Below are 57671 nucleotides of genomic sequence, written 5' to 3' on the forward strand. Positions count from 1 at the left end.
TAGATTGCCGTTTAAAACCGAATAGTCGGCTCAGTCAATAAAAACACCCATTTACTGCGTTAAATTTTTGAGCGATAGCTTAGGCTATCCCTCAAAAATTTGCCTTGTAACTGGATATTTTTATTGATTTTGACTTTGTGATAACAATCGAACTCAGGTTACTAGATAGCGTAATCGGATACTAATTGATACCGGATCCGCCACTACGGACAAGTTATTGATTGATAACCTGTCCAGGTTTATAGGGATAGTACCAAAATAATCAATTACACTAACCTCTGAAGTTACTGGCAAAGTAGCGTATAGCCATATACCTTAACATTACATTTAAAATGACAAATATTGAAAGGATTAAATTATTGTGCATATCAGTATTCGGATTATTTGCACTGCATTCATGTGCCGATAAGGATGATTACATGCCATCCTTACCGAATGGGACTATTGTAGTGGAATCAGGATTGAACGCAATTGCCCAGGGTGATACATTGGTGCTTACTGCCGAGATCGAGAGTCTATCTGAAAGCACATTTTATTGGTCTGTAGATGGAAAAAAAGTTTCTGATGAGACAGTATTTTTGTTTTTTACAGAGGAATTGGGTTTGCATCAGATCAAGTTGAATATTGAGAATACTGATGGGAGTTCAGATGATGCCATTGAAGTTGAAGTTTATGGAAAATACAGATTTGGGACTTTTGTACTCAATGAGGGAAATATGACTTCAGGAAATGGTTCTTTGATATTCATCTCACCTCAGGGATACATTACAGAAAAAGCATATTATGAAGCAAACGGTACAAACCTTGGAAGTACTTCACAAGATCTATTTATTTCAGGTGAAAGAATCTACATCGTCTCACAAAATGGCAATAAATCAGGAGGGGATGGTATTCTTGTAGTTGCCGATTCAGAAACACTTGTGAAAAAGGCAGCCTACCAAGAAGAGTTGGAAACCTTATCATGGCCATCACATGTGGCGACTTTGGGTACAGACGATGTTTATATCCGTGACAATGCCGGTGTTCACCTATTCAACACCTCCAGCAAAGACCTGATACTTGTAAAAGGAACAGAGAGAGCTTTGAAAAATAGGATGGCAGTTGTTAAGGACAAAGTTTTTGTTCCTTTTCAAAATTCAGTGAAAGTAATCGAACAAGGAAAAGACAGCATTAGTTATTCCATAGATTTTGGCGCTAACGTCACAGGTGTAATCAAATCCTCAGATAACAATATTTGGGTTTCTACATCCGGTTTCCCTTCCAAAATCAATAAAATTGACGCTTCGGACTACTCGGTGATCAAGACCAATGAAATCTCTGAAATTAATCTTGGAGCAGGTTGGGGAGCTACTCCAGCCATTAGCGCAGTAGGGGATACCTTATATTTCAGCAATGCCAATACGACTATATACCGTCATATCTTCGCAAGCAATACCACTTTGAAGATGACCAATGTCAAAGACCATGTCGAAAATGCCAATATAGTCTACAATAATTTGGCCGTACATCCCAAATCTGGTCAGGTATATATCAATACCATCAAGGGATACGGCATGGACTACCTAATCAATGACATCAGCGTTTTCGACTTTGGTCAGGAAGCGGGAGGACTTGTCAAAAAGTATAAGGATTATACTGACTTCCCAGCTGGGATTTTCTTCACTTATGATTATGAATAAACGACTTTATGCTTATCCAAAACCAAAGCAAAAGGTGAGACAAAGGATATTCGAATAAGTCTTTCATCAAAATATAAAAGTAGATCAAAAAAGGATGTGGGAAGTTCCTCAACGGAACTTCCACATCCTTTTCAGTTCAATCAAGGTTTCTTAATCCTATTCCTTTGGTAGAGTACATTCATCAAGCCATCTTTCAAACCCACATCTGGTACGATCATTTTCTTTGATGCGGCTGCGGTCATGGCAGCCAGGTAGATTTTGCTTGCTGGGATTATCACATCGGCCCGGTCTGGGTTGAGGTTGAGTTTGTTGACTCTGTCCTCATAGCTGAAAGATGCCAGATACTCCTGAATTTCTTTTATCTTGCCAGCATCAAGGTATCTTTTGTTTTTGCTAGGCTTAGACATCTCAAATATCTTATTGATGTTGCCGCCTGTACCTATGCAGGTGATCCTATCTTTTTTGGTGATGTTTTCGTGGATAAACTTATTCATACTATTCCACACTGAAGTGGGAATATTGTCATCCAAAGCACGAACGGAACCAATTTTGAAGGATTTTGAGGCTACTTTTACCTTGTTGATATAGATATTGAGTTCAGTGCTTCCACCTCCAACATCAATGTGCAGATACGATTTTTCGTCTATGTAAGACCACAAGGCCAAATTGATCAATTCAGCTTCCCGGTTGCCGTCTATAATCTGGATTTTCAAGCCGATATCCTGTTTGACTTCTTCGACAATCTCTTTGCCATTGGAAGATTCACGCATAGCGGAAGTGGCACAGACCATATAATCATCAACTTCGTACAAGTCAATCAAAAGCTTGAATGCTTTCATCAACTTTACAAATTTCCGTCTGTTTTTATCACTTATTTTCTGGACATGGAATACATCCATACCCAGTCTCAAAGGAAATCGCAGGTATTCCAGTTTTTTGAAGGTGACTTTACCTTCATAGTGGGTGACATTGGTGATTTGGAGTCTTATGGCGTTGGAGCCGATATCTACAGCTGCTAATTTCAAGATTTGTTATTTAAATAGGTTAAAAGATGGGGACAAATGTCCCCAATTTAAGAATATAAATAACCACATTCCCAATTTAATTAAGCTAAATCAATATAAATTGGTTTTTTTGTTTACTTTTTTCTTGCCGCAACCAAAACTATCACGCCTGCAACCAGACTAATGCCACCGGCATAGTTGGGCCAGCTAACATTGTTTTCTTTTTCCTTATTTACCTGAATAGGTCCAGCATCGATGATATTTTCCTCCGTATTGAAGCTGAATCCCGAAAATATAAACATTGCAATTCCTACCACAATCAAAATAACTCCTAAAGCTTTCATATTTTTATTGGTTTGTTTGTGGTTAATTCTGCAAGAAGCTTACCAAAATCAGGGAATTCGCTAGGTACTTGATTGTAATCCAGCATCTACTATCTTCAGTGCATCTCTGCAACTTTGCGATCTCTGCGAGCCTTTCATCCTTGTTCCTTTATCCTTCTTCTAACTACCCTGTACCTTTTGAGCGATGCAAGGATACTGATCAACAATATCCCAAAGACCAAAGCCAGGGAGATATAAGAAGGGATATGATATGCAGCAGACAGGATCATTTTCACACCGATAAAAGTCAGGATAAATGCCAAGCCATGCTGAAGATAATGGAACATCTCAAAGCTGTTTGCAAGCAAGAAATAGAGTGCCCTCAATCCTAGAATAGCAAAAATATTGGAAGTGTACAGGATGATAGGATCATTGGAAATGGCAAAAATTGCTGGAATGGAGTCTACCGCAAAGAGCAAATCTGTAAACTCAATCACCGCTACCACTACCAAAAGTTGGGTTGCAAATCGCTTGCCGTCAATCTTGACAAAGAATTTTGAACCATGGTATTTGGGATCGACCCTAAAGAGCTTATGGATTAGCCTGGTTCCCATTGATTTGGAAAAATCCTTTGAATCTTCTTCGTCTTCATTTTGGCTCCAAGATTTGATGCCTGCATAGATTAGAAAAAGACCAAAAATGGTCATGACTACATTTATATTGAACTCAATTCCATATAGTTGGAAGGTAGGGATGAAAGTCATTTCTATCAGGGTGACTCCAAAGAAAATAAAGATAGCCCTCATGAAAATAGCACCAAGGATTCCGTAAAATAGCACCTTATGCTGATATTTATCAGGTACTTTGAAAAATTTGAATACGAGGATGAATACGAAGAGATTGTCTACACTGAGGGCTTTTTCGACCAAAAAAGCGGAATAGTACTGGGAGGCTTTTTCCATTCCAAAGTTCCAATAAATGTAGCCACCAAAAAGCAAACCCAAACCAATCCATATGATGGACCAATTCAGTGCTTCTTTGGTGCTTACCTTATGGGCTTCCTTATTGAAAACATAGAGGTCTACGGCCAGTAGTCCAAAAATAATTATTGCGAAAGCGATCAAGATATAGCCTTCCTCTTGTAGTAGTTCCAATTTTTTGGGAAATTTTAGTTGATTTGGATGATTCGGGTATTTTGAAAATTGATTTACATTCTGAAATAGTTGCCTTTTTTCAGTCTTCCCCTGACTTTGAAATAATTGATAAAACCAATAATGACAAGCATGATACTCAATGCAAATGCCAAATACCCAAGATCACTCACATGGCTCAATACTTTCACTTCCATCAAAGCCGTACCACTTACCAAAAAATACAATGAGGTACGGATATAGGATAGCAGTGTGCGGTCATTTGCCAATGTGGTTCTTTGTCTGGCCAAGTAATCTCTTACAATCATTTGATCTTCCAAAAGTGTCTCTTTTTCCATGGTTCACGATTTTCATACAAAAGTACAAATAATACAACCGAATGAAAAAGCCAAGGCCAAGGGAATTTCTTTTAGCATAAAAGCTTTCAATGCCGTTTAGATTTATTTTCTTTGTTCCCTGAAAGATAAACAGGCATTTTGGGGAAGTGATTTACTTAAGAATATGATTAGACCGGATTTTGACGATATTTTTATGGAATTGGCAGTGAATCTTGCCAAAAGATCCCATTGTATAAAAAAGCATGTAGGGGCGGTTTTGGCAAAGGACACAAGAATCATCTCAATCGGGTACAATGGACCACCGTCGGGAACTCACAATTGCGATGAAGAATTTCCTGTCCATGGCTGTGCAAGAGATAGCAAAGGTAGCTGTACCCTTGCCCTTCATGCAGAGCAAAATGCCATATTGTATGCGGTCAAAAACAATACCTCAGTAGAGGGATCTACGCTGTATGTGACGCTGGCACCATGTTTGGCCTGTGCCAGGATTATCTTTTCCATGGGCATCCAAAGGGTGATATATATGTATTCCTATGCGGAGTACAAGGGCTTGCAATTTGACGAAGGAGTCGAATTTCTCAAAAAATTTGGTGTCCTAGTCGAGAAATACCCAAAACAATATATCGTAGATGACCCTTTGATCTAAATGAAGTTGACTTCTGCATGAAGTTTTATGTTGAATTTTTCCAGGACTGATTCTTGGATTTTTTTGCTTAATGCAGCGATTTCATTCCCCTCGCCACCACCATAGTTGACAAGTACCAATGGCTGTAATTTATGGACTCCAATATTGCCCTGTCTATAGCCTTTCCATCCTGTCTGCTCAATCAGCCAGGCTGCCGGTACTTTGATTCCCTCTTCATTCGGGAATCCCGGTATAGTTGGGTTGTTGGCTTTCAATTTTTCAAATTGCGCAATAGAGATTGTAGGGTTTTTGAAAAAGCTTCCTGCATTTCCGATCTCTTTGGGATCTGGCAGCTTGCTCTGCCGAATGTGGATTACTGCTTTTGAAATCGCCTGTATAGACAAGTCCGAAATTCCCATTTCATCCAAAGTCTGGGAGATAGCCCCATACTCCGTGTGGAACGTAGGTTTCTTGCTGAGTTTAAATAAAACCCTTGTGATCACATATTGGTCTTTCAAAGTGTTTTTGAAGACACTTTCACGGTATCCAAATTTACATGCTTCCCATGGGAAATACTCGACTTCGGCAGATTGTCTATTCACTGCATACAAGCCTTCAAACACTTCCTTGATCTCAATTCCATATGCACCGATATTCTGCATGGGGGATGCCCCAACAGTCCCAGGGATCAAGGAGAGGTTTTCCACACCCGCCCAATTGTTTTTGATACAATGCAAGACGAAGTCATGCCAATTTTCACCGGCCCCAACTTCCACAAAGACCTCGTCTTCAGTTTCTTTGATCAGCGAAATCCCATTCAACTCAATCTTCATAACGAAAGCATCAACATCCTGGGTCAAGAGGATATTGCTTCCACCACCCAAAACAATCAATGGGATGTCCAATTTTTTTGCCCTGCTTAATGCCTCAATTACATCTTTTTCGGAAAAAACTTGTGCAAAAAATTTGGCTTTTTTATCAATACCAAAAGTATTGTATGGTTTTAAAGAAATGTTTTCTTGTATATTCATGTTCGAAAATTGTACTTGCGAAGTAAGCAAGATTTTGACTAAATAGAAAGTACATTAATAATATTTCACGGAGCTGACAAGATAGATTTTATGAAAGAAATGGTAATCAATGGCGTGAGGATAAGACCTGGGCAGACTTTGAATATTGAAATTGCGATTGCACGACTGCCAACACATACTTTGATTGATTTGCCGATTTTCATTAAGCGTGCCAAAGAAGATGGCCCCGTCGTTTTGATATCGGGAGGGGTGCATGGGGATGAGATAAATGGGATTGTGGCTGTCAAGAGAATGTTGGAGGAGGATCTGATCCTTCCAAAGAAGGGGACGATCATATTTATTCCATTGGTGAATGTATATGGATTTTTGAGTAATTCCAGGACTTTTCCTGATGGGAGAGATTTGAACAGGAGTTTTCCCGGTAGTAAAAAAGGCTCTTTGGCTTCACAGATTGCTTTTATTCTTACAAATGAAATTATTCCAATCATAGATTATGGCATTGATTTCCATACAGGAGGCCGGATGCTGTCCAATTATCCACAGGTTCGGATAGATTATAGAGACAAAAAAGTACTTGAATTGGCGAAAGCATTTGGGACCCACTTTATCCTAAACTCCCCACATATTGATAAGTCATTTAGAAAAGAGGCATATAAACACAAAAAACACATCATGGTATATGAAGGCGGTGAATCCATGAGATTGGATGATTACGCCGTAGAGGAAGCAGTGGCAGGTACAAAGAGGCTATTGACATACCTTGGAATGATGGATAATGATGCCCCGGCCAAAGAAACCATCATGATATCGGAAAGCAGCTGGATGAGGGCAAAAATATCCGGAATCTTTACTTCTACGGTGAGATTGGGCGATGCAGTCAAAAAAGGACAGATATTGGCAAAAATATCGGATCCATACGGCAAAGTGAAAGTCCCTGTGAAATGCACTACAAATGGTTTTATTGTTGGATTAAACAACAATCCAGTAGTCAATGCAGGTGATGCATTGGTACATGTGGGCAAGGTAGATAACCACTAGAATGGATAGCCAATCCCTATGTTGAAAACAGTCTGGCCGCGTTCACCTAAGAAACTATTGAAAAAGTTTCCCAAAATAAATCTTTGGCCTTCCGGCCTTGCAGGATCTACGGCCTTAACCCCCATATCCAACCTCAACACCAGAAAGTCAAAATCCATCCTCAACCCAAGACCAGTACCTACAGCAAGTTCCTTATAAAACCTATCAAATTTAAAATCGGCTCCAGGTCTGGTGGGGTCATCTTGGAAAGTCCAACTATTTCCAAAATCAACAAAAAACGCACCATCAAAATACCCATATAGCTTACTCCTCCATTCGAACATCCCTTCAAAAAGAATATCTCCTGGCTGTTCAAACCTATAGTCAAATGAACCATCTTCGTTGGTAGGAGGGGTGTATGAGCCTGGGCCCAGCCTTCTTGGTTGCCATGCCCTGATGCCTGTACTTCCTCCTGCAAAGAAGTATTTTTCATATGGCAAAATCCCATTGCTGATACCATAAGGCTTTGCCAAACCTAAGTTTAATCTATAAGCAATCGTCTGCTTGGCTGAGATGGGAATATACCTTCTGAAATCCGATTGGAATTTCAGAAATTGAAAATATGCCAAGCTTCTGTTTTCGACATACTGAGGATTGACAAAATTCAGGGTAGTGCCACCACTCTCTACAAAAATCCGCCACAACGAGGCCCTGTTTTTTTGAAAAGCCCCATATTGGTTGAAATTCACAATTACCTGTCCGGAAATACTACTTACATAGGAAGGTAAAAAAGAATTGATCAGGTTATTGCCTTGATTTTGAAGGTCTTCAAGTATGACTCTGAAATCATCACTTAAGTTAGACCTGATGAAGTTGGCATCCAGCAGACTGAAGGAAAATTGTTGTCGGAGGTTTCTTGTGTTCCAGTTATATGCCAAGATTCCATTGACACTTTCCCTGATGTATTCGGGACGGTCTACAAAGTTATATCCTATCAAAGTCCTGGTCCTGGGATTGTACCGACCAAATTTCTCCAAAGAAGACTTGTTGAATGGGACTAGGAATTGAGGGAAGATAATGGAAGCGGAAGTATTGAGTTCCCTAGATCTGAAAACACCCCCTTCTTGGGTAGCGGATACCACACCTTCCAAGCCAGCCCTAAAGTTAAATTCAAAGATCTCTGCACCCCTAAACAAATTTCTGTTTCTCAATGAATGGCTGAAAAATGGACCAGGCACCTGTTCTGTGATACTCGCACCCAATTGGTTGGTGATCAGGTATTTTTGATTAGGCTGGGTAAAAATCCTTGGCCTCAGAACGTTTCCCAAAGTGTCAAATGAAATATTTACAAACCTGAAAAGATCCAAGTTGGCCAGTTGCCTTTGGGTTTCCAAGACATCATTTTTATTGTATAGCTCGCCTTTCTTCAAAAATATCCTTGAGGAGATGATCTTTTCCGAATACCTATCCCTGTAGATGGTGAAATTGATGTCATTGTAGGAAAGTTTGCTCGCATCACCATTGAAGACATCGCTGGGGGCATCGATGGAAAAGTAAATAGAATCCAAGGTATATACTTTATGAAAATCGCCTTGTGAAGGTTTTCTGATGATCTGTTCGACGACCACTGTCTTGTCCACAGTATCTTTGTATACATTATACTCTATGTAGGATTTGGAAAAGGTATAATACCCGTTTGATTTCAAAAAATCCTCAACCCTTTGCCTTTCTCTGGATAATTGCGCCTGTTCATAGCGGGTTTTTGCCTTTATTTCCGATTTTTTACTATGGATATCCAAGAGCCCATATATTTTCTCATCATCAGATCTGGAGTAAACCGAGTCTATGGTGTATGGATCATTTTCTTCTATTTGATATGTTACACCAGCTTTTTTTCCATTGAGCTCTACCCGATAATCAACAGTTCCATCAAAAAAACCATTGTTTGCCAAGTAAAAATTCATTTGCCTTTTTGAATCTTCAGTTTGTAAACTGTCGAATACAACCCGGGGATTTCCTGTACGCATAAAAAAATTGCCGAACTCCAATTTTTTTTCCAAAGATGCCAGTTGGTTGTTGATTTTGGTATGTTTCTTTAATTCCTTTTTTGATAAGGATTCTTCTGCCGCTTGTTTTTCTATCAATGCTTGCTTTTCGCGTACAACCTTCTCACGTCTGTTGATATGCTTAGTACTATCGAAATTCCATTCTCCGAACCTATATATTGCCACTCCAATGGATGTGTTCAAAATAGGAAGCCTCGTATTTGGGTTTTGTTTGATCAATCCCGATAAGGCGTTTTTGTCACTTTTTTCTACACCATCCATTTTGACCCGATAGAGGACGTATTCGTTTTCTTTCAAGCCTTTGGTCAAAGAACATGAGGAAATCAAAATGAGTAGAAACAGAAAGTTTATATATTTGGCCTTATTCACTATTTTATCATCACCGAATGTTGAGCAAAAATACGCTTAAGTTTATTAAATCCTTGCAACAGAAAAAATTCCGTAAACAAGAAAATGCATTTTTTGTAGAAGGTAGCAAAAATGTAACGGAATTGTTGGATTCAGATTTTCATGTTAGCCATTTATTATATACCGAAAAATTTGCGGAAGAAAATCCTGAAGCCATTTCAAACTTCAAAGGTGAATCTTTTCTGGTCAGTCAAAAGACATTGGAATCGGCAGGTTCATTCCAGACAAATGACAGCGCATTGGCAGTGGCGAAGATAAAAAACAACAGTTTGCCGAATGATTTTGGAAAAAAATTGGTTTTGGCTCTCGATGATGTAAGGGATCCAGGCAATTTGGGCACCATTGTTAGGATTGCAGATTGGTACGGGATCACGGACATCGTGTGCTCAGAGGAATCTGCCGACTTTTATAACCCAAAAGTACTGAATTCCAGTATGGGAAGTTTCACAAGGGTAAATGTCGCATATACTGACCTTTACCAATATCTCCAAAAAGTCCAGTTCCCCATCTATGGTGCATTTCTAGAGGGAGAGAACATCTACAAGGCCGATCTGTCCTCTTCGGGAGTCATCCTGATGGGAAACGAATCGAATGGGATTTCTGAGGAAATTGGCTCTTTGGTCACACAAAAAATAACCATCCCACGTTTTGGAGGTGCTGAATCCCTGAATGTCGCCATAGCTACGGCTATAATCTGCGATAATTTCAAAAGAGTTTAAAAAAGCAATAATACAATACTGATTCTACATGTCTAAAATTCTCAACACGATGAAAAAGGCAGGCTTGAACACCTTCTTTTTTCTATTGATTGGAGTTATATTCTTGGCCAAGGCATTCCCGGAGTGGGGGACTGATTCCAGTCCAATACCTTTAAAATTACTTACTGGCATCGGTATTTCCGTCATATTCTTTTTTTATGGAGTGAAATTGGATCCTAAAAAATTGATCAAGGATCTTTCCAACTGGAAATTGCATCTGCTTGTACAGGCCACCACATTCTTGATTTTTCCTATTGTTGTCTTGGTATTTTATTCGATCTGGGGAGAAGAAGGGTCATATTTGTGGTTGGGAACATTCTATTTGGCGGCATTGCCATCCACGGTATCATCCTCTGTAGTGATGGTTTCTCTTGCTGGTGGAAATATCCCGGCGGCGATTTTCAATGCCAGCATCTCCAGTATTGTAGGGATATTTATTACGCCGATTTGGATGGAATTGATGCTACCGGAATCAGCAGTTGACTTTGAACTTATCGACACTTTCATCAAGCTCAGCTTACAGGTGCTTTTGCCCCTGGTGCTGGGGCTTTTCTTCCACCACTATCTCAACAAGTATGTAGTAAAATACGGAAAAGCATTGAAAAACTTTGATCAGTTTATAATCCTGTTGATCGTGTTCTCGGCATTTGCAGAGTCCTTTGCCGAGAAAATGTTCGACGGAAAAACTGCTTCTGAGCTTTTATATCTTGGCTTTTTGATGTTGTTGTTCTTTTTGGGAATGATGGTATTGATGCATTTTCTCTCCAAAGCCATGAAATTCAATGATGCCGACAGGATAACGGTACTTTTTTGCGGAAGTAAAAAATCGTTGGTTCAGGGAGCTGTGATGGGGCGGGTGATGTTTCCAGATCCGATCATTTTTGGTGTGATTTTATTGCCATTGATGATGTACCATGCTTTGCAGCTGATGGTAGGATCCGCAATCGCACAGTCAATAGGGGAGAAACAGAAAAAATTGGGGAGGTGATCAATATGGAAATAAAACCAGATGCTTTCAATAACTTCGAAAATATCTGGTTTTACAATTTATCAAATGAAATTAAACATATATCAAGTAGATGCTTTTACAGACCGTGTTTTTGGAGGAAATCCTGCTGCGGTAATTCCTTTGGAGAAATGGCTTTCTGATCAATTGATGCAAAAAATAGCTGCGGAAAATAATTTGTCGGAAACTGCATTTGTCGTCAAGGAAAATGATAGATACCTAATCCGCTGGTTTACTCCGGCAGTTGAAGTAGACCTTTGTGGGCATGCGACACTTGCTGCCGCTCATGTGATTTTTTGCCATGAAGGTTTCAAAGAGGATTTGATTAGTTTCTATTCTCCGAGATCCGGAACTTTGAAAGTTGAAAGAAGTAATGATGGGCTTTTGACTTTGGATTTTCCAAAAGACACAATTCGACAAATAGAGATTTCTAAGGAAATTGCAGCTGGTTTTAGTATTGCACCAATTGAAATGTGGAAAGGTGGAAGTGATTATATTTTGGTGTATGGGAAGGAAGAGCAAATCTTAGAAATGGAAATTAATTTGTTTGAATTGGCAAAAGTAGATACACGTGGTTTCATCATTACAGCGCCAGGAGTAAAAGTTGATTTTGTTTCACGATGGTTCGGGCCAAGAGCAGGGGTGGACGAAGACCCCGTTACTGGATCGGCTCACACAAGCCTAACACCCTTATGGGCAGATAAACTAGAAAAAAGCCATTTGACTGCTATTCAATTATCAAAAAGGTTGGGGGAATTGATATGCGAACTTGCAGGTGATAGAGTAAGGATTGGTGGAAAAGCAGTTACTTATATGGTAGGGGAGATTTTAGTATAATCCTATCAATTAATAATTGATTCATACAATAATTCTTCAAAATTCTCTTTTTGCATATCTTCAGCAACTTTTTTTGATTTCAATTTATATGATTCGTTTTCAAACAAATCAATGATTTGAGGTTTTAGGTTATTTTCTGTAATTTTATTTACAGCAATTCCTTTCGGTCCTAAACCTGTTTTGGCTATTAAATTATTCCATCCATATTGGTCAAAAATGTGTGGTAAAATCATTGAAACGCATCCATTTTTTATTCCGCTGTGAGTTGTCCCAGAACCACCATGATGAATGATCCCATAACATTTTCCCAAAATCCAGTCGTATGGTATTTGCTTGGTGAAAAATAGTAAACTATTTTCTTTAAATTCCTCCAGTTCTACTAAACCGCCCGCAGCAATGTTAATGATAGTTGGTGTTTTGAGTTGAGTTAGGACATTCAAAATAGTTCGGGTTGTCTTTGCAGGATTAGAGTTAATCATACTTCCAAATGTCAAAAACAATATTCTTGAGTGTTCATTTGTGAAATAGACAATATCATCACTTGGTTGCCAACCTATCTTTTTATTTCTTTCGTGATAGCCCAAAACTTGGATATTTTGCCCCCAATTCTTAGGTCTGACGAATAGTGAAGGAGATATGGTATAAATCAATTTTCCAGAAAATATTTTCTCTTTAATTTGATTCTTGGATGATTTATTGCTGTTTTTTGGCAATACTTTTTGTGCATCACTGATTGTCTTGATTAGTCCAAAATTTGCGATTTTGTATGTCAATCTGTTAATTAGCTCATTGTAATTTCCATTGAAGCCTGTATGTCCGTTTCCTTCGACATAATGAATGAAATAAGGTATTGGGCTAATTAAAACTGTTTTTTTTCTAGTTGATAAACCCCATAAAACAGGGTAATTGCATTTTCCATTATGTACAATTAAGTCAGGATCTTCATTCTTCACAAATTCAAATTGCTGTCTAACCATTATTTTATTTACATCCATTCCTGCTTTGTAGAGTTTAAAAATAGATTTGAATTTCTTGATTATTCCGACAGAACTGCCCATCGCAATTCTACCATCTTCTCCTTCGACAAGTTCCAGAAATTTTGGGGTGAAGGCATAATGTCTATCTTGATTTGGTATCAAATGACAGTATTGTTCAGGGAAAGCATAAATAACATGATGGTTTTTCCTGGAAAAAATTTCCCCTATTGCTAAAAAAGGCTCAATGTCACCTCGTGTTCCAATAGACATCAATAGTATTTTCATTTTTCGGTGTCGTTTTAGCAAAAGCGATCAATTCCAGTTTTTTGAAACACGGAAAATTTATCAATATACTTTACATTTCAAGGGACCAAGTAGACAAAGGCATTTACATTCATTCCTGCCCCAACGGAAGCAAAGACGATGTGGTCACCTGATTCTATTTGGTGCCCTTCCAATTCACCCTTCATTATTTTGTCATAAAGTATAGGGACTGTAGCGACAGAGTTGTTCCCCAGTTTGGAAATGGTCATGGGCATGATTTGGGTAGAATCCCCCAGTTCGAGATCAAACAGTTTGAATGTGCGCTGGATGATAGCTTCATCCATTTTGGCATTGGCTTGGTGAATCAGTACTTTTTTGATACTCAAAAGGGGCACTCCTGACTTCTCTATGGTTTCTTTGATCAACTGAGGAACAGTATTCAAAGCATATTCATACAATTTTCTGCCATTCATTTTCATAAATAGCGTATCATCAGCAAATTCAGGATGATATGAAATATCCATTTTGAGGTAATGAGCCTCATTCAAGGTGTCAGTTCTGGTTTTGTGGCACAAAAGCCCTATTGGGTTGACAGATTCTTTGGCTTGCAAGACTACTGCTCCGGCACCATCAGAATAGATCATACTATCCACATCATGTGGATCTGCAATCCGCGAAAGGTTCTCCGCACCAATCACCAAGATTGTCTTGGCATCTCCAGACTTGATATAATAATTAGCCTGAATAATCCCCTGGACCCATCCAGGACATCCAAATGGCAAATCATATGCAATACAATCAGGATTGGCGATTTTCAGGAGGTGTTTGACCCTGGAAGCTAAAGTAGGCACCATATCCGACTTGATATTATGATGCAAAATATCACCGAAATTGTGCGCAACAATGATATAATCCAAGGTTTCCGGATCTATATGGGCTGATGCGATCGCTTTTTCGGCAGCAAAGAAAGCCATGTCAGAGGTGTTGTATTCAGGACTGAGATATCGGCGTTCTTCTATATCCGTGATTTCCTGAAACTTCTTCACGATTTCGGGAACAGGCTTTGGAAGTATCTCACCGTTTTCACTGGTGAATTTACGGTTGAAAAAATCCTCATTTTTAACTACGATTTCAGGAATATACTTACCAGATCCTGTAATAATTGAGTAAATCGGCATATAAATCTATGGAAAGATGAAAACTTGATTGTTTATCGAAAGTAAGAATTAAAAGCCCAATTTGATGAAAAAAAGAGAAATTGAAAAAGACTTTTGTTAAAAAAAGATAAGGCTTCTTAAAACCCAAAGATAGATACTTGAAAAGTGCTGATTTTTCAAAGAATAATCTTTAATTTCAAAAAATGGGATGAACATTTATGATTATCCGCAATTATGTAAGTAAGTAAAATAGTCAAGAAAAGTATTGCGGATAATGTCAATAGTCAATAGCATACCGTCAACAGATACTGGAATTAATCTGAATACATTAAATTAAATGACTACTGGCAAGATAGCGGAGAATCAGAGAAACAATAATCCACATTTATCCATTTATACGTAAATCAACAAACAATTAATTTTGAAATGAAAACCTACTACAACCCTGAAGACCTCAAAAAATTTGGAAAAATCGGAGAATTCCAAAAATCTATGGCAGATAAGTTTTTCGACTATTATGGTGAAGTATTCAAGGAAGGCGCCTTGACTGCCCGTGAGAAATCCCTGATTGCATTAGCTGTATCACATGCCATCCAGTGCCCTTATTGTATCGATGCCTATACTGTAGATACGATGGAAAAAGGCTGTGATGAGGAACAAATGATGGAAGCAGTCCATGTAGCGGCGGCGATCAGGGGAGGAGCATCTTTGGTACACAGCACACAGATGATGAACAAAGTCAAAGAGATCTCCATGTGATCTCCAAATATTAACTCCAAACAATGAAATCACTAAAAGCACAGCAACACCCACTGTCCAAAATCAATTATGAACTGGAGGTTTTAGACGCTCCCATCAATGGAGTCTATTTTGCTGACAAACTAGCTGAGTCAAAACTTTTCCCACTGAAACCTACCCAAATCGATATTCTGCAAATCAACATGGGAAAGATGTGCAATCAAGTCTGTAAACATTGCCATGTGGATGCCGGTCCTGACAGAAAGGAAATCATGACCAGAGATACAATGCTCCATTGTCTGGAAGTAATCAAAAACGGCAGTATCAACACTGTGGATCTAACTGGGGGAGCACCTGAAATGAACCCTGAATTCAGGTGGTTTATTGAAGAAATCAGAAAGATAAGCGCCGAAATCAAGATTATTGTACGGTGCAACCTGACAATCATTTTGGCAAACCCAAAGTATCATGACCTACCCGATTTTTACAAAAAGCATAAAATTGAGGTCGTATCTTCTTTGCCCTATTTTACCGCAACAAAAACGGATTCACAGAGAGGCGAGGGGGTGTTTGAAAAATCCATCAAAGCGCTCAAAATGCTCAATGGAGTAGGTTATGGTATAGAAAACTCTGACCTGGTTCTTAACTTGGTCTATAATCCTTCAGGCGCATTTTTGCCTGCTGCACAGGAAGGTTTGGAACTTGAGTTCAAAAAACGCCTCAAAAACGGTTATAGTATAGATTTCAATTCGCTTTTTACGATTACAAATCTTCCAATCAGCAGATTTTTGGAATACTTGCTGAGATCAGAAAACTATGGTAACTATATGGAAAAGCTTTTGGATGCCTACAACCCAGTCGCTGCTGCCAATGTAATGTGTAGAAATACAATTTCGGTTGGTTGGGATGGTTTTTTGTATGATTGTGATTTCAACCAAATGTTGGAGTTGAAAGTGGATGCATCATCAAGCCAACATATTTCCGTTTGGAATAATAAGACATTGGTTGAAAGGGAAATTATTTTGAAGCAGCATTGCTTTGGCTGTACTGCCGGCGCAGGATCAAGCTGTGGGGGAGCTACTGCTACATGATGGATGGAAATAAAAATGCACTGATCGTGTTTCAGAAAAATCCGGTGTTGGGCAAGGTGAAGACTAGATTGGCGGCTACTGTTGGTGAAAAGGAAGCATTGGACATTTACTTACAGCTCCTCCAACATACCTACAAAATAATCAACGAATTGACCGATGTAGAAACTTTTATCTATTTCAGCGATACATTGGAAACTGAAATGGATCAAATGTTCGTCGAAGATATCCACTTGAGATTGCAAGAAGGGATTGACTTAGGTTCAAGGATGAAAAATGCTTTTGACGAAGTGTTAAATGAAGGTTTTGACAAAGCCTTGATCATAGGGACGGATTGTCCTGAAATTTCCCCAAAGATCATCAACATGGCTTTTGAAGCTTTGGAAACAACAGATGTAGTATTTGGGCCTGCTTTGGATGGTGGATATTACCTTTTGGGTATCAAGCAGGTTATTTCAAATTTGTTTGAAAATATGGCTTGGAGTCATCATAAAGTTTTATCAGATTCAATCAAAAGGTTGAACCTCGAAAACCAGACATTCACCCTCCTAGAAATGCTCTCGGATATAGATACCGAAGAAGATTGGAAAAGATTTAAAAATACCATTTCACAGACAATATGAGTAATTATTTGGATACCACAGTGAACGTCTACAGGGACGCTGCCCTCAAACCTGACGTAGGATTATGTTGTACTACTACACCTATTTGGCAATTTCCGGGTTTGAAGATTCCCAGGATCATGCAAGAGATGAATTATGGTTGTGGAAGTACAGTCCATTTCAGGGATTTGGTAAATGACCCGAATATTCTCTATGTAGGGGTTGGAGGTGGAATGGAAGTGCTCCAATTCTCGTATTTTTCCAGAAAAAAAGATGGTGTGATTGGAGTGGATGTCGTGGATGAGATGATCCAAGCTTGCAATGAAAATCTTGAAATTGCGGAAAAAGAGAATGGGTGGTTCGACAAATCATTCGTTTCCATCAGAAAGGGATCAGCTTTAGACTTGCCAATCGAAGATTCAAGCATAGATGTAGCTGCGCAAAATTGTCTTTTTAATATTTTCACCAAAGAAGACTTGACACTCGCTTTGAAGGAAATGTACAGGGTTTTGAAACCACACGGAAGGTTGGTGTTGAGTGATCCTGTAACAGATCAACCTATGCCCGAGGCATTGAGAAATGACAACAGGTTGAGAGCCCTGTGTCTGAGTGGCTCACTTTCCCTTAATGTATATCTCCAAATGATCACTGATGCAGGATTTGGCACGGTGGAAATAAGGGCGAAGCGACCATATAGGATTTTGGCGCCGGGACATTATGAAACTACAGAAATGATTTTCCTGGAAAGTGTTGAGGTATGCGCCATCAAGGATCCCATGCCTTCCGATGGTCCCTGTATTTTTACAGGTAAAGCAGCCATCTATTATGGTTCTGAAGAATTTTTCGATGACAAAAAAGGTCATGTATTGATGCAAAACCAACCTTTGTCAGTCTGTGACAAAACAGCTAGCGCAATAAAGGAACTGGGTAGATCTGATATCTTTATTTCCGATTCTACCTACTTTTATGATGGAGGAGGTTGTTGTTGAGCCAAAAACCATGAATATTGTAGGCTTAAATTTTGCATAACATCTTGTATGAAAAAATATACCCTAATTCCTGTTGTCCTGATTTTCGTGACTTTCCAAACTTTGCTTGCCCAAGAACAAGTTGATTTTGACATCACTGTAGCTGGTTTTTCCATAGGGGAAATGAAAGCGACCAAAACATCAAAGGGAGAAGAAACTTTCTATGAACTTACCAGTGAAGTTGGATTTTGGTTTTTTGGAAAAGTGAATGTTGATTATTCCATCAATTCCCATTTCAAAGGAGATCAATTGATGGAAGCTCAAGCCAAAACAAAATCGAACAAAGGGGATTTTGCTTCGGATATTCAATGGGATGATGAGCAATACATAGTCAAGGCAACGAGCTATAAGTACGAGAAAGATACTATCATCAATCATCCAATACATTTCAGTTCTGCGATGCTTTATTTCCAAGAACCAAAAGACCATAAGCTCTTCATGGCAGAAAACTTTGGGCTTCCCTCAGTGATCACCAAACACAAAGATTACTATGAAGTAAGTGTGAATGGCAATAGAAATAAGTTTTACTATGTCGATGGAAAGCTGGAGAAAGCAGTAATGGAAAACCCAATCAAGAATTATGTGATCAAACGGAAATAGATTTATGCAGATCAGTGTCATCATTCCGGTTTTGAATGAGGAGGAAAGTTTGAGGAAGCTGATTCCTTCAATTTTTGACCATTCAAAAAACAAACAGTTGGAAATAATTGTAGTGGATGGTGGAAGTACTGACAGATCAATTTTGACAGCCAGATCTTTGGGGGCTAAAGTACTTCAATCCCCAACACAAAGCCGTGCTGCCCAGATGAATTTGGGGGCAAAAAATGCCACTGGTGGAATTTTTTATTTTGTCCATGCAGACACATCCATCCATGCCGATTTTGAAACTGATATTATTCAGGCAGTTAGGAATGGAATTGATGCGGGTTGCTATCGATATCGATTTGACTCTAAAAAAATCTTGCTAAATTTCAATGCATGGTTTACAAGATTTAATAGTATATTGGCAGGAGGAGGCGATCAGACGTTATTTGTTGCAAAGAATATATTTGAATCTTTGGGAGGGTTTAATGAATATTATACCATTATGGAAGATTTTGAATTTGTAGGCAGGATCAAGAAAATGTATAATTTTCAGGTTTTACCCAAAACGATAATGGTCTCGGCAAGAAAGTATGATACCAATTCTTGGATAAGGGTTCAATTGGCAAACATGACTGTTTTTATCTTGTTTTTTTGTAAACAATCACCTGATTCGCTCAAAACTATTTATAGAAGAATGCTAAATTATCGTTGAGTAACCTATTGATTGAATATGAGTCAAAATAACGGAAGTTTACCCATTGTCAGTGGAATTCAGCAAGTTGGTATAGGGGTAAAAAATGCCAAAGAAGCTTGGGCCTGGTACAGGAAATACTTTAAAATGGATGTACCGATTTTTGAAGATGCTGCTACGGCAAATTTAATGACAAAATACACATCAGGAAAAGCACAGGAGCGCTATGCGATTTTGGCTTTGAACATGCAGGGAGGGGGGGGATTTGAGATCTGGCAATATACCAATAAGATCCCTGCAGCCGCAGATTTTCAGCTGAGTCTAGGAGATTTGGGTATTTTCGCAGTCAAAATAAGGACTAAAGACATTCAAAAAACATATGATTTTTTTGTAAAAGAAGGTTTAAATGTACAATCTGAACCAAAAGAATCACCCTGTGGACGAAGCCACTTTTATGTAAGCGATCCTTACGGCAATATGTTTGAAATGATAGAAAGTACTTCATGGTTCAAGCTCAACCAAGACAATACCGGTGGGGTCGCAGGAGTAAGCATAGGGGTTAGGGATATAGACCAAGCATTGAAATTATACCAAGAAATCCTAGGCTATACAGCCATCAAATCCGATGAAACAGGAACTTTTGAGGACCTACACAACCTTCCCGGAGGAAGGGAAAAGTTCAGAAGAGTGCTGTTGAATAGGCTAGAAGGCAGGGTAGGGGCATTTAGCAGATTGCTTTGTAAGACAGAGATAGAATTGTTTGAGTTGAAGGATAAGGAACCCAACAAAATATTCGCAAACCGTGATTGGGGGGATTTGGGTTTTATCCATGTCTGTTTTGACATCACTGGTATGAAATCACTGGAAAAGAAATGTGCAGAATATGGTTTTCCATTCACGGTAGATAGCAGCAATAGTTTTGACATGGGAAAAGCTGCGGGACATTTTTCTTATTGCGAAGATCCTGATGGCACCTTGATCGAATTTGTAGAGACACATAAAGTCCCTATTATGGAAAAATGGGGATGGTATCTAAACCTGAAAAATAGAAAGGCAGAAAAACCGCTCCCAAATTGGATGTTTAGTTTTATGTCTTTGAATAGAAAAAAATAGCATGTGATTATCGGTAATCCTGCCATTAATTTAATAAAATGATTGTAGTGGCAGATAATCGTTAACAGGCAGCAGCAATCAGTCTACTGAATATTATATGGTTTTAAAAAACATGTTTTTGTTTGGCTAGAATCAGGTAAGCAGGCATGCGTAAAATAGAAAAAGCGGATCGATATTTCGATCCGCTTTATTATTTATTGATACCTTATGAAGAAAATTTTACTGTTGCAAAACTAGATCAATTATTTCATCTGTTGGTTAATTTAGCATTATTGAAATATTATTATGAGATTATCCGCAATGTTGCAGGTAGCCCTATAGACCATTCTCAACAAAGGATCTATCCAGTCTGTTGACTGTCATCCGTTAACGATTATCGGCAGTATGCCTTTGTTATTTATTTACTGACAAAGTAGAGCGGATAGTCATATATTATTTTTTCCCATCCATCATTACTTCCCTGTTCTTCAGAATATCCATTGCAAAACTGCTCATGGCTTTCACGCCGGTTTTGATGGTCGGTTCGGGTACAGGAGCGAAGTATGGGCTATGCAAGCCTGGAATATCCAATCCTTTTTCTTCCGCTTCCTTTAAAAATTCAGGATCATTGGCACCCAGGAAAAACATGCTGATGGGAATTTTCCTTTCCTGATTTCCATAAGCACTAAAATCCTCACCGATCATCATGGCTTCTACTTCTACAAGCTTATCGGCACCAAAATTATTTTCAAATACCGCAACCATCTTTTTGGTCAAAGCACCATCATTGATCAGAGGTTTGGTAAAAGGATCCCGAATCCAATATTTTGGCATTTTTTCCGGCGACAGACCAGCTGCTATCGCATAATTATCCGAAATTTCTTTGATCCTCTGAATGACTTTTTCCCTTACATCTAAAGAATAAGAGCGCATAGTAAGTTGCATGGTCACTTCATCTGGAATGATATTGTGTACCGATCCCCCATGAATCGATCCGACTGTCACCACTGCTGGATCTGTTGGTGACAATGTCCTACTGACTATGGTTTGATATGCTTGGATCATCTGGGAAGAAAGGACAATCGGATCGATCGTGGTATGTGGTGCGGCACCATGACCACCTTCCCCATACACTGTCACATTCATCATATCAACTCCTGCCATCAATGGCCCAGACTTGTATCCCAAAGTTCCCGCAGGCAAAAAAGGATAATCATGCAAGGCAATCGCATAGTCTGGATGCGGAAATTTTTCATACAAGCCATCTTTCATCATACTCCATGCTCCCAGTCCGTTTTCTTCAGCAGGCTGTGCCACCATCAATAATGTTCCCCTCCAGGAATTTTTGTATTCCACCATCATCTTGGCAGTACCTACGAAAACCGACATATGGATATCATGTCCACAAGAGTGTGTGATAAAAGTCTCTTTTCCGTCATTGGATATGCCTTTTTTCACCGAGGCATAGGGCAATCCTGTCTTTTCCTCCATGGGAAGTGCATCCATATCAGTTCTTATGAGCAATACAGGACCTGGTCCATTCTCAAGAACCCCAACTACTCCGTACCCACCAATATTCTCCGTCACTTCATAACCTAAAGATTTTAACTCAAGAGCCATTCTCGCTGATGTTTCTTTTTCCTGAAGCGACAACTCCGGATTTTGGTGGAGTTCTTTATAGAGTTTTTCCAACTTAGGATAAGCTTTATCAATTGACTGATCTAGTTCTTGTGCATGGTTCTCAATAGATACAATACAGAGTAGAAAAGTACCGAAAGCTAGCTTTATGCTTAATTTCATAATTGTATATTTTTTATGGATTCAATTAACAAAATATTCCTTGAATTAAAGGATATGTTTTTAATTTCACGATTCAAAACTCCCATTTTATGCCGATTGTTGAAAATTCAAGTTATTCAAATCCACCAAAACATTTGTTCAATGGTCATTTGGAAACGATTATACCCAGTATTTTTAGAAATATAGAAGGCATAAACTATACAAGGGAAAGAATAGACACCCCAGATGGGGACTTCTTGGATTTGGACTGGTCAAAAGTGGGGAGCAATAAACTATTGGTTATCTCCCATGGTTTGGAGGGAAGTTCTCAACGGCATTATGTAAAGGCTCTGGCAAAACTTTTCAACCAAAATGGCTTTGATGCACTGGCTTGGAATAATCGCTCATGCAGTGGTGAAATGAACAAAGGGCCTATTCTCTATCACCATGGTGCATCGTATGATTTGGATACTACCCTTGAATATGTTGGGAAATTGGGAATGTATGATGAATATTATTTGGTAGGGATTAGCATGGGAGGTGCCCAGACGCTAAAATACCTTGGCGAAAAAGGTATTGACCTCAATTCAAAAATCAAAAGAGCCGCAGTTTACTCTACACCATGTAACTTGACAGATTCTGCTGCGACACTTTCTTTCAAAGGGAATTCATTTTACAGAAAGCGGTTTTTAGGTAAATTGAAATTAAAAATGCAACTCAAAGGTGAGCAGTTTCCAGGCTTAGTGGATCTAGGTTTGCTCCCAAAAGTGCAAGATTTCGATACTTTTGACACGCATTATACAGCCAAATTGCATGGTTACAAAGATGCAGCTGATTTTTACCAAACAGTAAGTGCAGACAATTGGATGCAAGATATCCAAATCCCCACACTGATCATCAATGCCCTCAACGATCCATTGCTCCATGATCGTTGCTACCCGATAAAGTTGGCTGAAAAGTCAGATCTCATCCATTTGGAAATGCCCAAAAGGGGAGGCCACACAGGTTTTTTGGTCAAAAGACAAGAATTTACTTGGGCAGAGATGAGGTTTTTGGGGTTTTTGATGGATGAAAATATATTTAAGTAAATACAAAGTTCAACCCTTTCAGGGTTGTTGCCGTCCATGATTATCCACCTTGTCCCCAGATTTCATCTAGGGCTATTGAGAAGTTCGACTACTTCGTGGTCTTTATTCCCAATATTCAATCATTCAATTCCCGATCCTGAAAGGATCTAACTTCTCAATAGCCGCGGGTGAAACCGGTGGAAAAACGATGACCAAAATACCAACCATCACCGACCCTGAAAGGGTCGAACTTTCATGCCTGCACAATTAAAATATCGAACCAATTTGACATTAAATTCTTTTTTCCCGAAATTACTTTTACACTTTTAACTTTCATTTTTATGGGTACATACACACAGATTATTTACCACATCGTATTTTCTACAAAGAATAGAGAACATACACTTTTACACCAAGAAAAAAAGAGGCTTTATGCTTATATCCATCATTTATTGATGAACAAAAAATGCCATTTGTATCGGATCAATGGTGTGGAAGATCATATCCATATTTTGACCCATGTGCATCCCACCATCCCAGTTTCAAATTTAATCAAGGAAATCAAACTTGCATCAAGTGATTTTATTTCAAAAGAAAGAATCTTTCCCAGTTTTAAAGGCTGGCAAGATGGGTATGGTGCTTTTACCGAAACGATCAAGGCTAAGGAAAGGCTGATCAAATACATCAAAAATCAGGAGGAGCATCATAAAAAAGTTAGATTTTTGGAGGAATATAAAACCCTCCTTGAAGAATATGAAATCAAATTTGACCCGAAGTTTTTGCTTTAGATTGAGGTTACAGAGAGAAAGTTCAACCCCTTCAGGGTTGTTGCTACACATAATTATCCATCATTTCCCTAGGTTTCACCTAGGGCTATTGAAAAGTTTGACGGCTTCACCGTTATTTTTTGATTGAAATTTGTAGATACCTTATGGTCATTTCCCGACCACGAACGGGGTCAAACTTTTCAATAACCTCGGGTGAAACCCGTGGATTATGAAATCACATCATAATCACCACGACCCTGAAAGGCCTGCTTGACGCAGACAGGGTCGAACTTACCCCTTCTGCGAATGCTCAAAGAATCGAACTTCTAAAACCTCTTTAAAGCTAACTCACTTACCGCTTCACCAATAGACAAAGAACTTGTGGCAGCAGGAGAGGGGGCATTGAGGACATTGATGGCATATTGGTTTTCTTTGATGCTGAAATCATCCAATAGTCCACCATTTCTGTCACATGCCTGTGCACGCACTCCGGCACCGCCGTCCACCAAATCCGACTCCTGAATATCAGGGATCAATTCCTGCAATGCCTTGGTGAATGCAGCTTTGGAAAATGATCTGTACATTTCCCCAAATCCAGTCTTCCAATATTTGGAAGCCACTTTTTGGAATCCTGGCCAAGCGAGTGTTTCTGCCAATTCTTTCAAATTCACATCTGATCGCTTATATCCTTCCCGTCTAAAAGCCAAAACTGCATTTGGACCAGCTTCTACACCGCCTTTCATCATTCGGGTAAAATGAACACCCAAAAATGGGAAATTTGGATCTGGAACAGGATAGATCAGGTTTTTGACTAAATATTCACGCTCTTTTTTGAGTTTGTAGTATTCTCCACGGAAAGGAATGATTTTTACATCCAAGTCCTCTTCTTGGTTCATCTGTGCAACTTTATCAGAATACAAACCACCACAATTGATGACCAATTTGGTATCAAAGTGTTGCTTTTTGGTTTCAACAACTGAATTGGATTTTAATGAATTTGTCCGAATGACTTTGTGACCCAAAAATATTTCACCACCCAGTTTTTCGAACCTTTTACCCATTGCTAGGGCTACTTTTTTATAATCCACTATGCCTGTTTGTGGCACATGAATGGCTGCCACGCCCGCACAGTAAGGCTCATAGCTCTTCAGTTCATCCAAAGTAATGTGACGTGTGCCTGACAAACCATTCTGCAAACCACGGTCTAGCAACCCATTGAGGATTGGGATTTGCTCTTTTTTGGTGGCTACCACGACTTTGCCAGTCAGCTCAAAAGGGATGTTCTCCTCTTGACAAAACCTGATCAAATGATGGTAACCATTAATGCAATTTGTCGCTTTGAGCGACCCTGGTTTATAATACAAGCCTGAATGGATGACGCCACTGTTGTTGCCAGTCTGGTGTTTGGCAAGTTCATTTTCCTTTTCAAGAATAGCTACCTTAAGCTCAGGTTTCTTTTCCTTTATTTTTAATCCTGTGGCAAGACCAACAATTCCCCCACCTATGATAATGATGTCGTATTGCATAAAATTTAAAGCTTTGGACAAATATACTGTTGTTTGGAATAATATTCTTTGAACACAATAGAGAGTTTTGATTTAATTTATTAGTTTTAAGGATGGGTCAAAGAATATTTCTATTAATGGCGATTTGGGTGGCTGCTTGTACACCGGACTCCCAATCAGGAATGGTTACTAATAAAAATGGGGTGACGACAATCAAAGTAAACCTCGATGATGTTAAGGATGGAAAACTTACAGACTATTTTGAGCCAGAAATCGAGTACCTTTTGTTAAAGGAAAATGATAATCCCGAAGCTCAGATTGGAGAAATCGCCAAATTGGTGGCTTATCAGGGGAAATTATTTGTGTTTGATTGGTATATAAATAAAAGTATACAGATTTTTGATCGACAGGGAAAGTTTCTGAATAGGATCCACAGCTTTGGAGAAGGGCCAGAACAATATATGGAGCTTGCCGATTTCCAAGTTGTTCAAGATACAATATATGTTCTTGCCCATCCGAAAAAAATCATGAAATTCGATTTACAAGGGAGATTTATCAATGAATTTAAAATTAATGTAGTTGGTAGAACTTTTTATTATGACACAAAATCAAATTTATTTTTTATTTATGAAAGATCCGAAACTGATAACTTAGTGTCTACAGTCGATCATTCAGGTGAGTTGATTGAAGATCATTTTGCTTCAAACCCTAATATTTTTGTTGGTAACATGGGAGATCCATATAACTTTTTTGAGGAGATAGATGATTTTTATTTTACAAAATCATACAATGATACACTTTACAGGTATGAAAGTGGTCATTTTAGACCAAGAATTATATTTGATTATGGGCATTTGAAAATGAATCATAGTCAAATGATTGAAAAAAAATCTCAGATGAATGGCAATGAATTTTTCGAATATTCCAAAAATAACATGGGGATGTCCTTTTCTCCTTTTGGTTTTTCAAATTCCAAATACTTGATGACTAGATTAAATAATAATGGCAAAGCCTATGTGTCAATTTTTGATAAGCAGAATCAAACCTTTGAAATTATCAATTTTAAGATTGAAAATGATATAGATGAATCCTTTGACTTTTATTCTCCGGTTTATAAATTAGAAAACAACGAAGTAGCAATTGCCTATCGAGGTGCATCCCTCTACAATATAGCGGTAGAGAAAAAACAAACCATGTCAGATGAAGACTGGAAAGCTTACCAAGAAGGGAAGGGAAAGGATTTCATTGAAGCAGCTTTTTATGCAAAAGAATCTGAGAATTATGTCTTGATGATTCTCAAAACGAAAAAATAAAACAATCAAATTTGAACCAACCTTTAAAAACCGCCTATGAATTTGCATATTTGCAGGCTGTAAAGCATCTGTTTGTAAAGATGCGTTGTTTCATCAAATGATTAAAAGATAAATGTCTGATCAAAAAATCAACATTACCCTTCCAGATGGTTCTGTAAGGGCTTATGACAAAGGAGTTTCTGGATTACAAATTGCACTTAGTATCAGCGAGGGTTTAGCCAGGAATGTATTGGCAGCAAAAGTAAATGGCGAGGTTTGGGATGCCAATAGGCCAATCGAACAAGATTCAAGTGTCCAATTGCTCACTTGGAATGACAAAGACGGCAAGTCAACTTTTTGGCATTCTTCCGCGCACTTGATGGCAGAAGCCTTGGAAGCGCTTTATCCTGGGGTAAAACTTGGTATAGGTCCTTCCATAGAGACAGGATTCTATTATGATGTGGATTTTGGCGACAAGGTTTTCGAAGGTTCTGAATTGGAGAAGATTGAAGCCAAAATGGTTGAGTTGGCCAAAGAGAAAAATGAGTATATCAGAAAAGAAATATCAAAACCAGAAGCTGTAGCTTACTTTACGGAAAAAGGTGATGAGTATAAATTAGACCTTTTGGAAGGTTTGGAAGATGGTTCCATTACATTCTACGAGCAAGGGAATTTCGTAGATCTATGTAGAGGGCCACATATCCCAAATACAGGTTTCATCAAGGCAGTGAAGCTACTCAATATAGCAGGTGCATACTGGAGAGGGGACGAAAACAGAAAAATGCTTACCCGTATCTATGGTGTAACATTCCCGAAAGCAAAGGAATTGACAGAATACCTTCACATGCTGGAGGAAGCCAAGAAACGTGATCACAGGAAACTGGGCCGTGAATTGGAACTCTTTACTTTCTCCGAAAAAGTAGGGATGGGTTTACCGCTATGGCTGCCCAAAGGTACTTTGTTGAGAGAGCGTTTGGTGAACTTCTTGAAGCGCGCACAAGACAAATCAGGATACCAACAAGTAATTACCCCACATATCGGCCATAAAGCCTTGTATGAGACTTCCGGCCATTATGAAAAATATGGAAAGGATTCATTCCAGCCCATAGCTACTCCGAATGAAGGAGAGGAATTCTTGTTGAAGCCAATGAACTGTCCACACCATTGTGAGATTTATAAGCACAAACCAAGGTCGTATAAGGATCTTCCAATCAGGTATGCTGAGTTTGGTACTGTCTATCGTTATGAGCAAAGCGGTGAATTGCACGGATTGACCAGGGTAAGGGGCTTTACCCAAGATGATGCACATATATTCTGTAGGCCTGAGCAGGTAAAAGAGGAGTTTATCAAAGTAATTGATTTGGTATTGTATGTTTTTAAAGCTTTGGGTTTTGAGGAATACACTGCCCAAATATCTTTGAGAGATCCTGCCAAAGCAGAGAAATACATTGGTTCTGATGAAGCTTGGGACAAAGCAGAGTCTGCTATTATAGAAGCGGCGGCTGAAAAGGGGTTGGTCACTGTCACTGAATTGGGAGAAGCTGCATTCTATGGCCCTAAGCTTGATTTCATGGTGAAGGATGCTTTGGGAAGAAAATGGCAGTTGGGAACAATCCAGGTGGATTACCAATTACCGGATAGATTTGAATTGGAATATATCGGTTCTGACAACCAGAAGCACCGTCCTGTGATGATCCACCGCGCACCATTTGGATCTTTGGAACGATTTGTGGCTGTATTGATTGAGCATTGTGCCGGAAATTTCCCGCTTTGGCTTTCTCCAGAGCAAATGACCATCTTGCCAATTTCCGAAAAATTCACTGCCTATGCAGAAGAAGTAAAGGGGTTGTTGGACGATCAGGATATCGCTGGGGCAATTGATAATAGGGATGAAAAAATCGGCAGAAAAATCCGAGATGCTGAAATGAAGAAAATCCCATTCATGCTGATAGTAGGGGAGAAAGAGATGTCAGAAGGAAAAGTGTCTGTCAGGAAGCATGGAGAGGGTGATCTGGGTAGTTTTACTCCGGAAGAGTTTGCTGCATATTTCAAAAACATTATCTCAACATCAATCCAACATTAAAATTTGCGTTAAAAAAGAATGGGATTTTTTAAATCCCAAAAATATTACGATATTTGCAGGCAATTTCATTAACAAAACCATAAATAAATATTTTGAGAGGAAGAACACCGTTTAGACAAAGACAAGAAGAGCCTTATAAGATAAACGATAAGATCAGGGCACGTGAGGTAAGGATTGTAGGCGACTACGTAGAAGGGGGGAATGCAGTCTTATCATTATCAGAGGCGATCAAACTTGCTGAGGCGAATGAACTTGATCTTGTAGAGATTTCCCCAACTGCTAGTCCACCTGTGTGTAAAATCATAGACTATGCAAAATTCAAATATGAACAGAAGAAGAAGCAAAAGGAAATCAAAGCCAATGCTGCCAAGACTGTTCTGAAGGAAATTAGATTTGGGCCTAACACGGATGATCATGACTTCAATTTCAAATTAAAGCATGCCATAAACTTTCTGAAGGAAGGGTCAAAAGTAAAAGCTTACGTTCATTTCGTAGGTAGAACGATCGTCTTTAAGGAGAGAGGAGAGATGCTTTTATTGAAATTTGCGCAAGCACTCGAAGAATATGGGGCTGTTGAGCAAATGCCAAAGATGGAAGGAAAGAGGATGTTTCTCTTTTTGGCTCCAAAAGCAACAAAGAAATAATTTTCAACAAACAAATACAGTTATGCCAAAAGTAAAAACCAAATCAAGTGCAAAAAAGAGGTTCAAGCTTTCTGGAACCGGTAAGATCAGAAGAAAGCATGCTTACAAAAGCCACATCTTGACTAAGAAAGAAACCAAAAGGAAGAGAAATCTGACTAAAATGGGTATGGTTCATGAGTCGGATGAAGGAAGAGTAAAAGCAATGTTGAGAATCGGTTAATTCAGAGATCAACGAAATCAATTTAAGGTTAATTATTCACCAGACGCTTTGGTAGAAAAGTTCTAGCGAAAGCAAAGACACCAAGAGTCAAAAAATTTATTACTATGCCTAGATCAGTAAACGCGGTAGCGTCAAGAGCAAGAAGAAAAAAAGTTTTAAAAGCAACCAAAGGTTACTTCGGAAGAGGTAAAAACGTTTGGACAGTAGCTAAAAACAAGTACGAAAAAGGTTTACAGTACGCTTACAGGGACAGAAAAGCCAAGAAAAGAGAATTCAGGGCTCTATGGATCCAGCGTATCAATGCCGGTGCCAGATTACATGGCTTATCGTATTCACAATTAATGGGATTATTGAAAAAAGGTGAAGTTGATTTGAACAGAAAAGTTCTAGCTGACTTAGCCATGAATCACCCTGAGGCATTCAAAGCTGTAGTTGAAAAAGTTAAGTAAGATCGCACTAACTTACTTATTGGAAAAGCCCCGAAATTCGGGGCTTTTTTTATGCTAATTTTTAACCGATATGCATGAAGTGGGCAAATTTTAGTATATTACGAAAGAACAAAGAAAACCAATCTTTAAGAGCTTAAAATTCAGGGCTTTTAGAATTGGTTTTTTCTTTAAAACACAATACATGTTTGAATCAATTAAAAAGGTTTGAACAAAAAAAGCCCCAAAAGAGGGGCTTGTAGCGAGGACGGGAGTTGAACTGTGTCCGCTACGCCAAGGCGCACAGGCGCGGCGGATATGAATCCTGTGCTCAGGTAGTATAGATGGGGAGAATGTTTTTATTGATCCATTCCCTTCCTTTTCCTGACTTGAGTATCTTCTCTCTTTTGAGGGCTGAGGTTTTGTCATCAAAGAACTCAACATGGATACAGTACCAAGGTCTGTATCTAATGGTAAATCCTTTTGTCGATTTGTAGTTGTGGAAATGACATCTGATAATCAAATCAGATGTCATCCCAGTATAGAGTTTCTTGTAATTAAATGAGTAAAGAATATAAACACAATACATGTTTGAATCAATTAAAAAGGTTTGAACAAAAAAAAAGCCCCAAAAGAGGGGCTTGTAGCGAGGACGGGAGTTGAACCCGTGACCTCAGGGTTATGAATCCTGCGCTCTAACCAACTGAGCTACCTCGCCAGGTTTAATGTATGATTTCAATATATTCGGGAGTTGAACCCGTGTCCGCCGCGGCGGATATGAATCCTGCGCTCTAACCAACTGAGCTACCTCGTCAGGTTTAATGTAATGATTTCAATATATTCGGGAGTTGGACCCGTGTCCGCCGCGGCTGGATATGAATCCTGCGCTCTAATCATCTGAGCTACCTCGCCAAATCGGAATGCAAATATGCTAGGTTGTGTTGTTAAAAACAAATGTAAAAGGGTAAAAAATCACATTTTTTACAAATAAAAACGTCAAAATTATGGTAAAGAACAAGTTTGTTGCTGACTATCAAATAAATACTTCTAGAAAAATTTTATTCCCATATTTAAGTACAGCGAGCGGTCTGACGGAATGGTTTGCCGATGATGTCAAAATCACGGAAGACAAGAACTATATCTTCACCTACGATGGGGAAGACCACCATGCGAAAGTCGTTGCATTGAGGAGTAATCTGCATGTAAAATTTGATTTTTACAATCCTGAAGACGAAGAAGAGTCTGACCATTCATACATTGAGTTTAAACTCGAGGAAAATGAACTTACCCAGACGATGTTCCTACGGGTGATAGATTACAGTGATTCTTACAACGATGAAGAACAAGAATCCATATGGGACAGCCTGATTTCATCTTTAAAAGAAATAATAGGAGGGTAAATTGCATATCATTTCCTATTTTTGAAATCCTAATCACAACCTTTGCCGTACAACAATTATGGTAGAGGTGATTATTGCTTCATGAAAAAACTTGATAAATTAATTTTAGGGTCCTTTATAGGCCCCTTTTTATTGACTTTTATTGTAGTGGATTTTATTCTGCTCACAGTGAATATGCTCAAATATTTCGACGAGATATTTGGCAAAGGATTAGACTTCATGGTTTACTTGGAGCTGATCAGTTACTTTCTGATCAGTATCTCTCCGATGGCACTGCCCTTGGCTGTTCTCCTTTCCTCATTGATGACATTTGGAAACCTCGGGGAGCATTTCGAACTTACTGCCATCAAGAGTAGTGGGATATCCCTTCTGAGGGCTTTGAGGCCTATTGGGGTATTTGTGATAATACTCTCTTTTTTGGCTTATTTATCCAATAACTATCTAGTACCAAAAATCAATCTAAAGACATTTAGCCTACTTTATGATATCAGGATGAAATCTCCCGCCTTGGATATCAAAGAGGGGGTGTTCTACAGTGGGATTCCCAATTACAGCATCAAAGTCAATAAAAAGCTGGATGAAGTCAGGTTGGTTGATTTGATTATTTATGACCATTCGGAGGGACAGGGGAATGTCAATATCATCCTGGCAGACTCCGGCAGAATGGAGCCGTTTTTCAATGAAGCCTATATGAGCATGACCTTGTACAATGGCATCAGTTACAAAGAATCCCGTGACAAGAGGGCTTCCTACAACAAACCCCAGGATTTTACCCGGACCAAATTTTCTGAAAACCAGATTATTTTTAACCTTGAGTCATTTCAAATGAACAGGACTTCGGAAGACCAATGGTCCAATAATAGGTCTATCAAAAATATCTCACAGCTTAAAGTGGGGCTGGATTCAATGAATATTGAGATCAATAGGATGCTATATACAAATTTTGCTTCCTCAGAATCCTCCTACCCATTCTATGCAAGAAATAGGAAGTTCACTATCCCAGAGGAAATAGCCAAGAAAAAAGCATTGGATGACTCAATAAGACTCCAAAGAAAAAAGGAAAATGATAAAAGGGATTCGATAAGGAATGCAAGGCTGGTTGTCGCATCCAATTCCAGGGATTCTGTCAATATGAGAAGGGACTCCCTTTTGATGGATAGCCTTTCACCCGAAATGTACGTAGATTTTGGGAGTACCCTTACGGTAGAAGATGGTGCTAATGCGCAGGATGCTATGGTTGGCACTTCAAAGCCTGACAGTACATTGGAACCACGTACGGAACAAAAATCAGTCGAAGCACAAAAAAGATACAAAAGTAAACCGAACCTTACTGCTATTATCCCAAATGTAGATCTCAATGATACTTCCCTGAACAAATCCAAGTCGTTGGCGAGTAAAAAGCCCACCGAATTCACCCAGAGCCAGAAGGTGAGGATTGACTCCATCATCTCGGGTGGTAATTACAGAACACGGGCAGCGACTGTAGCCCTCAACAATGCCAGAACCCTAAAGAATGCATTCAACCGGAAGGTATTTGAGATCAATGATGTGGAAAGGGAATACCGAAGATACCAGATAGCTTGGTACCAGAAATACACGACAGCTTTTGCCTGTGTTGTGATGTTCATGATAGGAGCTCCCTTAGGGGCAATCATCAAAAAAGGTGGGCTGGGTATGCCGGTGCTTGTTTCCATTATATTCTTCATCATATATTATATGCTGACCATCACAGGGGAAAAGTGGGGAAAGGAGGGGATGGCAGACCCACTCTTTGGGACTTGGTTCTCAATTTTGGTGTTGATACCAGTTGGTCTATTTTTCCTCAAACAAGCGAGAAAAGACGCTAGGTTATTTGAACCAGACACCTATTTGGAATTCTATAAAAGAGTGAAAGGCTGGTTGGAAACTAAGTTTGGCAAAAAAAACAAGGTGCTTTTAAATTCAAAATAATCCTCGTACCTTTGTAGCTGTTTATAATTAAAATTTAACTAAGCATGTATTTAACTACAGAGAAAAAATCGGAGTTGTTTAAAAATCATGGTAGGTTAAAGTCTGAAACTGATACTGGTTCCCCAGAGTCTCAGATCGCTTTGTTCACATTCAGAATCAAGCATTTAACTGACCATTTGAAAACAAACAAAAAAGACCACTCTTCAAGATTGGGTCTTTTGAAACTAGTAGGTAAGAGAAGAAGTTTATTGAACTATCTTTACAGAAACGATATCGAAAGATATAGAGCTGTTCTTGCTGACCTAGGAATACGTAAATAAGCATTACTGTAAGGTTCTCTGATAGAGAACCTTACTTTTTTTTCTTTCCCCCAGATATTAAACCTTACTTTTATAACTAATAAAGATTTATTCTTAAAAAAATTGTATGTTACCAAACGTTATTTCTAAAACTATCACCTTAGAGGATGGTAGGGAAATTATTATTGAAACAGGTGCGCTCGCTAAGCAAGCTGATGGTGCTGTTGTAGTAAGAATGGGCAATGCGATGCTATTAGCAACTGCAATGTCTAAAAAAGAGGCTGGTGAAGGAGTTGATTTCCTTCCGATGTCTGTTGATTACCAAGAAAAATTTGCCGCTTCAGGTAAAATTCCTGGAGGTTTTCTAAAGAGGGAAGGTAGACTTTCCGATTACGAAATATTGATCAGTAGAATAGTAGATAGAGCTATTCGACCTATTTTTCCAGATGATTACCATGCAGATACCCAGATTTCAATCACCCTGATGTCTTCTGATGCTGAGGTACTCCCTGATTGTTTGGCTGGATTGGCAGCTTCCGCAGCCCTTGCTGTTTCAGATATCCCTTTCAATGGCCCCATATCTGAAGTAAGGGTAGCAAAAATTGATGGAAACCTATTTATCAATCCTACTCCAGCGCAACTGGAGAAAGCTTCAATGGAGTTTATTGTAGCTGGATCTGAGGAATATATCTTGATGGTGGAAGGTGAAGCAAATGAAATCTCTGAAGATGAGATGGTAGAAGCTTTACAACTTGCCCATGAAGAAATCAAAAGACATTGTCAAGTTCAGAAAGAATTGACGATTGCTGTAGGAAAAGAAGTTAAACGTGAATATAACCACGAAAAGTCCGATCCTGCATTGTATGAAAAAATGCATGCAGAACTTTACCAGAAATGTTACGATGCTGTAGGTAAATTGATTGCGAACAAATCTGAAAGATCAGAATTGATCAAAGCAATCAAAGAAGGTTTTATCGAAAGCCTAGGAGAAGAACATGAGTTCGAAGCCAGTTTGATTGGTCCATATTTCTCCAAAATCCACAAGGAAGCTGCAAGAAATTTGACATTGAACGAAAAGAAAAGATTGGATGGAAGAAGATTGGACGAAGTAAGGCCAATATGGTCTGTTGTAGATTATTTGCCATCGGCACATGGTTCTGCAGTTTTCACCAGAGGTGAAACCCAATCCATCACCACTTGTACTTTGGGTACAAAAATGGATGAGCAGATGGTGGACGGTGCTGTTATTTCCGGATACAACAAATTCTTCTTGCATTATAATTTCCCTGGATTCTCTACTGGAGAAGTAAAAATCAACAGAGGTCCGGGTAGAAGGGAAGTTGGGCATGGCAATCTTGCCATGAGGGCATTGAAAAAAGTATTGCCAACCGATGATCAAAACCCATACACAATCAGGATTGTTTCCGATATCTTGGAATCAAATGGATCTTCATCCATGGCGACTGTTTGTGCAGGTTCATTGGCATTGATGGATGCTGGGATTCCAATCAAATCAGCTGTAACTGGTATTGCAATGGGGATGATTTCCGATGCAAAAACCGGTAAGTATTCTATTTTGTCAGATATTTTGGGAGATGAGGATCACTTAGGTGATATGGATTTCAAAGTAACCGGTACAGCGAAAGGCATCACTGCCTGCCAAATGGATCTCAAGGTAGAAGGTTTGGATTACAATGTATTGAAAGAAGCTCTTTACCAAGCTAAAGAAGGCAGGTTACATATATTGAAGGAGATCAGCAAAACGCTTGATGCACCTAAGGCGGAATTGAAGCCACATACTCCAAGATCATTCATCATGTCGATTCCAAAAGAATTGATCGGTGCAGTGATTGGGCCAGGCGGAAAAGTCATCCAAGAAATCCAAAAAGATACAGGAGCGACCATCGTCATAGAAGAAAAGGACAATGTTGGAAAGATCAATATCTTCTCCAACGACGAGGTTTCCATGAATGCTGCCATCTCCAGAATCAAAGGAATAGTTGCCCAACCAGAAATTGGTGAGACATATACCGGCAAAGTCAAAAACATTATGCCATTTGGTGCGTTTGTAGAGTTCATGCCGGGCAAAGATGGCTTGCTTCATATTTCTGAAATCAAATGGGAGAGATTGGAAACTATGGACGGGGTATTGGAACCTGGTGAGGAAATACAGGTCAAACTTATCGATGTAGATAAGAAGACAGGTAAATTCAAGCTTTCCAGAAAAGTTTTGATACCTAAACCAGAGAAATCAGACAATTAATAATAAGGTTCAAAATAATCTATTGAATTATTTTGAACCTTATCACAATACTTTTCTGTTAATATCAGAGTCCTAAATTGAAATTAAATATTATCTTGAATGAGGCAGCTAAAAATTAGCAAACAGATAACCAATAGAGAAAGTCAATCTTTAGATAAGTATCTGCAAGAAATTGGTAAAGTTGATCTACTTACCGCAGACGAGGAAGTAGTATTGGCAAAAAGAATCAGGGAGGGAGATCAGCTAGCTTTGGAAAAGCTGACTAAAGCCAACCTGAGATTCGTAGTATCTGTAGCCAAACAATATCAAAATCAAGGCCTTTCTTTGGGTGATTTGATCAACGAAGGAAACTTGGGCTTGATCAAAGCAGCTCAGAGGTTTGATGAAACCAGAGGTTTCAAATTTATATCTTACGCTGTATGGTGGATCAGGCAATCAATCCTACAGGCATTGGCCGAGCAATCCAGGATTGTAAGGTTGCCTTTGAATAGGGTAGGTTCCTTGAATAAAATCAGCAAGACCTTCAGCGAGCTTGAACAAAAATTCGAAAGGGAGCCATCTCCAGAGGAATTGGCAGAGGTTCTTGAAGTCACCGCAAGTGAAGTTGTAGATACCATGAAGATTTCCGGAAGGCACGTCTCTATGGATGCACCTTTTGTGCAGGGTGAAGAAAACAGTCTTTTGGATGTGTTGGAAAATGATGGCGAAGAAAAGCCTGATGATGGCTTGATGAATGATTCTTTGAGAAAAGAAGTTCAGAGAGCGTTGTCTACATTGACCCAAAGAGAGGCAGATGTCATCACATTGTACTTCGGTTTGAATGGAGAACATGCGATGACTTTGGAAGAAATCGGCGAAAAATTCAACCTTACAAGAGAAAGGGTAAGACAGATTAAAGAAAAGGCTATCAGACGATTAAGACATACTTCTAGAAGCAAGACTTTAAAACCATATCTAGGCTAAGAATCCTATTTGTGAGATCATTGAAAAGGGGATTTTATCCCCTTTTTTTTATATCAAATTTTCAAACCTTCAGTATGTATAAGGGATGAAAATCCAACAAACATTTTCACGGAAAAAGCTTTCGTTTTTTCTCAAACAACTTAATGTTTTATGGAATTTTAACAAGTTTAAACTTTGTTGTATAATATAATTTAACAAAATTTGCCAACCTTAAAAAGCAACAGCAATGTCAACTGGTATTGAAAAAGTAAAAGTATTGATTATTGGCTCCGGGCCGGCCGGATATACAGCTGCCATATATGCGGCAAGGGCAGGTTTGAAACCTGTTTTGTACACTGGTGGCCAACCCGGTGGGCAATTGACTATCACAACAGATGTTGAAAATTATCCCGGATATCCTGATGGGATTATGGGACCTGAAATGATGGAAGATTTCAGAAAGCAAGCCGAAAGGTTTGGGACTCAGGTTCGATATGGGTTGGTGACTAAAGTTGACTTCAGTTCAACCCCACATAAGGTAATAGTTGACGAACAAATTGAAATCCATGCAGACACAGTTTTGATCTCCACAGGAGCATCGGCAAAATGGCTTGGCTTGGAAAGTGAAGAAAGACTGAACGGAAAAGGCGTGTCAGCATGTGCTGTATGTGATGGTTTCTTCTTTAGGGGCCAGGATGTAGCCATAGTTGGGGCAGGGGATACAGCGTGCGAAGAAGCTTCCTATCTTGCAAATATCTGCAACAAGGTCTACATGATCGTAAGAAGGGAAGAGATGAGAGCTTCACAGATTATGCAAAAAAGAGTGATGAACAATCCCAAGATAGAAATCCTCTGGAATACTGAAACCCAGGAGATTCTGGGCGATGATGAGGTGACAGGGGCAAGGGTCATCAATAACTTGACAAAAGAAATCACAGAATTGAAAGTTTCTGGCTTCTTTGTTGCTATTGGACACCAACCAAATACCGGGATTTTCAAGGATTTTATCAACATGGATGATTCCGGTTACATCAAAACAATCCCCGGAAGCACCAAGACAAATATTGAAGGGGTATTTGCTTGTGGTGATGCACAAGACCATATCTATCGACAAGCTGTGACTGCAGCAGGAACAGGATGTATGGCAGCATTAGATGCTGAAAGATATTTGGCATCTATAGAATAGCCTTAAGATTAACTAATGAATTATAGAGTTGTAGTATTATTATTTATAATCTTGGGTATGGGCTTGAATGAAAGCCATGCCCAAGTTTTTCCCAAAATAATCAAAAAACCAAAGGAGCAAACGAGCGTACCTGTAAACCCTCTTTTGAGGGATATTAGGTTGTTTGATTCCCAAAAGTATTTGCAGAATATCACAAGGCAGACAGATTCATTATTGTATAAAGATATCGTTGATATCAGGAAGAAGCTCAGTATTGTTTCCGAAGACACATTATCTATGATTTGGGCTCCGACCAACCAACTGGTAAGGGTATCGGAACAAATTCAGATTGACAGCATTTGGATTACCGCGTTTGAATATTTTTCGTCTTGGGACAGTCAAAAAATCAATATTTATGATTTTAACCCAAAAGATTTTAAAGATACTGTCTATATCAAATTGTATGACCAATTCTTTGGGACCAAATGGGCACTGCCTTTGGATGAAACAAGGATCACCTCAGAGTTTGGCTTCAGGAGATACAGATGGCACCACGGGACTGATTTGAAATTGACTACAGGAGATCCCATCTACAGTACCTTTGACGGGATCGTACGGATCAAATCCTATGATAGAAATGGATATGGCTACTATGTAGTGGTAAGGCATAAAAATGGACTGGAGACCCTGTATGGCCATATGTCAAAATTGTTGGTCGAAGTAGGGCAGGAGGTAAAATCCGGAGATGTCCTAGGACTGGGTGGAAGCACGGGAAGGAGTACAGGCCCTCACTTACACTTTGAAGTCAGGTACCAAGGTTTATCCATCAACCCAACACAATTGTTTGATTTCAATGTTGGAAGATTGCGTTCCGATATTTATGCAGTCACATCTTCAAGTTTTGAGCATGTCATCGAAGCACAGAAATCTGTATACCATAGGGTTAGAAGTGGAGAGAACCTGAGTGTCATAGCCAAAAGATATGGGGTAAAAGTAAGTACCTTGACAAGACTGAATAACCTAACCACAAGAAGTGTGTTGAGAGTTGGTCAAAACCTAAAAGTTAGATAAACTTTTTTGGCCTTGATTGATGTTATCCATGGAAATCGCTTTTAGCCAGAAATCTAATCTGGGGTTTAAACTGAAATCCTGATGGCATTCAATCGACCCGTACATTTTAGATGATCAATCCTTGAAGGGTTGGTACTTTGAAATTGCTAAAAATCGATATCCTTTGTAAAGGTGGAAATTTTGAAATTAAATTCATGAAATTAGATATACTCGTATTCGCAGCTCATCCGGATGATGCTGAATTGGCGTGTTCAGGCACGATCGCATCACAGATTGCCAAGGGCAAGAAAGTTGGGATTGTTGATTTTACCAAAGGTGAAATGGGCACTCGTGGGACACCTGAAGTAAGATTGGCTGAAGCTTCAGATGCCGCGGAAATATTGAAATTGTCATCGAGGGATAACTTGGGTTTTGAAGACATCTATTTTTTGGATGATCACACACATCAGCTGGAAATTGTCAAAATGATCAGGAAATACCAACCCGAAATAGTCTTGGCAAATGCAATAACAGACAGACACCCTGATCATGGGAAGGGATCTAGTGTGGCTTCCAAAGCTTGCTTTATGAGTGGTTTGATGAAAATAGAGACAACATTGGATGGTGTTTCCCAGACTCCATGGAGACCGAAGTATGTCTACCATTATATCCAAAACAATTATATCCAACCGGATTTTGTGGTTGATATTTCAGATTTTTGGGATATAAAAGTAGCAAGTATCAAGGCTTTTAAATCCCAATTTTACGATCCTGAAAGCAAAGAACCACAAAGCTTCATTTCCTCGGAAAACTTTTTCCAGTTTATCGAAGCGAGAGCGCGGGAATTTGGCCACAGTATCAATGCAAAATTTGGAGAAGGCTTTACCAAGGAGAGGATGCTGGGGATTGAAGATCTATTTGATTTGAAATAAGAGAATGTTATCAAAGGGATGAGGAGAAAGGTAAAAGGAGGAAGGGTGAATTACCTTTCCTCTTTTTACCTTTACCTTAAAAATTACTGACCTACAGCATGTTGATTTTTTACATTGGAGAGATTAAGGTGCGATTCTGGTTTTGGTCCAAGATCCATCTACCTGCAACTTATATTTGATCCTGTCATGAAGCCTGCTCGGTCTTCCTTGCCAAAACTCCGCTTCACTTACCACAATCCTGTAGCCTCCCCAATGGGTTGGCCTTTTCATAGTTTGCGGACTGAACTCTTGCTGAAGCTGCTTTTCCCTCTCTTCCAAAAACTCCCTGCTTTCGATTTCAGCACTTTGGGGAGATACCCACGCGCCAATCTGTGAGGAAAAAGGCCTTGAGAAAAAGTATTCGTCAGAATCCTTTTCACTCACCTTTTCGACCTTTCCTGAAAACCTAACTTGTCTTTCCAACTCTGGCCAAAAAAAAGTTACCGCTATATTCGGGTTTTGGGCCAATTCTTGCCCCTTGGAACTATTGTAATTTGTAAAGAAAACGAGGCCATCATCAATCCCTTTCAACAATACAATCCTTGCATTGGGAGTTCCATCTGGCCTGATGGTCGCAATATTCATTGAATTTGGTTCCATGACTTCCGATACCAGGGCTTCATTAAACCAAATTTGGAATTGCTCCAAGGGTGTTTCCAGTACTTCACTTAAGGTTAGTGATTTGAGTGAGTACTCAATTCTAATATCTGATATATTCATTGATCTACTTGGATTGGGATTGTTGGAGATTTACCTTAAATGAATTAATTGAATGTTATTTTATTTCAATTTTGTTTGATAAAATTACTAATCTTATTGCATTTAAAAAATTTAGATTTATATTCAAATCAATGAATCAAAAATGATTTTTTATGAAAGAAAATTCTAAAGTTGATCCCAAATCTGGTCATTTATTGATTTCAGAACCGTTTTTACAAGATGAAAATTTTGTAAGATCCGTAGTGTTATTGTGTGAAAATAATGAAAATGGAGCCTTTGGGCTTGTATTGAACAAACTTTCTATCCTCAAACTGGGAGAATTGATCGATGATCTGAGTTTTTTGGATTGTGATGTATACGTGGGTGGGCCAGTTGAGCAAAACACATTGCATTTTATCTATTATGGAGATAAGATATTGGAAGATAGCATCAAAGTAGGTGACCAACTTTGGTGGGGAGGAAATTTTGTGCAATTGGTAAGCAAATTAAGGCTATCGGAGATTGATTTAGACAAAATCCGATTTTTCATCGGGTACTCCGGGTGGTCCGAGGGGCAATTGGAAAATGAGATTGAAGAAAAGACTTGGATTGTAAGTGATTCAACTGATACAAATTACATTTTAGGTTCCTCTCCGGAAGAATTATGGAGAATTATATTGAAAAATATGGGAGGGGAGTATCAGGTATTGGCAAATTATCCTATTGACCCAAGATTAAATTAAACAATTTTGTTACTTTTGTTTTAAGAGTTTTTCAAAAGTACTTATTAAATTATGAGCACAGACAAAGAAATGTCCGATGAGGATAAGGTGACCCAAGCAACTCAAAGTCAGGAAGCACAGGGTAAAGATGAATTATCGAATGAAACAAACCAAGCCTCTGAAGAAGAGTTGGACCAGGAAGAGGAGACTGAGGTAGAAGAGGAGGTCGATTATTCTTCACTATCAAAGGAAGAGCTTGTGGTAGAATTGAAAGCTGTGTTGGCATTGCAGAATTATGCGAAAGCTGACCAAAAAGTGAATGAAATCAAATCTGCTTATGATGAATACTTTCATAAGGAGAAAGATGAAGCACTCCAACAATTTTTGGCTGATGGGGGAGAGGCAGATGATTTTCAGTTCAAAAAATCAAACTTAGACACAGAGTTTTATGTTCTGATCCATGATTTTAAAGTGAAAAAATCAGAATTTTTCAAAGATCAGGAAAAACAAAAAGAACAAAATCTCCAAGCGAAAAATGCCATATTGGATAGATTGAGAGACTTGGTAGATGGGGAAGAGACGACCTTGAGTATCAATGCCATCAAATCCATCCAAGAAGAATGGAAGAAAATAGGGCAGGTGCCAGCTGCACAAAACAGAAATCTGTGGGCATCTTACAACGCTTTGATGGATAGATTCTATGATAATAGAAGCATATACTTCGAACTCAAAGAATTGGATAGAAAGAAGAACCTGGAGCAGAAAACAGAGATTTGTGAAAAGGCAGAAACGCTCGTAAAGGTAGAAGACCTCACTGAGGCCATAAAAGCACTCAACGACCTCCATGAAGAGTTCAAGCACATAGGTCCTGTACCACGTGAGGAGCAGGAAGCGCTTTGGACAAGGTTCAAAACTGCATCTGATGCTGTGTATGATAGGCGTAAAGAGTATTATGATAGCCAAAAAGAAGTCTACAAGGACAATCTTGAGCTAAAGGAAAAATTGATATTGAAGCTTGAAGAATACGCTGAATTTAAGGCAAGCAAAATCAAGGAATGGAATGTGAAGACCAAGGAGGTCCTTGCAATACAAAAAGAATGGGAAGCAGTAGGTCCAGTACCAAAAGAATTGGGCAAAGAGATCAATAAGAAGTTTTGGAGTTTGTTCAAGCATTTCTTCCAAAACAAGAACCATTTCTTCAAAGAACTCGATGAAGTCCGTTTGGCGAATAAAAACAAAGCGGAAGAGCTGATCGTGCAAGCAGAGGGATTGGTGGATAGTACAGCTTGGCAGGAAACAGCCAACAAGTTGATCGCATTGCAGCAGGAATGGAGAAACCTTGGACCGACACCCGAAAAAGTCCGTGATGATCTCTACAATAGGTTCAAGAAAGCCTGTGATTCATTCTTTGAAAACAGGAGATCTGCCAACAAAGCGGTGAACAAAGAATTTGATGAAAACCTGAAGACAAAGATAGCGCTTTGTGAGGAAATCAAGGCGGAGGCCGATTCGGAAAGCCTTTCTGAAGAAAGTTTGGAGTCGAAGATTTTACAATTCAATGAGATTGGATTTGTACCAAGAAAAAACATGAAAGAGGTGCTGGCAAGCTTCAATGAGGCTGTGGACTATTATGTAGAAAAACTGGGGATTCAAGGTGGAAATAAAGATGAGTTTTTGTTCAGATTGAACCTAAACAAGCTTCAATCTGATCCAAATGGCAATAGGGTTCTTAACAAAAAAGAACATGGAATCAGAAAACAGATTTCAGATTTGGAAAATAACATCACGTTGTGGAAAAATAACCTTGAGTTTTTTGCTGCATCCAAGACCGCCGATAAGTTGAAAGACCAGTTTGATGACAAAATCAAGAAGGCTGAAACGGAAATTGACAAGTTGAAGAAAAAACTTTCAATCTTGAGAGAATTTTAATTGACTCATAAATAGGGAGATAGTTTTATCTCCCTAATTTTTTTTCAATTCAGTTTTGGAGGTAAAAATTAAGCTGCTATATTTGCAGAGTCTTAAGGGAAAAACAGCCCAAAAGATTGAAAAAAGCCTCTTTAGCTCAGCTGGTAGAGCAACTGACTTGTAATCAGTAGGTCATTGGTTCGATCCCGATAAGAGGCTCCAAAGGATAACGGAAACGTTATCCTTTTTTCATTTTAAGGTATTTTGTTTTTGGATCAAGGATGGGATCAGTCCAAAAAGTTGGGGGATTTTTGCTTTTGCCTCAAGGTCTGCTGGAATTTTTCAAAGTGACCAAAGTCGCCCTTCATGACAATTCTTATTATATTTATCTGGAAGACCTAAATATCCATCCCGAACACCTACAGGGGGTCAATATTATTTCCAAAGGTTTTTTTAAGGTTGCTTCCGTAGGTTTAAAAGACGATGCTTTCCGTATTTACTTGAATGAATTGAACATTCATCCCGAACATCTTCAAAGTTGAAAAATAATAAAGTAGACAAGCTGGATTTCAGAATTGGTGGCTAAGTCTGGTTTCCAAAAGTCATATGTCATCTGGAAGAAATAGGGGCTGTCTTAATTCACTTGTTATTACAACAATAGGGATGTTTGTCTTTCTTATTTAACATAATATAAATTATATAACACACAAACTCTTTTAGATAATTTATTTTTTGGATAAAAATTGAGTGTATAAATCTCTACCCATACTTGCATATTGACTTGATTTATAGCTTGAAAAATCAAAAGAATTAACTTTGTCAAATTTCTCTTTATAAAATTCTAAATTACCAATTATGCCATCTTCCAACCCTAGTCTTTGACAAATGATAATTCCATTAATTGCTGTTGTATTGAGAACTTTATTTTTAACATTCCTGTCAGTAGTCCATTTTGAAAGATCAATTTTTTGTTTGATCGCACTAATTATATAATCGATATTTTCAGAGCAAAAACTAATATAATCTGATAGCAAATCTTCGTTGTTACTATTATTCAATAAATCATTTTTATTTTCATTATCCCAGATACTAAAAAAGCTATCAGTTCCACTTAATTTAACTATTGGTTTCAATCCATAACTAACTATAGAAGTGGTTTTAATTTTATCTCGATCAAAGAAATATTTTTCAAACATATCTTCAAGAGCCCCCATCCCATTTAAACGATTTATCACTGCTTTAGCTATGGACTCTGATGAAAATGGTTTCAACATAAGACCAATCGTTTGTTTTAAATCAGATTTGGCATTCGTTTGTGTTGAATTGATTTCTAGAAAGAGGTTTGCCTCGAACTTAGTTTTGTCAATAGATTTTACTCCTGGAGGGTAAATTATTCCCGTTACCAATAGATTTTGTCGTTTCCTCATTTTTGCAATATTATCTTCATAAAGCCCTCCCTCATGATACGCAAAAACTCTATGTTGACCATCGATCAATCCTATATAATTATACCCTTTTGGTATTTCAATAATGCCTGGTTCAGTCTTTGTAAGTTTATCTGGATCAACAGTATTCCGGTTTTTATCTAATAGTTTTGTGGTACTTGGTAGAGTAACAATTATATTATTTATAAAAACTCTTCCTTCAGTTTTTAAATACTTTCGAATTGCACTTATCTTAGCCTTACTAATCATCCGTTGATATAAACCTACTTCATCCCTCCAACCATCACTCCTAAGCACATAACTTCTTTCTAACAATGAGTCAGGATCAACATAAAAAGAAACAACTTTGTATCCTCTAGGAAAATTGCTATGAGAATGAGGTAGGATTGAGCCCTCATAAACATCATTAGCATTTGAAGTCAAAATGCTATTCATGCCTATATTATTTATTGAAAGCCCTAAAAAGTGAAACAGTTCAAATCTAGATGACAACTTAATAGCATCAGTCACGCTTTTAAAATATCTTAATGTTGGATAATTAAAATATTTAATTCCTGAAATTAAGTCTTGATGCGTTTTTTTTACATTATATTTTGCACAGTAAAGAATAATAACTTTACATTGATCCGAGTCAAATAAATCACTTCTGGTTTCTTTGAGGCTGGGAAATTTATTTTCGTAAAAATCTAAAAAGACTGAAGTATCCTTTAATATTTCATCATAAACTATTTTCTTAGGCTTAAGATGATCACCAACCTTATCTGCTTTGCTTACGGTGTATTCTATTAGGATAATAATATTTTCATAAATATAAACATCATCAAAATCACTTTTAGCACCATTGTAAATAAATTCTTTATCACTAATGTATCCAACTCTTGTGAAACCAGAGTTACCAAAAATACCTCGAACTTCTTTTCGATAAGCATTTTTTTCTTTTTCATGTGGAGTAAGTTTTACACTCCTTTTGCTTTTTGTTTTGGGTTTTGCTTTAGCCATAACTATTCATAATCTTTTTCATCTAAATTCACTTTTATCCGACTAATTATGATATCTGATTTGGGTAAATCAATTAATTCTTCCAATACAAATTCCTTTTTAAATTTATGAGTTACTTGAGTTGTATAGGAATATAATTTTTTATTTGATAACAAATCATAAAAATCATTAATATTAGAGATAAAACGAAATCTTGGATCAATACCAAATTTTGATAAAGGTGCCTTGCTAATAGCATGATTTAAAAAGGTTTCTATTCTATTTTTTTGACTTATTGATTTAACCAAAACATCATATTGAATTACAAAAAGACTATTAACTTTTTGGGGAGTAGCTTGTGAACGTTCAACATGTATTTTTATAATCTCATCAAGTCCTTCAGCTTTTAGTTTTCTATAAAATAATCTGGCGAACTTTAAAGCTCTAAGATCAAGGATTAATTTTTGAAACTTATTCTGCTCCATTGATCCCTTTTCTTCGAGCTCATATTCCTTGCGTTTTTGCTTTCCAGTTTCTTTGAGGTAATTGTTAAACATACTTATGTAGTCCTCGTTCAATTCAAACCCAATATATCTTCTTTTCATATTATCTGCTTTAGATAATACAGCCCCAGATCCAGAAAAACAGTCTAACACAACATCATTTTCTTCTGTAGTTATTTTCAGCATTTGAGCAATCATATCTTCAGGTAATGGACAAAAATGCTTAATGTAGCCTTTCCCCCAAGATCCTTGCATAGGAATATCAAAATTCCAAATGGCTTCAGGAGTTTTACCTTTTGGATTATATCGTTCTGGATATTTCACCCACCACTTTTTAAGTGATTGAAAATCTCTCACTTTATCTATGTTGAAATTGTAATTTTTCGTTTTAGAAAACAATAATACATATTCAAACAAACTTCTCATTTGACCTTTATGAGCCCAAGGTACTGTCCTGTCTTTTCCCCAAATAATAACTTCTTGAAGTTTCCATCCAACTTCACTAATTTTATTTGAGAAATCAAAAGGTAAGGGAACTACTTCTCCATCTTTCCTAAATGTATCAATAATAACCCACAATGTTCCGGAATCTTTAGTTATATCAAAAACTTGCTCAAAAACTAACCTTAAATCTTCTAGGTACTCGTTATATTTCTGACCAAATCCAATTTGATTTTTATATCCATAATCTTTTAAGTTAAAATATGGTGGAGAAGTAATTGTAACATCCACAATTGGTTCTTTGACAATTGTACCTATCTTTCGAGCATCAACATTATGTACTTTAAAAATATCTTTCATTCTTTATTTAAAGCAAGTGATTTTTAACTTTTTAAAAATACAAGTTTTGTTTTAAAATAAAATGAATTGAAATAATTAAGATTTTAATAAATGGAAAATCATCCAAGAATTGACAAAAACAATACAATAATTAAGAAATCAAAAATTATTCTTGGAAGTTTTCCGACTTGGGCTTTAACAAATCCAGATCCTGAAAAAAATGAAACTTTCAAAGAAAAGGAAAATGAAAGGATGAAAAATGGTGATTTACATTTTTTCTATGGGAGTTCAACTAATAAATTTTGGTTATGGTATCAAAAATATATTGATCAAAAAGTTGCAAAAAATGATATCCACTCTCTGATAAACAGTTTAGAAAATAATTCAATCGGTATAACTGATGTAATAATGAGTTGTAATCGAAAAAATAAATCCAGTTTAGATAAACATTTAACAAATAGATTATATAACCATCATTTTTTTCAGATACCAAAAACTGGGGGGAAAATAAAAATTCTTTGTACTTCGAAGGGAGTGATGAACGAAATGTTGTTGAATACACAATTTTTTAAAATGCATAATAATTTAACACTTAATTTAGAAAAATCGTTGATCTTACAAAATCAAATTATTCAAGATATTATGTGTGACACTGAATTAATTAAGAAACCAATTTGTAGTGTAATTAATGTTAATTCAGGTGGAACAATAGAATGTATTGCAATTCCTTCACCAGGTAGTCCATATAGAAGGTTGATTGATTTTGGATTTAATTGTAACGACGCAGATAACTTCTTAAATAATTACTTAAAAGCAACATTTAAATGGTTTAGTAATTGATTATTCCCGAATAAGTCACAAAATCAACTGCGCCACAGACTTATCTTTTTCTCACCCCCCAGTCAAATTAAAAGACCCAACATAATAATTGGGATTCAATTTTACTGGAAGTTTTTTGCCTACTTTATATTCCGACCATTGTGTGTCTGCTGGTAGTCGTACTTTCTTTTTACCTATCTGAACATCTACTGGGATATTGAATGTTGCAATGCAATTTGCCCAGCGATAATGCAGCGTATTTTCCTGGTCATAATAATACTCCAATGTAGGTATGGAAATATTCCTCAGATACTGGTCAAAGAAACTCTCCAAATCCAATCCTGATTTTTCGATGATATAATTCTCGATTTGCGCTGTAGTGACGGTCTGATGGTAAAACTCTTCGTTCAATCCCCTGAGGATACTTCTCCATTTGTCATCATCATTCAATACCTCACGAAGCGTATTCAACATATTTCCTCCTTTGGAATACATATCGCCGGAACCTTGTCTGTTGATTCCGTATACTCCTATCATTGGGATTTTGTTCAGGATCTTACTTCTGGTGCCTCTCACATATTCCTGCCCTGCTTTTTTGCCATAATGGTACTCTACAAACAAGCTCTCAGAGTAGTTTGTGAAGCTTTCGTGAATCCACATATCTGCGACATCCTTATAGGTGATATTGTTGGCAAACCATTCATGCCCGGATTCATGGATGATGATAAAATCAAACTTTAATCCCCATCCAGTTCCACTCAGATCAGTTCCCCTGTATCCATTTTCATAGCCATTGCCATAGGTGACTGAGCTCTGATGCTCCATTCCCAAATAGGGTGCTTCCACAAGTTTGAATCCATCCTCATAAAATGGATATGGCCCAAACCAATATTCAAATGCTTCCATCATTCTGGTCGCATCTTTGAATTGCTTCTTGGCTTTGTCCAGGTTATAGCTCAATGGATAATAATCCATTTTCAAAGGACCTTTTTCTCCCTGGTAGATTTCATCAAAGTGTACATAATCACCAACATTGATATTTACGCCGTATCCATTGATAGGATTGCTTACAAACCAGCGGTATGTTTTAGTCAAATCACTTTCTTCTACTTCCCTAAGCTGTCCATTGGAGACATTCATCAGATCCTTGGGAACTTTGACACTTATCAACATACTATCAGGTTCATCCGCTGGGTGGTCTTTGCTTGGCCACCAGATACTGGATCCTATTCCTTGATTGGAATTTGCGATAAACCAATTCTCATTCTCATCTTTGGACCAAGTCAATCCACCATCCCATGGCGGCCTGATAGCTTCTTTGGGTTGTCCTTCATAGCTGATTTCAATGGATTCATACTCCCCTGCTATTTGCTTTTTTTGAAGTTGGACAAAATGTGCAGCACCATCTTTTTTCACTTCCAAGCTTTTTCCATCTTGCTTTACCAGCGTGATTTTCATTGGTTTCTGGAGATCTATCTGCAAAACCTGATGTGGTTCTTTTACAAGATATCTAACTGTATTTGTACCACTTATAGATTTTGATTCAGGTTTTACTTCAATATCCAAATGGTAGTAGTTCAAATCCCACCAAGCCCTTTCAGGAGTAATGCTTCCCCTTAATGTATCAGCACGGGTAATCCTTTGCTGGGATTGGCTCTCAGAAATAAATGAGATGATTGATAAAACCAACAAAGAGAGCTTGAATATTTTTCCTTTGATCAGAGACATGAAATATAATTTAATTTTTTTATCAGAATTAAATGAGTGGAAAGCGTGCTGTTGACTGTAAACGGTTGACAGTTGACGATTATCCGCTAAATGCAAAGTGTTTAATTTGCCTTTTGGTATCATTTCGGATAATCAAACAAACTTAAATCCCTCCTGGAGGACAATGATTTTTAAGATAATCTGTGAAGAGTTTTCTCAAATGTGCTGTTGTTCCCGGTCCTTCCGAAATGGAATGGCTCCTATTGGGATAAGGCATGATTTGAAACAATTTACCATGTTTTATCAATTCATTGACGAGAATATCCGCATTGGCATAATGTACATTGTCATCCCCAGTGCCATGGATATAAAGTAAGTTTCCTTCCAGGTTTTTTGCGTGCGTTACGGGAGATCCATCTATAAAATCCTGTAGGTTTTCTTGGGGAAGTCCCATATACCTTTCTTGATAGATGTTGTCGTATGTCAATTGGTCGGCAACAGCAGCTATTGCAATGCCAGTTTTATAGATTTCGGGATATTGAAACAACAGGTTTAAAGTAGCAGAACCTCCCCCACTCCAGCCCCAAACGGCTATCCTATCGGGATCGACAAAGCCCCACTCTGCAATTTGTTTGGCAGCAGCAGCCTGATCTGAGATATTGAGTTGGCCTACTTTTCTATAGATACTCTTTCTCCATTCCCTTCCTTTTGGCACAGGTGTCCCCCTGTTGTCCAGACTGATGTAGATATATCCATCTTCTGCCATATCTCCATCATACAGCCTGTTATATCCTATACCGAACCCATCTTTAACATTGGCTCCCCATGGTTCTGTATAGACATAAAATACGACTGGGTATTTTTTTGTTTCATCAAATGCCTTTGGTTTGACCATCCAGCCATCCATTGTTACATTGTCTTCAATGGTAATTTGAAAGAATTCCACATTTTTGTCCTGCTGTTTGGAGGTTATATTTTGGGAAATACTCTCCTTTTGATTTAAAACCTGATGCTTTGGCAAGCTAATCCATTCCCGAAGTGGCTGGGTGTAGTTGTTTTGAAACTGATGAATGGCATAGGCTGCATTGGGTGAAAATTCATAATGGTGAAGTCCCTCCAATCCTTGAGGTGTGACTTTCTCAAGTTTGCCTTTTCCATCCATTCTTGTTCTGTATAGATATTTTTGTGTTGCGTTGTTGGGAGAAGCATGGAAATAGATCCAATTTTCCTTTTCGTCCACACCAAGTAGATTCATCACATCAAAGGCTCCTTTGGTGATCAATTTCTCTTTGCCGTCCATATCGATCCGATAGATGTGTTTCCAGCCGTCTTTTTCACTCAACCATAGAAATTCCTTTCCTTTATTGATCCATTTGATTTCATGTCTGAAAGTCAATCCGTATACATTGTCCCAACTGGACAATACATCAATCCAAGCTTGATCCGTTTCATTATAAATAGCAGCAACATTCAAGTCGGGAATATTGATTTTGAATATCCTGCTTTCATTTTGTTTCCTATTCAATTGTTGGACCAACAGTGTATTTGCTGAATTCCACTCCATTCTTGGAAGATAGTGTTGGTCTGGTTCTCCTGGAATTGGCAACCAGTCTAGCTTTTCGGTTGCCAGTTCTATAACCCCGATTCTCGCAGGTGAAGGTGAGTAACCTACTTTTGGGTATTCTATAGGGATTATTTGCGAATAGACCGAATCGGTATTGTTGATCATATAAAAGTCTCTGATCTTTTCGGCATCGATTTGCCAAAAGGAAAGATGCGTTCCATCAGGACTCCACTGGAATCCATCCCTGCAGGCAAACTCTTCTTCATAAGCCCAGTCAAATGTCCCATTGATTAGTTTTCTGTTTCCATCATGGGTCAATTGTGCGATTTTTCCATCAGAGATCGATTCAGAATACAGGTTAGACTCACTGACATAGGCCACATTTTTGCCGGTCGGGTCAATTTTAGCAAATTGAAGACTCGACTCAGGAAGACCTTGCCCTAGTTGTTTCAAAGATTTCCTAGCTACATCATAGATCCAATAATCTCCCCGGGTATCCAGCCTCCATACTTTTCTAGTATTCGTATAGATCAAAACCAGATTTTCATCTGATGAGACAGCATAATCTCTTACTTTCAATGGGGTATCTGAGTCCAAAGGTTTGAGGTTTTCCAACGTCAAAAACACTTTAGCCACATTTCCTGGAAGTTGGTATTTTATGATTTGGTCGTTTTCAATCTTGAAATAGCTATCATCTTTGCCATTCCAATTGATCGTCTGTGCAGTGCTGTCTTTGAAATAAAGGACTATGCAAAGCAGCAATAAAAATTTCATTAAGGTTTTAGTGATTTTCATACCGGGAAAATACTAAAATAAATAATCCAAACCTGAACCTTAATGATCTGAGGGGGAATTTTAGGATAGATTGTACAAGGAAATGATTAAATACTATGATCGATTTCTGCAAGTTCTTCCAACAATTGCACATAATCAAACTGCAAATCTTCATGGAGCTTTGCTATCAGGGTATTGATTTTCTTGATTTGGGAATTGTAAAGGTTGTCGATCACCGGATGTCTGAATTGCAGGTATCCGTACTCCTTGAGTTTTTGGCAGAAAAAAATAATCAGCTCTATTTGGGCTGTTTTGTCTTTACTGAGTTTAAGGTTTTTGTTAAGTTTTCGCCTGACTGCCTGGGCAGATTTTTTGGCGAAATGGTAATTTCTGGAATTGGATTTTTGAAATTCAGATTCCAACTCTTCTTTGACCATTTCGACAAAAATCCCAGGATTCTCTTTTTCAAAGAGTTTGAAAAATAAATAGGCTTTGTTGTCCGTGCTGAATTTACTTAAATCAATGATCAATTCCCGAAGGTCTTTCTCATTGAGATAAGCTAATTCTTTTTTTAATTCAGCTAGACTAGCAATTTTCATTTTTCAACTAACTTCACTTGTATAGCGCTTAGTCCTTTTGCAGTCTTTTCTGTTTCAAAAGTCACTTTGTCATTTTCCTGTATTTGGTCCAGACAACCATTTACATGAACAAATATACTTTCCTGTGTTTGTTCGTCTTTGATAAAGCCGTAACCTTTTGAATCATTGAAAAAGGTAACTTTCCCTTTCCTTCCAGCTCCATCGTCTTCCGTCTCTATAGTTTTAGAGACTCCGATCTCGATGCTATCTACATCGATTTCTTTTCTTTTCTTGGTTGGATCAGGTGGTGTTGAGGTGATATTTCCAAATTCATCCACGTAGGCAATCATATCTTCAAAATCCGTGGATTTTTCATTTGATTTCCGGGCTTCTTTCTTATCTACCTTTTCCTGTTTCTTTTTTTGTCTTAATTTTTCCTTCTCTTTTTTGTTAAAGGTCTCTCTTGATTTTGCCATATTTGCAAAATACTTGGTTTTTTTGAAGAATTCCTATTTTATTCCAAGAAGTATTTTCAAATCATCCCACAAAATTTTTGTTGGAATGGGTGTTTGTAGGATTTAAAGGAATGTTGGGCCGAGGCAAAGCCGAATTAAAGCCTTCTTACCCAAATGTTTCTAAAGCTCACCAAATCCCCATGATCCTGGAGTACGAATGGCAACTCTTCGTCATGTGCCTTATAGTTTGGTATCCCAATATATTCTGTTGGCCCTTTCAGTTCTACGGCATTCTGTACCAATATCCCATTGTGGATCACAGTAACTTTGGCAGGGGAAATCAGCATGCCGTCTTTGTTGAATCTGGGCGCAGTGAAAAAGATATCATAGGTATTCCATTCTCCAGGGGCTTTGGTGGCATTCACCAATGGCGGGTATTGCTTGTAGATACTTGCTGCTTGGCCATTCGAATAGGTGCGGCTCTCATAAGAATCCAAAACCTGGACTTCGTACATTCCCATGATGAGGACTCCTGAGTTGCCCCTGCCCTGCCCTTCTCCTTTTATTACAGTTGGGGAAGCCCATTCTATATGCAGTTGCATGTCTCCAAAAGCTTCTTTGGTCTTGATATCCCCTGATTTGGGATTCACTGTCATGGCATTGTTTTCTACTTTCCATGCCGCGGGAGCCCCATCTCTATTGCTTACAAAGCTATCCAGGTTTTTACCGTCAAATATAACAATGGCATCACTTGGAGCTTCATGGTTTTGCTTTCCGGGATCTACTTTTCTGGGTACGGGTTCCCAAAACTCGGTTGCCTCAGGTGGTAGTTTGATGTCTTTTTGTTGTGCCATAAGCGGTGAAGCCGAACAAAGTGCCAGCATTACACCCAAACTTTTCATATAGGTTTTCATAGGGTATCTTGGTTTGTTAGTAAACTTCCAAATTAAACCAATATTTATCAAATCGAAAGCCATTGATGGAATTTACTTCCTGAGAGCAGTGGTTTTTAGAATTATATTTCCAATGAAGGCACGAATACAGTTTGTAAGTCGGAGAAAATAGCGAAATTTGATCCAAATCTCTTTATTGTGTCAGCAACTATCCTTCTACTTACCCCTCCATTTACCCAACTCAATACCCCCTACCCAGCCACTGCATATATCAAAGGCTATCTCAATACCTTGGATAAAAAATCTTTACAGGCTGACTTAGGCTTAAACGTGATTTTGAGGATTTTTTCTAAAAAAGGTTTAACTGAGGTATTTCAAAGTATTGAAAAACTGGATATTAAAAAACTATCACATAACAGCCAGAGGATCATCAGGCTTCAAGATGAGTATCTCCACACGATAACTCCGGTCATCAATTTTCTCCAATTCAAGAACCCAACCATTGCATACAATATTTGTGATGGGGATTTTCTTCCACAAGCTTCAAGGTTTGATTTGGTTGATGAGCTGGATTGGGCATTTGGCACGATGGGAATCCAAGACAAAGCAAGGCACTTGGCAACGCTTTACCTGGAGGATTTGGGAGATTTGATCCAAGAGGCGTTGGATCCAAATTTTGGTTTTAGCCGATATGCTGAGAGGTTGGGAAGATCAGCTGTATCCTTTGATCCATTACAGGAATCCTTGTTGGCTGCCCCTTCATTTGTGGATGAAGTGCTGATTGAAGAACTTGAAAAATGCATCCTAGAAGCAAGCCCACAGATTGTATGTCTGTCTGTGCCGTTTCCCGGAAACCTATATGGTTCGCTCAGATGTGGGCAATATATCAAAAAGAACCATCCAAAAATAAAGGTCATCATGGGTGGTGGCTACCCCAATACCGAACTGCGTTCACTGAAGGAGTCTAGGGTTTTCGAATATGTGGATTTTATCACTTTGGATGATGGGGAAAGGCCATTGGCAAATCTAATGGAGTTTTTTGAAGGTGAAAGGGAATTGAAGGATTTGAAAAGAACCTTTGCACGGATAGATGAGGAAGTTGTTTATTGCAATGGTTCGAGGGATCGTGATATTCCTTTTAGCAAAACTGGAACCCCAGATTATCGGGGACTGTACTTGGATAAGTATTTGTCAGTGATAGAAATTGTCAACCCCATGCACAGGCTCTGGTCAGATGGCAGATGGAACAAGCTGACTATGGCACACGGCTGTTATTGGAAAAGATGCTCTTTTTGCGATATTTCACTGGATTACATCAAAAATTATGAGCCTATTTCTGCCTCATTGATTTGTGATAGAATAGAGGAATTGATTGAGCAGACAGGACAAACAGGATTCCATTTTGTAGATGAAGCTGCGCCCCCTGCCCTGATGAGAGAAATGGCTATTGAGATCCTGAGAAGAAACCTGAAAATTACTTGGTGGACCAATATCCGCTTCGAAGAGCGCTTTACCTTCGATCTTTGTAGACTCCTGAAAGCTTCAGGCTGCATAGCCGTATCAGGCGGATTGGAGGTAGCATCTGATAGGCTTTTGGAAATGATGCAAAAAGGTGTCAATGTAGCCCAAGTGGCGAGGGTTGCCCATCATTTTACAGAATCGGGTATCATGGTCCATGCTTACCTGATGTATGGATTCCCTACGCAAACTGCGCAGGAAACTATCGACAGCTTGGAAATGGTTAGGCAGTTATTTGAAAACAATGCCATACAATCGGGTTTTTGGCATTTGTTTGCGATGACCTCCCATGCACCTATCGGTATAGATCCGGGGAAGTTCAGGGTTGTGAAAATAGGACCGGAAAAGGGATTGTTTGCAGACAATGACTTAAGCCATGAAGATCCAGAAGGAACAGACCATGAAAGCTTCAGTTCCGGTTTAAAAAAGGCACTGTTTAATTACATGCATGGGATCTGTTTTGATTTCCCGTTGCAAGAATGGTTTGATTTCAAAATACCAAGAACGAGCGTATCTCCGAATTTTATCTATAAGGCCATTACAGACAGCAGTGGCACTGTCATCAAGCCAAATGCCAAGTTGATTTGGCTAGGCAACAGGGCTTCGCTAAAAAGAACTAGCTACAACAAAAAAGGCAAAATTGTGGAAGGGGTAGCCCTTGCGGTTGAAAACAAAGCTCAGGCTATAGAGATCAAAGTAAACCAACAAGAAGGAAAATGGCTGATGGCTGTGTTGGAGGAGGTGCGTTTGAAAACCGGCAAAAAGGAAATGACTTTTGCCCAATTTGAAGAATCGTATGAAAAAGCGGGATTGGGCAAAATCGAATTGTTAATCCAAGGCAAACTATGGGCAAGTCTTCTCGAAGCTGGCTTGGTATTGGTATAATAAAAAACCCGGTCTAGAAGACCGGGTTTTTACTCACTTTAACCACTAACAACCATAAAACAAATTCGTCATACAAGCACTTTTTCAAGCGCTATCTGTAATCAGAATGATGAAAAACATCAATTTGTAGTAGTCCGTACGGGAATCGAACCCGTGTTTTATCCGTGAAAGGGATACGTCCTAACCCCTAGACGAACGGACCATAAATAAGAAAAAAGGTTAATTGATTAGTAGTCCGTACGGGAATCGAACCCGTGTTTTATCCGTGAAAGGGATACGTCCTAACCCCTAGACGAACGGACCATTTTAGAATCGAATTAACCTCTTTTCCGTAAGGTGATGCAAATATAGAGGGTTAATTTCACAATGCAAAACATGACCAAAAAATATTTGGTATTCGAATCCAAAACCTTGAATATAAGCGAAAAAAATTTTGGAAGACCTATAGTCCGTAACTAAGTTGTTACGGAAATTGGGTTCTCGGGGCATGGGCTAGGGAAATCGCTTTTAACAATTTCAAAGCGAGGAATCCTTCGAGGGTTGTCCAATTTAGGTGGGGGCAACTTTGTACTTAATACATTGTACTTGGTACTTTCAAAAAAGAAAAATTTCCTAGTAGTCTTTACAAAACTGGTTTATTAACTTCGCATTCTGAAATCAGACACCCAAGATGATTAAAAAAAGAGTAGCCGTAAATGGCTGTGGCCGGATAGGTCGCTTGACGATCAAATTGCTTTTGGAACAGCAAGACATCGAATTGGTTGCTGTCAATGACTTGACCGACCCTTCTACCCTAGCCCACTTGCTACAATATGATTCGGTTCATGGCAAGTACCATCATCAGGTAGTAGAAGTCGATGGTGACTTGTTGATCAATGGAAAGTTGATCAAAATATTTGCAGAGAAAGACCCTTCCCAGATTCCTTGGAAAGCAATGGATGTAGATATTGTGTTGGAGTCCACCGGGAAATTCACGGACATAGAAGGGGCATCAGCCCATCTTCATGCAGGAGCTAAGAAAGTCATCATCACAGCGCCATCCAAGAGCGAAGAGGTACCAACTGTTGTACTTGGTGTGAATGAACATATTTTGGCTGGAAATGAGAAAATCATCTCGAACGCTTCCTGTACGACGAATTGCCTCGCTCCTATGGTC

Annotated in this window: 53 protein-coding genes and 4 tRNA genes (1 of these 57 running past the window's edge); 35 read left to right on the forward strand and 22 right to left on the reverse strand. The window is 38.4% G+C overall.

The annotated features are described in order from the left end of the window. The first annotated feature begins 332 nt into the window (after positions 1-332). A complete protein-coding gene (locus tag ACFSKL_RS14535) occupies positions 333-1679 on the forward strand; it encodes a DUF5074 domain-containing protein (protein ID WP_376887043.1) in 1347 nt (448 codons plus the stop codon). A gap of 140 nt (positions 1680-1819) precedes the next feature. On the opposite strand, the gene ACFSKL_RS14540 is transcribed toward ACFSKL_RS14535, so the two are convergent. From ACFSKL_RS14540 to ACFSKL_RS14555, 4 genes are all read right to left on the reverse strand, one after another. Further along, on the reverse strand, positions 1820-2704 hold the full coding sequence (locus ACFSKL_RS14540) for a Ppx/GppA phosphatase family protein (RefSeq protein ID WP_376887044.1): 885 nt from the start codon (positions 2702-2704) through the stop codon (positions 1820-1822). A gap of 113 nt (positions 2705-2817) precedes the next feature. Then, positions 2818-3027 carry a hypothetical protein gene (locus ACFSKL_RS14545; RefSeq protein ID WP_376887045.1) on the reverse strand — a complete coding sequence of 70 codons (210 nt, stop codon included), beginning with the start codon at positions 3025-3027 and terminating at the stop codon, positions 2818-2820. A 134-nt stretch (positions 3028-3161) separates the two neighbouring features. Beyond that, complete coding sequence (locus ACFSKL_RS14550; protein ID WP_376887046.1) at positions 3162-4160, reverse strand: TerC family protein; 999 nt, start codon at positions 4158-4160, stop codon at positions 3162-3164. Positions 4161-4213: 53 nt separating this feature from the next. Further along, the gene (locus ACFSKL_RS14555; protein WP_376887047.1) at positions 4214-4495 is read right to left on the reverse strand and encodes a DUF202 domain-containing protein; all 282 of its coding nucleotides are present in this window, start codon (positions 4493-4495) and stop codon (positions 4214-4216) included. A gap of 163 nt (positions 4496-4658) precedes the next feature. Here ACFSKL_RS14555 and ACFSKL_RS14560 point away from each other — a divergent pair, with 163 nt between their 5' ends. Further along, positions 4659-5141: a deoxycytidylate deaminase gene (locus ACFSKL_RS14560; protein WP_376887048.1), complete on the forward strand. Its 483-nt coding sequence runs from the start codon at positions 4659-4661 to the stop codon at positions 5139-5141. Here ACFSKL_RS14560 and murB read toward each other — a convergent pair. Beyond that, positions 5138-6181: a UDP-N-acetylmuramate dehydrogenase gene (gene murB / locus ACFSKL_RS14565; protein WP_376887049.1), complete on the reverse strand. Its 1044-nt coding sequence runs from the start codon at positions 6179-6181 to the stop codon at positions 5138-5140. The genes ACFSKL_RS14560 and murB overlap by 4 nt on opposite strands. A 60-nt stretch (positions 6182-6241) precedes the next feature. Here murB and ACFSKL_RS14570 point away from each other — a divergent pair, with 60 nt between their 5' ends. Beyond that, positions 6242-7189, forward strand: coding sequence for a succinylglutamate desuccinylase/aspartoacylase family protein (locus ACFSKL_RS14570; protein WP_376887050.1), 948 nt, complete (start codon positions 6242-6244; stop codon positions 7187-7189). On the opposite strand, the gene tamL is transcribed toward ACFSKL_RS14570, so the two are convergent. Beyond that, positions 7186-9603, reverse strand: a complete 2418-nt coding sequence (gene tamL, locus ACFSKL_RS14575) for a translocation and assembly module lipoprotein TamL (protein ID WP_376887051.1) — start codon at positions 9601-9603, stop codon at positions 7186-7188. The genes ACFSKL_RS14570 and tamL overlap by 4 nt on opposite strands. Before the next feature lie 17 nt (positions 9604-9620). On the opposite strand from tamL, the gene ACFSKL_RS14580 reads away from it, so the two are divergent. The 3 genes from ACFSKL_RS14580 (at position 9621) to ACFSKL_RS14590 (ending at position 12243) form a co-directional block, all read left to right on the forward strand. Beyond that, positions 9621-10361 (forward strand): RNA methyltransferase, encoded by a 741-nt coding sequence (locus ACFSKL_RS14580; protein WP_376887052.1) that lies wholly within the window; start codon positions 9621-9623, stop codon positions 10359-10361. 28 nt (positions 10362-10389) lie between these two features. After that, positions 10390-11388, forward strand: a complete 999-nt coding sequence (locus ACFSKL_RS14585) for a bile acid:sodium symporter family protein (protein ID WP_376887053.1) — start codon at positions 10390-10392, stop codon at positions 11386-11388. 66 nt (positions 11389-11454) lie between these two features. Beyond that, positions 11455-12243: a PhzF family phenazine biosynthesis protein gene (locus ACFSKL_RS14590; protein ID WP_376887054.1), complete on the forward strand. Its 789-nt coding sequence runs from the start codon at positions 11455-11457 to the stop codon at positions 12241-12243. 5 nt (positions 12244-12248) lie between these two features. On the opposite strand, the gene ACFSKL_RS14595 is transcribed toward ACFSKL_RS14590, so the two are convergent. Next, on the reverse strand, positions 12249-13505 hold the full coding sequence (locus tag ACFSKL_RS14595) for a glycosyltransferase (RefSeq protein ID WP_376887055.1): 1257 nt from the start codon (positions 13503-13505) through the stop codon (positions 12249-12251). A gap of 77 nt (positions 13506-13582) precedes the next feature. Further along, positions 13583-14662, reverse strand: coding sequence for a 3-oxoacyl-ACP synthase III family protein (locus ACFSKL_RS14600; RefSeq protein ID WP_376887056.1), 1080 nt, complete (start codon positions 14660-14662; stop codon positions 13583-13585). A gap of 405 nt (positions 14663-15067) precedes the next feature. On the opposite strand from ACFSKL_RS14600, the gene ACFSKL_RS14605 reads away from it, so the two are divergent. Genes ACFSKL_RS14605 through ACFSKL_RS14635 form a run of 7 tightly spaced genes read left to right on the forward strand, consistent with a single transcriptional unit; the run spans position 15068 to position 20486 of the window. Beyond that, complete coding sequence (locus ACFSKL_RS14605) at positions 15068-15400, forward strand: arsenosugar biosynthesis-associated peroxidase-like protein (protein WP_376887057.1); 333 nt, start codon at positions 15068-15070, stop codon at positions 15398-15400. Positions 15401-15423: 23 nt separating this feature from the next. Next, the gene (gene arsS / locus ACFSKL_RS14610; protein ID WP_376887058.1) at positions 15424-16470 is read left to right on the forward strand and encodes an arsenosugar biosynthesis radical SAM (seleno)protein ArsS; all 1047 of its coding nucleotides are present in this window, start codon (positions 15424-15426) and stop codon (positions 16468-16470) included. A gap of 26 nt (positions 16471-16496) precedes the next feature. Next, on the forward strand, positions 16497-17090 hold the full coding sequence (locus ACFSKL_RS14615) for a TIGR04282 family arsenosugar biosynthesis glycosyltransferase (protein WP_376887059.1): 594 nt from the start codon (positions 16497-16499) through the stop codon (positions 17088-17090). Beyond that, entirely contained in the window at positions 17087-18058 is a 972-nt protein-coding gene (gene arsM, locus ACFSKL_RS14620) for an arsenosugar biosynthesis arsenite methyltransferase ArsM (protein ID WP_376887060.1), read from the forward strand. The genes ACFSKL_RS14615 and arsM overlap by 4 nt, the downstream gene beginning before the upstream one ends. Positions 18059-18106: 48 nt before the next feature. Beyond that, positions 18107-18697, forward strand: a complete 591-nt coding sequence (locus ACFSKL_RS14625; RefSeq protein ID WP_376887061.1) for a DUF6134 family protein — start codon at positions 18107-18109, stop codon at positions 18695-18697. A gap of 4 nt (positions 18698-18701) precedes the next feature. Continuing rightward, a complete protein-coding gene (locus tag ACFSKL_RS14630) occupies positions 18702-19394 on the forward strand; it encodes a TIGR04283 family arsenosugar biosynthesis glycosyltransferase (RefSeq protein WP_376887062.1) in 693 nt (230 codons plus the stop codon). 18 nt (positions 19395-19412) lie between these two features. Beyond that, on the forward strand, positions 19413-20486 hold the full coding sequence (locus ACFSKL_RS14635) for a VOC family protein (RefSeq protein WP_376887063.1): 1074 nt from the start codon (positions 19413-19415) through the stop codon (positions 20484-20486). Between the two features lie 432 nt (positions 20487-20918). On the opposite strand, the gene ACFSKL_RS14640 is transcribed toward ACFSKL_RS14635, so the two are convergent. Beyond that, entirely contained in the window at positions 20919-22265 is a 1347-nt protein-coding gene (locus ACFSKL_RS14640; RefSeq protein WP_376887064.1) for an amidohydrolase, read from the reverse strand. A gap of 89 nt (positions 22266-22354) precedes the next feature. Here ACFSKL_RS14640 and ACFSKL_RS14645 point away from each other — a divergent pair, with 89 nt between their 5' ends. Together ACFSKL_RS14645 and tnpA are read left to right on the forward strand one after the other, a co-directional pair. Then, complete coding sequence (locus tag ACFSKL_RS14645) at positions 22355-23332, forward strand: YheT family hydrolase (RefSeq protein ID WP_376887065.1); 978 nt, start codon at positions 22355-22357, stop codon at positions 23330-23332. Positions 23333-23652: 320 nt separating this feature from the next. Continuing rightward, positions 23653-24099, forward strand: a complete 447-nt coding sequence (gene tnpA / locus ACFSKL_RS14650; RefSeq protein WP_376887066.1) for an IS200/IS605 family transposase — start codon at positions 23653-23655, stop codon at positions 24097-24099. 305 nt (positions 24100-24404) lie between these two features. On the opposite strand, the gene lhgO is transcribed toward tnpA, so the two are convergent. Beyond that, the gene (gene lhgO / locus ACFSKL_RS14655) at positions 24405-25604 is read right to left on the reverse strand and encodes an L-2-hydroxyglutarate oxidase (RefSeq protein WP_376887067.1); all 1200 of its coding nucleotides are present in this window, start codon (positions 25602-25604) and stop codon (positions 24405-24407) included. Positions 25605-25765: 161 nt separating this feature from the next. Between lhgO and ACFSKL_RS14660 the strand changes: the two genes are divergently transcribed. From ACFSKL_RS14660 to rplT, 5 genes are all read left to right on the forward strand, one after another. Further along, complete coding sequence (locus tag ACFSKL_RS14660) at positions 25766-26896, forward strand: 6-bladed beta-propeller (protein WP_376887068.1); 1131 nt, start codon at positions 25766-25768, stop codon at positions 26894-26896. A gap of 112 nt (positions 26897-27008) precedes the next feature. Beyond that, a complete protein-coding gene (gene thrS, locus ACFSKL_RS14665) occupies positions 27009-28958 on the forward strand; it encodes a threonine--tRNA ligase (RefSeq protein ID WP_376887069.1) in 1950 nt (649 codons plus the stop codon). A gap of 92 nt (positions 28959-29050) precedes the next feature. Further along, positions 29051-29602, forward strand: a complete 552-nt coding sequence (gene infC, locus ACFSKL_RS14670; protein WP_241273335.1) for a translation initiation factor IF-3 — start codon at positions 29051-29053, stop codon at positions 29600-29602. Positions 29603-29624: 22 nt separating this feature from the next. Continuing rightward, positions 29625-29822: a 50S ribosomal protein L35 gene (rpmI, locus tag ACFSKL_RS14675; RefSeq protein ID WP_241273334.1), complete on the forward strand. Its 198-nt coding sequence runs from the start codon at positions 29625-29627 to the stop codon at positions 29820-29822. 104 nt (positions 29823-29926) lie between these two features. Beyond that, the gene (gene rplT / locus ACFSKL_RS14680; protein WP_376887070.1) at positions 29927-30271 is read left to right on the forward strand and encodes a 50S ribosomal protein L20; all 345 of its coding nucleotides are present in this window, start codon (positions 29927-29929) and stop codon (positions 30269-30271) included. 307 nt (positions 30272-30578) lie between these two features. Here rplT and ACFSKL_RS14685 read toward each other — a convergent pair whose 3' ends face one another. Both ACFSKL_RS14685 and ACFSKL_RS14690 read right to left on the reverse strand, forming a co-directional pair. Further along, on the reverse strand, positions 30579-30836 hold the full coding sequence (locus tag ACFSKL_RS14685; RefSeq protein ID WP_376887071.1) for a GIY-YIG nuclease family protein: 258 nt from the start codon (positions 30834-30836) through the stop codon (positions 30579-30581). A 55-nt stretch (positions 30837-30891) separates the two neighbouring features. Beyond that, positions 30892-30965 (reverse strand) — tRNA-Met (locus ACFSKL_RS14690). A 286-nt stretch (positions 30966-31251) separates the two neighbouring features. On the opposite strand from ACFSKL_RS14690, the gene ACFSKL_RS14695 reads away from it, so the two are divergent. From ACFSKL_RS14695 to bshB1, 8 genes are all read left to right on the forward strand, one after another. Then, positions 31252-31647: an START-like domain-containing protein gene (locus ACFSKL_RS14695; RefSeq protein ID WP_376887072.1), complete on the forward strand. Its 396-nt coding sequence runs from the start codon at positions 31252-31254 to the stop codon at positions 31645-31647. Between the two features lie 81 nt (positions 31648-31728). Continuing rightward, positions 31729-33597 (forward strand): LptF/LptG family permease, encoded by a 1869-nt coding sequence (locus ACFSKL_RS14700; RefSeq protein WP_376887073.1) that lies wholly within the window; start codon positions 31729-31731, stop codon positions 33595-33597. A 44-nt stretch (positions 33598-33641) separates the two neighbouring features. Next, entirely contained in the window at positions 33642-33917 is a 276-nt protein-coding gene (gene rpsO, locus ACFSKL_RS14705; protein ID WP_376887074.1) for a 30S ribosomal protein S15, read from the forward strand. A gap of 106 nt (positions 33918-34023) precedes the next feature. Further along, complete coding sequence (gene pnp, locus ACFSKL_RS14710; RefSeq protein WP_376887075.1) at positions 34024-36159, forward strand: polyribonucleotide nucleotidyltransferase; 2136 nt, start codon at positions 34024-34026, stop codon at positions 36157-36159. 99 nt (positions 36160-36258) lie between these two features. Beyond that, entirely contained in the window at positions 36259-37122 is an 864-nt protein-coding gene (locus ACFSKL_RS14715; RefSeq protein WP_014773234.1) for a sigma-70 family RNA polymerase sigma factor, read from the forward strand. A 226-nt stretch (positions 37123-37348) separates the two neighbouring features. Continuing rightward, positions 37349-38287 (forward strand): thioredoxin-disulfide reductase, encoded by a 939-nt coding sequence (gene trxB / locus ACFSKL_RS14720; protein WP_376887076.1) that lies wholly within the window; start codon positions 37349-37351, stop codon positions 38285-38287. A 15-nt stretch (positions 38288-38302) separates the two neighbouring features. Next, positions 38303-39337 (forward strand): peptidoglycan DD-metalloendopeptidase family protein, encoded by a 1035-nt coding sequence (locus tag ACFSKL_RS14725; protein WP_376887077.1) that lies wholly within the window; start codon positions 38303-38305, stop codon positions 39335-39337. Between the two features lie 194 nt (positions 39338-39531). After that, the gene (bshB1, locus tag ACFSKL_RS14730) at positions 39532-40248 is read left to right on the forward strand and encodes a bacillithiol biosynthesis deacetylase BshB1 (RefSeq protein ID WP_376887078.1); all 717 of its coding nucleotides are present in this window, start codon (positions 39532-39534) and stop codon (positions 40246-40248) included. Between the two features lie 123 nt (positions 40249-40371). Here bshB1 and pdxH read toward each other — a convergent pair whose 3' ends face one another. Next, positions 40372-41007, reverse strand: coding sequence for a pyridoxamine 5'-phosphate oxidase (gene pdxH, locus ACFSKL_RS14735; RefSeq protein WP_376887079.1), 636 nt, complete (start codon positions 41005-41007; stop codon positions 40372-40374). 152 nt (positions 41008-41159) lie between these two features. On the opposite strand from pdxH, the gene ACFSKL_RS14740 reads away from it, so the two are divergent. The 4 genes from ACFSKL_RS14740 (at position 41160) to ACFSKL_RS14755 (ending at position 44158) form a co-directional block, all read left to right on the forward strand. Continuing rightward, positions 41160-41729, forward strand: coding sequence for a YqgE/AlgH family protein (locus ACFSKL_RS14740; protein ID WP_376887080.1), 570 nt, complete (start codon positions 41160-41162; stop codon positions 41727-41729). Between the two features lie 51 nt (positions 41730-41780). After that, positions 41781-43637, forward strand: coding sequence for a DUF349 domain-containing protein (locus ACFSKL_RS14745; RefSeq protein WP_376887081.1), 1857 nt, complete (start codon positions 41781-41783; stop codon positions 43635-43637). 125 nt (positions 43638-43762) lie between these two features. Continuing rightward, positions 43763-43838, forward strand: a tRNA-Thr gene (locus ACFSKL_RS14750). A gap of 59 nt (positions 43839-43897) precedes the next feature. Then, positions 43898-44158: a hypothetical protein gene (locus tag ACFSKL_RS14755; protein ID WP_376887082.1), complete on the forward strand. Its 261-nt coding sequence runs from the start codon at positions 43898-43900 to the stop codon at positions 44156-44158. Positions 44159-44341: 183 nt separating this feature from the next. Here the strand turns inward: ACFSKL_RS14755 and ACFSKL_RS14760 are convergent, their stop codons facing one another. After that, the gene (locus ACFSKL_RS14760) at positions 44342-46060 is read right to left on the reverse strand and encodes a DGQHR domain-containing protein (RefSeq protein WP_376887083.1); all 1719 of its coding nucleotides are present in this window, start codon (positions 46058-46060) and stop codon (positions 44342-44344) included. A 2-nt stretch (positions 46061-46062) separates the two neighbouring features. Further along, positions 46063-47343 carry a DNA-methyltransferase gene (locus ACFSKL_RS14765; protein WP_376887084.1) on the reverse strand — a complete coding sequence of 427 codons (1281 nt, stop codon included), beginning with the start codon at positions 47341-47343 and terminating at the stop codon, positions 46063-46065. Positions 47344-47433: 90 nt separating this feature from the next. Between ACFSKL_RS14765 and ACFSKL_RS14770 the strand changes: the two genes are divergently transcribed. Continuing rightward, positions 47434-48162, forward strand: a complete 729-nt coding sequence (locus tag ACFSKL_RS14770; RefSeq protein ID WP_376887085.1) for a uracil-DNA glycosylase family protein — start codon at positions 47434-47436, stop codon at positions 48160-48162. A 51-nt stretch (positions 48163-48213) separates the two neighbouring features. Here the strand turns inward: ACFSKL_RS14770 and ACFSKL_RS14775 are convergent, their stop codons facing one another. The 5 genes from ACFSKL_RS14775 to ACFSKL_RS14795 all read right to left on the reverse strand — a co-directional run bounded on the left by ACFSKL_RS14775 (position 48214) and on the right by ACFSKL_RS14795 (position 54133). Then, positions 48214-49869, reverse strand: a complete 1656-nt coding sequence (locus ACFSKL_RS14775; protein ID WP_376887086.1) for a M1 family metallopeptidase — start codon at positions 49867-49869, stop codon at positions 48214-48216. A gap of 142 nt (positions 49870-50011) precedes the next feature. Further along, the gene (locus ACFSKL_RS14780) at positions 50012-52186 is read right to left on the reverse strand and encodes a S9 family peptidase (RefSeq protein WP_376887087.1); all 2175 of its coding nucleotides are present in this window, start codon (positions 52184-52186) and stop codon (positions 50012-50014) included. A 107-nt stretch (positions 52187-52293) separates the two neighbouring features. Continuing rightward, the gene (locus ACFSKL_RS14785; RefSeq protein WP_376887088.1) at positions 52294-52785 is read right to left on the reverse strand and encodes a hypothetical protein; all 492 of its coding nucleotides are present in this window, start codon (positions 52783-52785) and stop codon (positions 52294-52296) included. Then, on the reverse strand, positions 52782-53240 hold the full coding sequence (locus ACFSKL_RS14790; protein ID WP_376887089.1) for a cold-shock protein: 459 nt from the start codon (positions 53238-53240) through the stop codon (positions 52782-52784). The genes ACFSKL_RS14785 and ACFSKL_RS14790 overlap by 4 nt, the downstream gene beginning before the upstream one ends. A 134-nt stretch (positions 53241-53374) precedes the next feature. Further along, complete coding sequence (locus ACFSKL_RS14795) at positions 53375-54133, reverse strand: 3-keto-disaccharide hydrolase (protein WP_376887090.1); 759 nt, start codon at positions 54131-54133, stop codon at positions 53375-53377. Between the two features lie 177 nt (positions 54134-54310). Between ACFSKL_RS14795 and ACFSKL_RS14800 the strand changes: the two genes are divergently transcribed. Further along, a complete protein-coding gene (locus tag ACFSKL_RS14800) occupies positions 54311-56515 on the forward strand; it encodes a B12-binding domain-containing radical SAM protein (RefSeq protein WP_376887091.1) in 2205 nt (734 codons plus the stop codon). Positions 56516-56645: 130 nt separating this feature from the next. Here the strand turns inward: ACFSKL_RS14800 and ACFSKL_RS14805 are convergent. Next, positions 56646-56717 (reverse strand) — tRNA-Glu (locus tag ACFSKL_RS14805). A 29-nt stretch (positions 56718-56746) separates the two neighbouring features. Next, positions 56747-56818, reverse strand: a tRNA-Glu gene (locus tag ACFSKL_RS14810). 367 nt (positions 56819-57185) lie between these two features. Between ACFSKL_RS14810 and gap the strand changes: the two genes are divergently transcribed. After that, positions 57186-57671 carry the 5' portion of a type I glyceraldehyde-3-phosphate dehydrogenase gene (gene gap / locus ACFSKL_RS14815; protein WP_376887092.1) on the forward strand. It continues 513 nt past the right edge of the window, so only the first 486 of its 999 coding nucleotides appear in the window; its start codon is at positions 57186-57188; its stop codon lies beyond the right edge, outside the window.

The sequence above is a fragment of the Belliella marina genome, from assembly GCF_042682445.1.
Lineage (GTDB): Bacteria > Bacteroidota > Bacteroidia > Cytophagales > Cyclobacteriaceae > Belliella > Belliella marina.

Bases quoted from the DNA above. Each gene is read 5' to 3' on its own strand.
- ACFSKL_RS14795 (WP_376887090.1), bottom strand. From the start codon at position 54,133: ATGAAAACCTATATGAAAAGTTTGGGTGTAATGCTGGCACTTTGTTCG.
- ACFSKL_RS14630 (WP_376887062.1), top strand. From the start codon at position 18,702: ATGCAGATCAGTGTCATCATTCCGGTTTTGAATGAGGAGGAAAGTTTG.
- lhgO (WP_376887067.1), bottom strand. From the start codon at position 25,604: ATGCAATACGACATCATTATCATAGGTGGGGGAATTGTTGGTCTTGCC.
- ACFSKL_RS14625 (WP_376887061.1), top strand. From the start codon at position 18,107: ATGAAAAAATATACCCTAATTCCTGTTGTCCTGATTTTCGTGACTTTC.
- rplT (WP_376887070.1), top strand. From the start codon at position 29,927: ATGCCTAGATCAGTAAACGCGGTAGCGTCAAGAGCAAGAAGAAAAAAA.
- ACFSKL_RS14605 (WP_376887057.1), top strand. From the start codon at position 15,068: ATGAAAACCTACTACAACCCTGAAGACCTCAAAAAATTTGGAAAAATC.
- ACFSKL_RS14715 (WP_014773234.1), top strand. From the start codon at position 36,259: ATGAGGCAGCTAAAAATTAGCAAACAGATAACCAATAGAGAAAGTCAA.
- ACFSKL_RS14765 (WP_376887084.1), bottom strand. From the start codon at position 47,343: ATGAAAGATATTTTTAAAGTACATAATGTTGATGCTCGAAAGATAGGT.
- ACFSKL_RS14600 (WP_376887056.1), bottom strand. From the start codon at position 14,662: ATGCCGATTTACTCAATTATTACAGGATCTGGTAAGTATATTCCTGAA.
- ACFSKL_RS14635 (WP_376887063.1), top strand. From the start codon at position 19,413: ATGAGTCAAAATAACGGAAGTTTACCCATTGTCAGTGGAATTCAGCAA.
- rpsO (WP_376887074.1), top strand. From the start codon at position 33,642: ATGTATTTAACTACAGAGAAAAAATCGGAGTTGTTTAAAAATCATGGT.
- ACFSKL_RS14760 (WP_376887083.1), bottom strand. From the start codon at position 46,060: ATGGCTAAAGCAAAACCCAAAACAAAAAGCAAAAGGAGTGTAAAACTT.
- ACFSKL_RS14745 (WP_376887081.1), top strand. From the start codon at position 41,781: ATGAGCACAGACAAAGAAATGTCCGATGAGGATAAGGTGACCCAAGCA.
- ACFSKL_RS14545 (WP_376887045.1), bottom strand. From the start codon at position 3,027: ATGAAAGCTTTAGGAGTTATTTTGATTGTGGTAGGAATTGCAATGTTT.
- ACFSKL_RS14785 (WP_376887088.1), bottom strand. From the start codon at position 52,785: ATGAAAATTGCTAGTCTAGCTGAATTAAAAAAAGAATTAGCTTATCTC.
- ACFSKL_RS14660 (WP_376887068.1), top strand. From the start codon at position 25,766: ATGGTTACTAATAAAAATGGGGTGACGACAATCAAAGTAAACCTCGAT.
- tnpA (WP_376887066.1), top strand. From the start codon at position 23,653: ATGGGTACATACACACAGATTATTTACCACATCGTATTTTCTACAAAG.
- ACFSKL_RS14740 (WP_376887080.1), top strand. From the start codon at position 41,160: ATGAAAGAAAATTCTAAAGTTGATCCCAAATCTGGTCATTTATTGATT.
- arsM (WP_376887060.1), top strand. From the start codon at position 17,087: ATGAGTAATTATTTGGATACCACAGTGAACGTCTACAGGGACGCTGCC.
- ACFSKL_RS14580 (WP_376887052.1), top strand. From the start codon at position 9,621: ATGTTGAGCAAAAATACGCTTAAGTTTATTAAATCCTTGCAACAGAAA.
- ACFSKL_RS14645 (WP_376887065.1), top strand. From the start codon at position 22,355: ATGCCGATTGTTGAAAATTCAAGTTATTCAAATCCACCAAAACATTTG.
- ACFSKL_RS14790 (WP_376887089.1), bottom strand. From the start codon at position 53,240: ATGGCAAAATCAAGAGAGACCTTTAACAAAAAAGAGAAGGAAAAATTA.
- ACFSKL_RS14770 (WP_376887085.1), top strand. From the start codon at position 47,434: ATGGAAAATCATCCAAGAATTGACAAAAACAATACAATAATTAAGAAA.
- ACFSKL_RS14555 (WP_376887047.1), bottom strand. From the start codon at position 4,495: ATGGAAAAAGAGACACTTTTGGAAGATCAAATGATTGTAAGAGATTAC.
- ACFSKL_RS14780 (WP_376887087.1), bottom strand. From the start codon at position 52,186: ATGAAATTTTTATTGCTGCTTTGCATAGTCCTTTATTTCAAAGACAGC.
- ACFSKL_RS14700 (WP_376887073.1), top strand. From the start codon at position 31,729: ATGAAAAAACTTGATAAATTAATTTTAGGGTCCTTTATAGGCCCCTTT.
- ACFSKL_RS14725 (WP_376887077.1), top strand. From the start codon at position 38,303: ATGAATTATAGAGTTGTAGTATTATTATTTATAATCTTGGGTATGGGC.
- pnp (WP_376887075.1), top strand. From the start codon at position 34,024: ATGTTACCAAACGTTATTTCTAAAACTATCACCTTAGAGGATGGTAGG.
- thrS (WP_376887069.1), top strand. From the start codon at position 27,009: ATGTCTGATCAAAAAATCAACATTACCCTTCCAGATGGTTCTGTAAGG.
- ACFSKL_RS14755 (WP_376887082.1), top strand. From the start codon at position 43,898: ATGGGATCAGTCCAAAAAGTTGGGGGATTTTTGCTTTTGCCTCAAGGT.
- trxB (WP_376887076.1), top strand. From the start codon at position 37,349: ATGTCAACTGGTATTGAAAAAGTAAAAGTATTGATTATTGGCTCCGGG.
- ACFSKL_RS14685 (WP_376887071.1), bottom strand. From the start codon at position 30,836: ATGTATTGTGTTTATATTCTTTACTCATTTAATTACAAGAAACTCTAT.
- ACFSKL_RS14535 (WP_376887043.1), top strand. From the start codon at position 333: ATGACAAATATTGAAAGGATTAAATTATTGTGCATATCAGTATTCGGA.
- bshB1 (WP_376887078.1), top strand. From the start codon at position 39,532: ATGAAATTAGATATACTCGTATTCGCAGCTCATCCGGATGATGCTGAA.
- ACFSKL_RS14775 (WP_376887086.1), bottom strand. From the start codon at position 49,869: ATGTCTCTGATCAAAGGAAAAATATTCAAGCTCTCTTTGTTGGTTTTA.
- ACFSKL_RS14595 (WP_376887055.1), bottom strand. From the start codon at position 13,505: ATGAAAATACTATTGATGTCTATTGGAACACGAGGTGACATTGAGCCT.
- ACFSKL_RS14640 (WP_376887064.1), bottom strand. From the start codon at position 22,265: ATGAAATTAAGCATAAAGCTAGCTTTCGGTACTTTTCTACTCTGTATT.
- arsS (WP_376887058.1), top strand. From the start codon at position 15,424: ATGAAATCACTAAAAGCACAGCAACACCCACTGTCCAAAATCAATTAT.
- ACFSKL_RS14570 (WP_376887050.1), top strand. From the start codon at position 6,242: ATGAAAGAAATGGTAATCAATGGCGTGAGGATAAGACCTGGGCAGACT.
- rpmI (WP_241273334.1), top strand. From the start codon at position 29,625: ATGCCAAAAGTAAAAACCAAATCAAGTGCAAAAAAGAGGTTCAAGCTT.
- ACFSKL_RS14560 (WP_376887048.1), top strand. From the start codon at position 4,659: ATGATTAGACCGGATTTTGACGATATTTTTATGGAATTGGCAGTGAAT.
- ACFSKL_RS14695 (WP_376887072.1), top strand. From the start codon at position 31,252: ATGGTAAAGAACAAGTTTGTTGCTGACTATCAAATAAATACTTCTAGA.
- pdxH (WP_376887079.1), bottom strand. From the start codon at position 41,007: ATGAATATATCAGATATTAGAATTGAGTACTCACTCAAATCACTAACC.
- ACFSKL_RS14585 (WP_376887053.1), top strand. From the start codon at position 10,390: ATGTCTAAAATTCTCAACACGATGAAAAAGGCAGGCTTGAACACCTTC.
- ACFSKL_RS14590 (WP_376887054.1), top strand. From the start codon at position 11,455: ATGAAATTAAACATATATCAAGTAGATGCTTTTACAGACCGTGTTTTT.